Genomic DNA, 44,884 nt, shown 5'->3' with positions numbered 1-44,884 from the left:
GGCATCCTGGTCAAATTTTTTGGGCATGGTCCAAATTTTCCCATCTACTCAGACGGAACAAAACCTGGGACACTTCAGCATATAGGGCATTGTGGTCTGTTGGTAGTCACTGCATGACCACATCAGCAACCTGCTAGCACATGTAGGTGCTGTTCCGGGGTATTGAACAAAAATGGGCGTGAATAATGTACAGACCGTTATTCAGACCCGATTTTCATATTCCTATCAGCAGTTATCCTGAAAAACAGACACACTTCCTGCTACTTAACCCGCGATGATGATCGAGCCGGGTTGGTGGTGGATTAGTGGCTAGGCGCTTGCCTTAGCGTGGTGCGCGCGGACACGCTTGGCGTATTCGGCAAACTGTTCACGATCCCAGGGGTCTAGATAAATCGCTACTTCGAGCACGTCAAGCCACTGTTCGCTGATTATGATGTCTTCAGCAATAAGTGCGTCAATGGCATATTCAAACGATAGATCGAATTCTCCGCCGCTGTTAGTGTCAATCGCATCTGGCGTCTGAAATTCTTGTAGGTAATCGGTCAAGAACTCTTCCCACAATCTTCTTAACGCGCCATCGACCTCATCGGCTGCATCTTCAGCATTGATGCCATAAATTGATGGTGCCATTCCTATTGCCTACCCTTTAAGAAAAATTTGTCTTCGTTAAACGGACTTGTAGGTTCCACTAGCTTATCATTGTGCACCTCCATCACCCCTTCTCCGCAAACTGGATAGGCAGTTTTTAAGATTGCTTCTCCATTCTCTACTACCCATGCGACTTGAACGAGAACACCATCGATTTCCTTTCGCACTGCGCGTTTTTGTATATTTCTGGGATTATCAGCATTCTGGATGCGGTACAGTTCAGGCTGTTCAATCGCAGCATGGACTGCGTTAATAACATCTTGTTGAATCCACGTCTTCGGAAATACCGTCTTCCCATCTTTTTCGGAACCCCATAGATGGCCGGTACGATCTCCAACTTGGTGCCAACGCGCTTAACATCGAGATTACTTGCATCAAGCGGTTTCAGTGGCCGTCTATCCCAACCGAACAAGATATGGCCAGACGCATCATTAGTCACCAGCGGGACCGGCTCAGCATCACCAAAAACCGTGTGATTCGCCTTGAGCGATCGGTTCGGCAACTTCAGACGTTCAATGAAAAGGAACCACACCGGTTAATAGCAAGGTTTCTCACCATTACAAATATGCTGTGTGATAGCCATAAAACGCTGAGATAGTTCATTGGAATAGACGTTTCCCCGGCAAACAACGATGCCAGCGAGGCCGATTGACCTTAGCTGCCGCCCTCCGCCGGTACTTATCCACGTGTGCAGAGACACTTCTAATTCTGGAGTTTGCGCAGCTTAGAAAACGCAACTGCGAATAACTCCCAAAGGCCATAAGCCACGCGAACACAATTTCACCCGGGGGATACAAAGCATAAACAAATAAAGTTTGGCAATCCTGCTAGTGAACTACGCTGAATAATATGAACGCTCGCCTCCGATCCCGCACAGCATCACTTTCCGCCGCCGTGCTCACCCTCGCCCTTGCAGCTAGCACGCTGACTCCCGATACTCTCGGAATCACTCCCAGCGCCCACGCCGCCACACCGGTGATTCCGGACGACCTACCTATTTTCCCGAAAATTACTGAAAATCCACAGATTTCCGTGACTTTCGAAGACGGCACCCTCGTCGAAGGCGCGACCGTCCACCGCGGCGACGTGCTGCTCGTGCATGGCATCGGATTCTCCCCCAAGGCTAACCAAGGTGGCTTTCCCCTCCCTGTCCCGCCGGGTGTGCCCAATGGCCTCTACGCCTTATACGGAGCCTTCCCCGCACACTGGAAACCCAGCGAGGGCGCAGATCCATCTACCCGCACCCACCCACACGATCGCATGGCGTGGGTCATGCCAGAAGGCACCTTGGACAGTATTCCTGCCGGAGCCATTGACATGCGCCGTTCCATCGCAAGGCAGGAGCAGCGAATGAATGCTGACGGCTCTTTCACCGCCCGCATCGTGGTGGATCCGCCCGAAACCACGCCTGGTGATAATTGGGGTGTATACGTCTACCCCGGCGCAGGTTCTATCAATGCGGCCGAGGAGTTTTATATTCCGCTGAATTACTCACCCGAACCTGGCGCAAACACCCCTGCACCACCCCAGCCTGATCTTCTTCTCGACGCCGACCTGGCCTTTCGTTTCGCGGAGATCACCAAGGGTGGGGTGAACGCCAAGAATGGAGCAACCAAGCTGGATGCACACCGCATGGCATTCACCCGAGATGCGGCCGCAGAAAACGGCGATGGCGTGCGCAAATACAAAGGCACCGTGATCACCACCGCACGTTTTACCCTGGCGGAAGTCGCGGTGGCCGATCCGTGGCTTATACCGCAGCCAGACGGCAGCTACCTGATTACGGGGCTTATCTCACGCTCTTATAATGTGGGTACCGATGAAATGGTGCGCGTGCCACTGGGGCTGATCACTGCCGCCCAGGCCGCCGATCAGGTACGCGGCTAGCATTGAGCTAGTTTGCGTTGGGCTAGTTTTCAGACAAAAATTTCTGCAACTGTTCAACACCATCAATAGCCAGTGGTGATGGTGGCTCAGCGAAAGCCAGTAGCATCGGCAGGATCTTGTCTTCTTTCACGGCGGTGACGGTTTCTGCACCAGCCAAGCTGGTGACGGCCTCTTTCACGCCATCCTGGCCGGAGTGCAGCAGCAGGATGATATCCGGATTCTTTGCTACCAGCTGTTCTGCACTGATTTCAAAGACACGATCATCGACATCACCGAAGACGTTTTCCAGTCCCATTGCTTCGACGATTGGGTTAGACATGGAGTCCTTGCCATAAGCATAGGTGCTTGCACCTTCAATGCCTGGATACAGCACAGCCACGGTCTTGCCTTTTCCGGCGTCCGAGCCGATCTTCTCCAGATCCGCAGCAACCTCGTCTTTGATTTTCTGGGCTTCGTCTTCCTTGGCAAACAGCGTACCGTACAGGTCGATGTGATCATACACATCGTCGAAGGACGCGTTCTTCACCTCACCACAGAAGCCTGGCTCTTGCACGAGTGCAGTCTCGATGGTGGTTTCTGGGTTCACGGTCTCACTCTGGCCAATGATCAGGTCTGGTTCTTCGGCCATGATGGATTCTTTCGACAGCTCCAGATGGCCGCTTGAATCCATGCGACTAGTCAGCGACGGGATTTTCTCCAGTGCCGCATTAGTCTCGTCGTCAAAGTACTCTTCCGGATATTCACCGGCCTTTGCTACAACCCGGTCAAGCACGCCCAGGCGTTGCAAAGTTGGTACTGAAGTGGGCCCTTGCAAAACGACGCGCTCTGGCGGAGCATCCAGAGTGACGGTGCGTCCGCAGTTTTGCAACGAGATCGCGGTGTCCTCAGTTTCTGCGCTGCTGCAGCCAGCCAGAATCAGTGGTGCAATCAGAAGCGGGGCGAATTTCTTTTGCGCTAGTTTTTTCATTTTTCTAACCTTTCGAAGTGTAAGTGGTGCTCTGTGCGCACCACGCGAACGTTATAAATGGGCTCGAGGATTTCTGGGACGAGAACGTCACCGGGTGGTCCTGATTCCACCAGCCGGCCTTCTTCCAGCAAGTGGATCCAATCGCAGTACTCCAGCGCCATGTTCAGGTCATGCAACACGACCGTGGCATTGGCGCGGTAGTCCTTGATCAGTTTGAAGACCTCCAACTGGTAGTGAATATCCAAGTGGTTCGTCGGCTCGTCGAGCAAGATATGCGAGGCGTCCTGAATAAAGGCGCGGGCAATCATCACACGCTGCCGCTCACCGCCGGAAAGATGCGTCAAAGGCGCTTGTGCTTTGTGCAACATACCGACGCTTTTTAAAGCAGCGATGATGCCGTCGTCAGAATTATCTTTATGCGGCAGTAGGCCTAAACGAACTACCTCCGCGACGGTCATTTGCGGTGGTTCCCCACTGTCTTGCGCCACCACGGAAAGCTCGTGAGCGATTTTGCGCGCCCGCATCGAGGCCAGAGGTGCCCCATTCAGGAGCACCCTGCCTTCGGTCGGTTGCAGCGCACCAAATAGCGTGCGCAGCAGCGTGGTTTTGCCCGAACCATTCGGCCCCACTAGGCCGACAACACCGTGGTCGGGAATTTCGAAGGAAATATCCTTGATGATCTCCTGATAAGAAACGTTCTCAGCAGTAATCATTTTAAAACTCCCATCCGGCGAACCAGCAAAATCAAAAATGGTGCGCCGACCAGGGAGGTCAAGATGCCGATGGGGATTTCTTGCGGTGCCAGCAGCGTGCGCGCCCCAATATCCGCGGCGATCAGCAAACTAGCGCCCAGTAATGCGGCGACCGGAATCATGTGGCGGTGTGAACCACCGACCAAACGGCGGGCAGCGTGCGGAATCACCAAACCGACAAAACCAATCGAGCCAGCCATGGCCACGACAGAGCCGACGAGAATACAGGTCAACACCACCAGGATGACGCGCATGCGGTCTGGATTTACGCCCATAGTCAATGCTGCGTCGTCGCCAACGGTCAAGGCATCAATGCGGCGCCCCATGGACCAGAAAACGATTGTCACAGCCACCACGACGAGCACGCTCACCAGCAACAGCAGCCCCCAGCGGCCAAGGCCCAGGGAACCGAGCAGCCAGAACATCACAGAGCGAGAGCCTTCCGCGGAATCGGAGGCGAAAATTAAAAATGAGGTCACAGCAGACAAGGCATAGCCTACGGCGATACCTGCCATGAGAAGTCGCACGGAGGTCAACCTACCCGCTGATCGCGCAATGAAGAACATCACGGCCGACGCTGCGAGCGCGCCGATGAAGGCGGCGCCCTGCAACGCGTATTCACCGAAGCCTGCGCCTACACCAAAGAGGATGGCCAGCGCTGCACCGGTACTGGCACCAGAGTTAATACCCAAAATATATGGGTCTGCCAGAGCGTTTCGCACCACCGCCTGTAAGATCGCACCTGCGACGGCGAGACCCGCCCCTACTGCTGCCCCCAAAATCAGACGCGGAATACGAATGTCCCAAATAACGGCATTCGCGGAAGATGCGGAGGCGGGTGCTTCCGCGCCGAAAATATTGTGCGCTAAGGCAATGCGCACATCTGACAGACTAATTGGTGTCGGACCAATAATTATGCCGGAAGCAAAGACAACGATAAGCAGGAGCACGAGCAGGATCGACCAAAGCGTGGTGCGGCGAGCCTGTGCACTGAAGCCGAGAACGTCTGAGTCGGCACTACCTATGCTGCTAGTACTGTCAGGTTCAGCATTCTCACGTTGCACTTCTTCTTGTGAAGCGAGCCGAGCTTCAGAATGACCGGTTTTCACAGGTTTAATCTATCAACCATTCAATTGAATAAGAAATTATCTGCAGTTAGCGCTAAGCTGAAATATGGAGTACGCAAAACATTCTCAGGAGCAGGTATGTCCGAACTCGAAAACAACCTGGAGCGCGCCGAAAACTGGTGCACAACTTTCCGCATTCTCGGGGATATCACGCGCTTGAAAATACTAACGGCCCTGCATTTCGCAGGACCGTATGTTCTCACCGTCAGCGAGCTTGCGGAAACCACAGGAGTGCGCGTAGCTACCTGCTCTGCCGCACTACGCGCCATGGAGCTCAACGGCACAGTCGCCTACAGACGCGAGGGACGTTCAATGTTTTATGCGATCAAAGATGAAAATGCACATAAGCTACTGCATTTCATGGGCAGCGAGCACGAAGGCTAACCCCGCCCATGAAAACTGCTGGGCACCGATCGCTGGCGCAAGACCTCGCGATCACTGCTCAGCAAGCAACTAGTACTGACGCAGATTAATCGGGCCTTGGCCGCGGGTAGCGCGAACTACCCCAGCAACCGCCAGAACCAATGACAAGAGCTCTTCTGTTCGTTTGCCGATTGCACGCAAAACAAAGCCCGGGCGTTCAGTGGCGGTGATCGCTGCTTCCATGGAGTCGTCCGCGTCGGCATGTTCTGCCACCACTTTACGAACGGCAGCCAATAAATCATCGTCAACGGCAGGGTCGAAGCAAATGGCGGTCGCAACGTGGGTTCGCCCGCCCATGGCAAAATCGAGATTTTCGTCAAACTCTGTTTCCTGCGGACATAGCCGGAGGTTATCGATCAGAGCGGTCTCGCCGTCAATTTCCACGACATTACGCAGATGTGCCTGGGTGTACTGGAATTGTCCCCCGTCAGGCGACCATCCAGGGGTAACGATATCCGACATGAACAAACTGCCGGTGGGGTGCACTTTAGCAGTGATGTGCTGGCGGAAATCCGCGTCCCGGTACAGAATAAGCTGATCCGGAATGTATTCCAATACCGCGCCTTCTGCAACGGAGAAGGACATATTTTGTACCACATACTCATCAGGTGTGCGGTACACCTTCGCCGCCGACTGATCGGTGATCAACATAGACGCATTCTTGTCGACGTCCAGAGCGATGCGGTACGCATCACCACCGACATATCCTCCACCCGGGTTCACGATGATGTAGTAAACCTGCCCGGAATCATCTAGGTAATGCGGGCGGATCACTTTCAGAGCCCGGGTGTGGTATTGCTTGGTTGCTACTGATTTGCCATCGCTTAAGGCTATGCCGAGTTCCAGCTCGCCCATTTCTTTGCGTGGCGGATCATGCAAAAAACGGTCTTGCGGGAGCTTCCACATACTAATCAGCCAGATCCTGCATCAACACGTCATGGCGAATCCATTCGACGAGCTTGTCCAGGCCTTCGTCAGATTTGAGGTTCGTCAGGACAAATGGTTTATCGCCACGGAAGACCTTGGAATCATCCGTCATCACTTGCAGATCAGCGCCCACGTGTGGGGCCAAGTCAGTCTTGTTGATCACGAACATGTCGGATTTAATCATGCCCTGGCCAGCCTTGCGAGGAATCTTCTCACCTTGCGCCACGTCAATAATGTAGATCGAGAAATCGACCAGTTCTGGCGAGAACGTCGCAGAGAGATTATCTCCGCCGGATTCCACGAACACCAACTCTAGATCCGAGTGACGGTTCATAAGTTCTTCGATGGCATCTTCGTTCATGGAGGTGTCTTCACGAATTGCGGTATGTGGGCAACCACCGGTCTCCACACCAATGATGCGATCTACAGGTAGCAGGCCATCGCGGGCGAGGATCTTTGCATCTTCCGTCGTGTAAATATCGTTGGTGATCGCAGCCATAGACACTTCGCCGTCCAGGGCGCGGGTAATGCGTTCGATTAGCGCGGTTTTACCCGAACCAACTGGGCCACCAACTCCGATTTTAATAATGCTCACGGAACAAGTTCCTTTCGTTTGTGTACTACTGGTGTAGCGCTACACGCTACACCGCTTCTCGGCAGCAGATTAGTTAGAGATCTAGGACATGAACATTCGAGAGATCAAGCTCTCGTGAGCCATCTGCGCAACCTCGAGACGTGGTGCCACGACCCCAAGATCGCTGACGTCATGCTCCATCGTCATTTCCGCAGCCTGCGTGATCGCTGGGTACGCCTGTACAAGCACGCGCTGGCCCGCATCTTGTCCCAATGGGATAGCACGGATCGCGTTTTGCGTCATTGAATTCGCCATCTGCATGAGGTAGGCGGTGACAGCTTCCCGCGCGCCGACCCCAACGGAACCAAGGACGAGCCCCGCGGCGATCCCTGGATTTCCGTGCAAGCTGCGGTCGGTGAGGCTCTTTTTATAGTGCGATACCAGCGCGTCCTCCGGGGCGATGATTGCAGCGACTCGGGACATCCGCTTGCCCATCGAGTTCATCGAAGTACGGACCTGCTTGGGGGTCTGACAGGCATGCACCAACTGATCTAGAGAATGCAATTGTTCTTGCTTCTCTTCGACGCTGAGGTCAGCTTGCTGCAGTTCGACAGCGAAGCGGACAGCGAGAGCTTCAGAATAGCTTGCCTGTCGCAGATAGCCGTGGAGCCACCTTCCGTAGGTGTCCGGGGAATCGATCTCACCGGATTGCACCGAGACCTCCATACCCGCAGAGTGGGCAAAGCCACCGGTGGGTAACGCGGAGTCAGTCAGGTGCCACAGCACTAGTTGTGCATAGCCACGGTTGCTTATATCAGCAGAGTTCACGGCCTTAGTGGGTGTGTTCGGCATGGCGGAACGCCTCCGGCATTACGTGTTCGGTGCGCTCGTAGGACACACCGACATGGTCCAGGTGATGCTCAACCGTATGGTCGTAGCGCACCACCATCACCTCGGCACCGAACTGGCTATCAGTACCGAAGAACTGTGCCTGTAGGTGACGATTCCCGAGGGTATGTGCAACTCGCAGTGCTTCTTGCACAGATGCTGGCGTGATAACCAAAACATCAGTCGGCTTGATCTTGACGACGAACAGCTTCTCGCCGTCGTCGTAAAGAACGTCCCCGTCTTTCAGCTCCGTGAAGTCACTGGAAAAACGCAGGGCAACTTCTGCACCGGAATTAGCGCGAGCGCGCTGTACACGCTTCAAGCGGGTTTCGTTGTCGAATTCCACCCAGTCGATGGTGCGCTCAGAGCCACCATCTGGCAAATTCTCCAGGTTCCCGGGAATTTCGGTGATAATCATATCTACCTTTCTTGCAGTAGTCGGGCTGAAAACAGGGGCCTGTTGTGATTAGAACAAGAAGTAACGCTGCGTCATCGGCAGTTCCGTTGCTGGCTCTGCAGTGATGATTTCACCATCGACGGACAACTCGTAGGTCTCTGGATCCACCTTAATCTCTGGCGTAGCGTCGTTCAGGCGCATGTCCTTCTTCGAAATCTCGCGCATATTCTTGGCTTCGACGAAACGACGAGCAATGCGCAATGTTTCTGGCACGCCAGCTTCCATGGCAGCCGTCGACAAGAAGGTGACCGAGTTACGGCGTGATGCATGGCCCAAAGCACCGTAGGAATAGCGCATGGTGCGAGGCTGTGGAGTCGGGATAGACGCGTTAGCATCACCCATGATCGAACGTACTACGTAGCCAGACTTCAGAACCATGCTTGGCTTCACGCCAAAGTTCTTCGGATCCCAGATGACGAGGTCCGCCAGTTTGCCTTCTTCTACCGATCCAACGGAGTGCGAGATACCAGAAGCAATAGCTGGGTTGATCGTGTACTTCGCGATGTAACGCTTGATGCGCTCGTTATCGTTGTTTTCCGAGTCGCCAGCCAAAGAACCAAATTGTTCCTTCATACGGTGTGCGACCTGCCAGGTACGCAAAACGACTTCGCCGACGCGGCCCATTGCCTGCGAGTCAGAGGACGTGATGGACAAAATTCCGCGGTCATGCAAAACGTCTTCTGCGGCAATCGTTTCTTTGCGGATACGCGAATCAGCGAACGCAACGTCTTCTGGAAGATCTGGGTTCAAGTGGTGACACACCATGATCATGTCCAGGTGCTCATCCATCGTGTTGACGGTATAAGGCAGTGTCGGGTTGGTAGACGCAGGCAAAACGTTATCCAGGCCAGCGACCTTCAAGATGTCTGGGGCGTGCCCACCGCCAGCACCTTCCGTGTGGAAAGTATGGATTACGCGGTCCTTGAAAGCAGCGATGGTGTTATCGGCAAAGCCACCTTCGTTCAGAGTGTCTGTATGGATAGCGACTTGGATATCCATCTCATCGGCGACCGTGAGTGCCTGGTCGATGGTGTTGGCAGTAGCGCCCCAGTCCTCGTGAATCTTCAGGCCAATGGCTCCGGCCTTGATTTGCTCACGCAGCGGGTTAGCATCCGAAGCGTGGCCTTTACCCAAGAAACCCACGTTGACGGAGAAGTTTTCCGTCGCACGAATCATGTGGGTGATGTTGTCGGCGCCAGCGGTAACCGTGGTTGCGTTCGTGGAATCGACCGGGCCGGTTCCGCCGCCAATCAGCGTGGTGGTGCCGTTGTCGAGAGCTGCTTCTACCTGCTCTGGTGAGATGAAGTGCACGTGGGTGTCAATAGCACCAGCGGTGATGATCTTTCCTTCACCGCCAATAACTTCGGTGCCCACACCGATCATGACGTCGACATCATCCATGATGTCTGGGTTACCGGCGTTGCCGATCTTCATGATCTTGCCGTCTTTTATCGCGATATCAGCGGTGAAGATGCCTGTGTGGTCAATGACCGTTCCGTTGGTAATGACGAGGTCCGGAACCATATCGTTACCGCGCATGCGCGAGTTCTGCCCCATACCATCGCGAATTACCTTGCCGCCGCCGAAGGATACTTCCTCGCCGTATTTAGTGAAATCTTTTTCCACACGGGCGATAAGGTTGGTATCGGCGAGACGAATGCCGTCGCCTGTCGTTGGGCCATGAAGCTCAATATATTGGCGTCGATCCATCTGAAAAGACATGGTGTATTACTCCTCTAGCTGGGTGTTTTAGGTATTGCGACGAGAGTTTGGGACTAGTCGAGCTTGCCGTTGACTTTGCCGTTGAAGCCGTGAATCTCACGGTCGCCTGCGAAATCGATCAGGTTAACAGTGCGGGAATCGCCGGGTTCTAGACGGATTGCGGTTCCTGCCGGAATATCGAGGCGCTTACCATGGGCAGCCTCACGGTCGAAGTCCAGCTCTGCATTGGCTTCAGCGAAGTGGAAGTGCGAGCCAACCTGGACGGGACGGTCACCGGAGTTGGTGACTTCCAGAGTTATCGCCTCACGGCCTTCATTCAATGTGATGGGACCATCTTCTGAGATAAAGAATTCACCAGGAATCAAGGTTTTTCTCCTTTGTAGTTATGCAATCAGTTCGGGGCCGATGGTCTAGCGGATTGGGCGGTGCACGGTGACCAGTTTGGTTCCGTCGCGGAAGGTCGCTTCAACCTGCACATCGGAAATCATTTCCGGGACGCCTTCCATGACATCTTCGCGGCTGAGGTAGGTGACACCTTCACTCATCAGGTCCGCTACGGATTTACCGTCGCGTGCACCCTCGAGTAGTTCGGCGGTGATATAGGCGACTGCTTCTGGTCGATTCAGCTTGAGACCGCGTTCTTTACGTCGGCGAGCTAGGTCGCCTGCGACGACAATCATCAGTTTGTCTTGTTCACGCTCTGTCAAGTGCATTGATTTCCTCCAAGAACTAGTTAGTGATTAAGGTATTGAGACCGGATATGGTCGAGGGCGCCGAGGGTAACAGCCTCCTTCGGCGCCACTGAGTGTGTGGTTAAGCTGGTCGCCACGGGCCTTCGCCCGGATCTTTCACCGGCTCAGGCTCATCCTTCAGGCCTTTTCCGCCCATACCGATGTCGACAAGCTCATTTGGATCATCTTTACCTGCCTTACCTTTCGGCGGTTTATTCTTCTTGCCTATGAATTTATCGAACAGCCCATTCTGATACATCACCGTTCCGAGGATCATCAAGATACCGAGGAACTGCAAGGCGGATGGAACTTCACCGAACAGTGGCCAGGCAATGACAACCGAGGACACTGGCGAGAGCAGCAGGATACCAGCGGACAGAGTTGGATCCAGCCAGACCGAACCCCACTGAACGAACGTCCAAGCAACAGCTTGACCAAGGGTGGCCAGCATCAGCAGCATCAGCCAGTTGGTCGCGGTCAGTGGATCGCCCAAAGCGGTTTCTGGGTTTTCCAGAGGCAGCTGGCCGTCGACAAGCACACCATGAGTGAAGTCGAATCCACCGCGAGAAGAACCAGTGTGAGCCCAGACGAACGGAGCAACCATCTGCGCGGCCGCGGTGTACATCATTGGCTGTACATACAGGTCCTTACGAGGAGCGGTAGTACCAGCTTTACGCGAGAAGTACAGGTAGAACGAGTAGCAGATACCGGAGGTCAAGCCAAGCAGGGTTCCCAACAATGGGGTACTAACGCCATAGATTGAGGATGGGCCTGTGGATTCTGATGGCTCGAAGACGCCACCGGTCAACGCAACACCGACGATCATGATCGGCACCAGAATCAGGAACACCGGTGGGATCTTGTACTTATCGAAGATCGCTGTCAGCATCGGAACGATGATGACCTGAAGGTTCAGCAGAATTGCTGCAATACCGGCACCAACGTAGAAAATTGAGTAGTTCCATGCGGTGAAGTCCACACCCAGGAACAGGCCCGCCACAACGGACATGATGATGCCCTTCCGCGGCAACGAACCTTTATTTTTGATTTCGCGGAGACCAATCGGCAGCAGAGCTAGGAAACCGATGGACACACGCAGGAATGCCTGAGTTGCCGGGTCCATATTGGAAGCCTTGACCCAGATTGGGGTGAAGGCCAACAGGGCGGTACCAATGGCGAGAATCAGGACGGCTTTGCCTTGTTTTACAGGCTTAACCGGAACATGCTTCCGGCTTGTAGCCTTTGTCGTCTGTGTCGCGTTCATGAAGCCTATTCTATTCAAGTAATAAGTTTTTGTTAACTCACAGCTTGCCGAAAAAATTTTCTATTTAACTCCTCCATAACTGGCACCTAACTAGCTGGATCTATAGAGCAGGCTTATATATCACCCACACATTAGCTAACCACTAACGGGGGTAGAAACATTGCAATAACTTTAATTTATTCCATAAGAAATCCTGGAAACGGCTGAGATTTTCCCAAAAAAGTACGTTCAACTGCAGATTTGAATAATGACAGATCAACATATTCCTGGGAATAACCTGGACCACAAAAATCCATCTAAGACATCGAAATATTGTCAACCCTGCCACAACGCCGCAAGGGACCAACATCACCATCGGTGAAATATCGCGATTTTTCGAACCTTGTTTCTATACAATTTGAGACTTAGGACACGAGCCATTGCAGTGGCACTGTTCAGAACTCGAAAGCAGCTGCCAAAACTCAGCCCAATTCTGATTTTTCATATTTTCTGCCTCAGATACGAGAAGACCGGAGCAAACCGGTCGCACGATGAATAATCATGCTTACTCGGTTTGCTCCGGTCTTACGGAATTACGCTCTATACAAGCCTGCCCAGGATTTTAGTTCAGTGGTCCCAGCCCCACCCTGCGCTTTAACTAAACAGGTTCGATGAACTAGAACTCAACAATCCTCCGTTGCCCATGCCTGGGCGCTGCGGAGGCTTTGGGGCCTCGTCCGGTTTGGCATCCTCAGGACTCTGGCCTGGGGCTGGCCTGCGGCCATCTTCAGTACCCGGTTTGTGATCTGGCATCTTCTCGGGTGCACCACCCGGCGCGGGCGCATCAGCCTCTCCGACCCGAATTTGTTGGAATGTCTCCGGCTTACCGGCGATGCCCACCGTAATGGTCTCGCCCACACGCAGCTGATACAGCGTTGGGATGGCGTACTCGAACGATACGAGATCCGAGCCAAAAGCTTCTTGGCGGGAAGCAAGCACTGTCTGTTGGTGGGCGCGGTCGTTAAACAGAATAGAAACGTACTGCGATTTACGTCCCGCCTCCAGCAATACCTTGCCGGTGAGCTTCGTGTCGCCGACTTTCACCGGATTAACAATGACCTGCTTCGTCGCATCAGATGCCTCGTTCTGTACGGACGCCACAGGTTGCGCTTGTGCTTCAGTAGCCAGCGAAGCCACCGCCGGAATAGCGAGAGAAACTGAAACTAATGCCGCTGCGAATACACGCTGGTTGTTCATGCAGAATTCCTTTCAGGAGAATCGCGGACCGCAAGTTAAATCTTGATGTTGAACTGCGCAAGGAAACCACGCAGTGGTTGTAGGAAGTGTGCATCACTGAAACCTTGGGTGAATAGCTTAATGACGCCAGACACAACTCCAACTACTCCACCGATGGCTGCGAGGGTCTTGAAGAAGTCACCAATATTCGAGCTTCCCTGCAACGCACCTTTATCAATCTCTGGTTTTTTATCACCTTCACCAGGAAGTTTTGGACTCTCTGGTTTCTTTTCTGGTGCCTTCGGAGCCTCTGGTTTCTTTTCTTCACTAGGCTTTTGACCTTCTGGCTGGTTTTCGCCAGGCTTCATGCCTTCGTTTTCAGGAGTCTTAGGATCTGCCGGCTTGTTCTCGGACCTTCCCGGTTTTTCCGGCTGCTGTTCTTTGCCTCCTGGCTGTTTATCCTTATCGCCAGGTTTCGTGTCTTCAGCATCTCCAGCAGGCTTTTGTTCATCAGCCTCTGGTTTCTTCTCTGTTTCAGGATTCGGGACTTGCTGCTCGCCTTCTGGCTTCGCCTCGCCCTCCGGTTTTTGCTCGCCCTCCGGTTTTTTGCCATCTTCCGGCCTCGGGGACTGCTGGCCCTCCCCTGGTTTGTTCCCGCCCTCCGGCTGCTGTTCTTTATCCTGCGGTTGTGGCGCCGGTTGCTCTACTTCTGGCTTGTGCTCATTCCCCGGCTCCGGAACTGGTGCTGGGTTCGTTTCTGGTGTGAGAGCTTTTTGCACAGTGACGGTTTGGAAGGTATTTGTCTTGCCTGAAATACCAACGGTAACCGTTTCGCCTTCCTGCAGAGGGCGCAAAGTCGGAACAGTATATTCAAATGCAACCAGATCCGTTCCCACGGTACCTTTCCGCGTTACTTGCACTTGCTCGCTGTGCTGACGTTGGGGGAAGTAAACCGTAACGGATTGCGTATTTTGCCCATCCGCCACCAGAACTTTGCCGGTGATCTTCGCATCACCAACCCGAGGTTGATCAACAATAACCTGCTTGGAAGCATCATCGGCAACAACCGGTGCGATTTCTTGCGCGTGCGCAACAGGCGAAATAGTAGAAACAGAAGGAATAGCGAGCGACCCCAGGGCCGCGATAGCAACAACTACGCGCTTGTTAAGCATAGTAAAAGGCCTTTCAGAAAACGGCGGGACAAAATATTTGGTTTTATCTTTAACCGAAATTTGTAATAACTGCTTGAAAAAGGGTGGGAGAATTCTGGGGTTAACGTCCCAATATGGTTTTCGACCGCTAGCGTGTCTAGCTGGCTGCTCCGACACCGCCAACGGCCTTGCCTTCCGACAATCTGGCGAATTTTTAACTTAAGCCTTCACCACGACGGTTTGGACTTCCGCCAACTTGCCGACCGGTCCGATCTTGACTTGCTCGCCTTCCTGTAGGTTCAGGCTCTCCGGCACCGTAATCTCAAAATTCACAAAACCCTGCGCATCTTTCTGTGCGTTCTGCACACTCACCTGCGCAAACAGCGACCGAGGGAAGAAGGCTGCAATCTTCTGCTCCGAAACGCCCTCGGGCAGTTTCACTTTCCCGGTTATTGTCTGAGCTCCAGCAGCAATCTCGTCGACAAGAATCTGTGTCTGCTGCGTTTGTGCACCATTATCTGCACCATCCGCGCTACCTTCCCCGCCACCTGAGCCTTCCGCTTCCACCAGCAACATAGCACCACCGTTACGTATACGCTGTGGTGTCGGGGCGCCCTCCCCCGTGTATACAAACACCTGGTGGTGTTCCCGCAGTTGCAGGCCGTCCGGAACCGGGATTTCGAATTTCACCAATTCAGCTTTGCCCGGGTTTTTCTTCTTCGCAGTAACCGTGACAAAGTTACGGCGCGGAAGTGCTGCGCTAATTTTCTGCTCGTCCTGGTCTGCCTGGAGATACACCGTACCGGTCACGGTCCGGGCCCCAGCTTTGATGCGGTCTACGCTCACGCCGGTCTGGTAGTTACGATCCAGGTCACCGGTTCCTCCACCGTTTCCTGGCTTATCAGTGTTTTGGTCAATGGTGCCGGCTGCAGCTCGCACCAAAGCTAGGTTGAGCCCGGCTTTGGAGATACCTAATTCTTCGATAACCTGCGTCAAGTCGCTATCCGACAGTTGAGCAATTTGCTGGACCGACAACCCACACGAGACCTTCAAATGCTTGGCGACGACAATCGAGACGTCCCCCTTGAAACCTGCGTCTTCGACGACCTGCTTGCCGCATCCCAGGTGCGACGGCGCTGCCTGGGCAATTGGCGAAAGAGTGGAGACAGTGGGTGCCACGATGGACAGGGACAAGATAGCTGTAGCCAGAATGCGCTTGTTAAGCATGAGAGGGCCTTTCACAGTAAACAACAAAACGGAAACTGATCGTCAAAGTTCGATTCCGCTAGCGCGAGCACTGGACTCAGATATTCCCAGGCTTCTGCCAGAAGGCATTGTCATCGAATCACTTGGTTGATCGATCGCAGAAAACTAGTCCGTTATTTGTTTGGTTGTCAAAACAAGGTCACTACCAGTGCTTTTGTTGCTAAAAATAATCTGAATAGTTCATTAAAACTCCATCGTTAAGCTTGGGGTTTACTGAACCGTCGGAGAAGTTAAGCAACCACACAAAATGGGACACCCCGGCGCACCCTCCCCAAAAAACACAAAACCGGAGCGCCTCATTCAATGAGGCGCTCCGGGAAGTTTCACCGTCTGCGGTAAACCACTAGCACTCAGACCCAATTTACCGGGAAGGTAACCAGGGCTATCTCAGTTTGGCAAGCGTTTGCGGTCGCGTTGTTTACCTAAACAAGCTGCACAGCAACGCTCACGCCATCGAGCACGCGGTAGACATTGTCGCCTTCCTGTGGCTCGGTGACCACCTGCAGGTCCGTTGCCAATACCTCAGTTGCAATGTGTTCGCGGTGGCGCTTCGCCCACTCTTCTTTGTCCGCGGGGACCGACAACGTGGCGGTGATGCGGTCGCTGACCGCAAAATCAGCCGCCTTACGCGCATCCTGGATACCGCGGATCACATCAGCTGCCCAGCCTTTGGCTTCCAGCTCCTCAGTCACCGTCATATCCAGCACTACCAAGCCCTCTCGGCCAGCAATCTGTGCAGTGGAATCCGCATCCGCAGCCACCAAACGCTCGGTGTATTCGCCTTCACGCAGCTCGACACCGTCGGCAAGCACCAGGTCGCCTGAGCGCTCGTAATTACCGGATTTCACAGCCTTGATTGCGCGTTGCACTTCCTTACCCAAACGAGGGCCTGCCACCTTAGCGTTGACAACGACCTCGAAACGACCCACCGAATCCACATCATCTGTCAGCTCAACTTCGTTGACGTTCACCTCATCACGAATGATGTCCGCAAAATCTGCCAGTTGTGCAGACTCCGGCATAGCCACCAGCAGCTTCGGCAATGGCAAACGGTTACGCAGCTTATTCGCCTTGCGTACCGACGATGCAGCCGAACACACCGCACGGGTGTAGTCCATGGCGTGCACCAGCTCGTCGTCGGCAGGCAGATCACTGGCAGCCGGGAAATCAGCCAGGTGCACCGAACGCTCACCAGTCAGACCGCGGTAAATGACCTCCGCAACATGCGGCAAAAGCGGGGCTACCGTGCGGGAAACGATCTCCAACACCGTGTACAAGGTGTTGAAAGCTTCCGGGTTCGCCTCGTCGCCCTCCCAAAAACGTTCACGAGAACGGCGCACATACCAGTTGGTCAGCGCATCGGCGTAGACACGCACGGCCTCGGTGGCATCGGCAATGTTGGTATTAGCCAATGCCGTGTCGACGGCGTCGACAAGATCGTGGGTCTTAGCCAAGATGTAGCGGTCCCGCACATCGGTAGAATCCACCGACCACTGCGCTGGCTTGCTGGAATACAGCTGCAAGAAGGTATACGCATTCCAGATTGGCAAGATTGCCTGCCGCACACCGTCGCGAATGCCTTGCTCAGTGACAATGAGGTTGCCGCCACGCAGGATCGGGCTAGACATCAAGAACCAACGCATCGCGTCCGAGCCGTCGCGGTCAAAGACCTCATTAACGTCCGGGTAGTTGCCCTTGGACTTCGACATCTTCAGCCCATCATCGCCCAGCACGATACCGTGCGCGACGACCTTTTTAAACGCGGGGCGATCAAACAGCGCCGTAGACAGTACATGCAACAGATAGAACCAACCACGGGTCTGGCCGGAATACTCAACGATGAAGTCCGCAGGGTTGTGCGATTCAAACCAGTCCTTGTTCTCGAATGGGTAATGCTTCTGCGCAAACGGCATGGAGCCGGACTCAAACCAACAGTCCAGCACGTCCGGAACACGACGCATGGTGGACTGACCACTTGGGTCATCAGGGTTCGGACGCGTCAACTCGTCAATATCCGGGCGGTGCAGCGAGGTAGGACGCACACCAAAATCACGTTCCAACTCGTCCAGCGAACCGTAGACGTCGATACGCGGGTATTCCTCATTGTCAGAGATCCACACCGGAATCGGCGCACCCCAGTAACGGGACCGCGAAATATTCCAGTCCCGAGCGCCTTCTAGCCACTTGCCAAACTGGCCATCACGGATATGCTCAGGAATCCACTCAATCTCGTTGTGGTTCAGCTCCACCATGCGATCACGAATCTTGGTCACAGCGACGAACCACGCTGGCATCGCGCGATAAATCAGTGGTTGGCCAGAACGCCAAGAGTGGGGATAGGAGTGGACAATAACTTGGTGCCGCAGAACCCGGCCCGTCTGTTTCAGGTCACGGATGATGTTCTTGTTGGCATCAAAAACCAACTGGCCTTGATAATCCGGGACATCCGCGGTGAATTCACCATCGGCATCCACCGGAATAACCAGCTCAATATCGGCTTCCTGACAGGTAGCCATATCGTCTTCACCAAAAGCAGGCGCTTGGTGAACCACGCCAGTACCGCCGTCGGTGGTGACGTAATCAGCAGCCAAGATCTGGTAGCCGTTTTTCAATTCCGGGAAGTAGCCAAAGATTGGCTCATAGGTGAAGCCCACCAAGTCAGCGCCCGGCAGAGACAGCACCACCTCGTGGTCTTTGCCCAGCTCCTTGAGATAAGCATCGCGGAGGTCGTCGGCAAGCAACAACAGCTTGCCCGCAAAACCATCAGCACCACTCTCTCCTACCCGCACAACCGTGTAGGTGACCTTCGGGTTTACCGCTAACGCCGAGTTCGAGGGCAACGTCCACGGCGTCGTCGTCCAGGCAACGGCCTCAACATCGCCGAAGAGCGGGTTTTCTTGCAGAGTTTTTTCTGCAGCCGAGCCCGAGCGCGCACCAGTCAGCGGGAAAGAAACCGTCAACGACGGATCCTGGCGCTCCTTATAAGAATCATCCAAGCGTGTCTCTTGGTTAGACAACGAAGTGTGCTCAGCCCAGGAATACGGCAAGACACGGAAGCCCTGATAAATCAAGCCCTTGTCATACAGTTCCTTGAACGCCCACATGACAGATTCCATGAACTCGATGTCCATAGTCTTGTAGCCGTTCTCGAAATCGACCCAACGAGCCTGCCGGTTAACGTAGGCTTCCCACTCATCGGCGTATTTCAACACAGACGTAGCGCAAACCTCATTGAACTTCTCCAGCCCCATTTCCTCAACCTCATGGCGCTGGTTAATGCCCAACTGTTTTTCAGCTTCCAGCTCGGCAGGCAAGCCATGGCAATCCCAGCCAAAAACGCGAGGGACATAGTTACCAGCCATGGTGCGGTACCGCGGGACGATATCTTTCACATAGCCGGTGAGCAGGTGCCCGTAATGCGGTAGACCATTGGCAAACGGAGGACCATCATAAAAAATATATTCCGGAGCGTCTTTACGCTGGTCCAGCGAAGCCTGGAAAGTCTGGTCCTTATTCCAATAATCCTGAACGATGGATTCCATCGCCGGGAAACTATTAGTGCCATCGGTCATGTCGACCTTCGGGTAGACGCTACCGACAGCGGTGTGGTCATTAGCAGGAATTGCCTCTGTCTGGCTCTCTACAGCTCGGCCTTTTGCATCCTGGTTTCTCGCAGCCACGGTTAATCTCCTTCACACACGAATGTTCGCGACGCAGGGACGCTGATAGCGCGGTACCACCCTGCTTGGAGGCGGAGCTGATCAACACCAACTACGCTTCCCACTTCATTGTGGTGAAGGTTTCACCTTGTGGCCCGGTTCTAATGAGCGCCCGTATCTTCTATAAGAAAAACAAGCGCCGTTCTTCCGGAAAGCTCCCCGGTGATGGCCGGATCATAGCAACGAAAACTAAGCCTACTATTTTTTACGGACAACGTCGACAAGCAACAGCACCAACGCCACACCGGCTCCCCCAAACAGCAATGTCAACCAGCCAGCCGCGCCCGTCGACAAAAACAATACGAGCCCCAGGAAAGCAAGAAACGCCAATATAAGCACCGCGAGCATCATGGTGTCTGTAACCCCGACCTTCCTGCTTACTAAGCATTACCTGTGTGACTTTTTTAGCAATAACTCTATTATGCCACCGAGACGTTGTTATGGCACCGTGTAATTACATGCGCACCATCGCAGCGCTCTAGACCAGACCAGCAGTTTTGCAGAAATCGCCCCGGCGGTCCGATAATTTTATACGATCTTATTTTTGCGTCACTGCGTCACTAAGGACAATTCCCATGAAAATTGCATTATTTGCTACTTGCATCGTCGACGCGATGTATCCGCGAGTGGCACTAGCGACGGCAAACATCTTGGAACGACTCGGCCACGAGGTTATTTTCCCCGAAGGCCAAGCATGCTGCTCCCAGATGCACGTCAATAGTGGCTATCTCAAAGACGCTCTGCCCGTGGTCCGTAACCACGTCTCTGCGTTCAGCAAGGCAGACTACGACGTCGCCGTGGCTCCATCCGGTTCCTGCGTAGCCTCCCTGCGGCACCAACAGCCCATGGTTGCGCAGAAAAATGGTGACCCGAAACTCGCGAAGCACGCTAGCGAAATCGCCGGTAACACTTACGAGCTCTCGCAGTTCCTACGCGATATCGAAGGCATCACCAACGCTGCCGAACAACTCGGCTCCTATTTCCCGCACACCGTGACTTACCACCCGTCTTGCCACGGCATGCGCCTACTACGCTTGGGCACCCGCCAACCCGACCTGCTCGAAACCGTCGGCGGCATCAACATGGTAGAGCTACCGGATAAAGAAGAATGCTGCGGCTTCGGAGGTACATTCTCCATTAAAGACCCCGGTGTTTCCGGTGCCATGGGTGAACAAAAAGTACGCAATATCGAGTCCACTGGCGCGGAAATGTGCACCGGCGGCGACGCATCTTGCCTTATGCACCTCGGTGGCATCTTGCACCGCCAAGGTTCGAAGACTCGCACGCTGCACTTAGCGGAAATTCTGGCATCTACCCGCGAAAATCCGTGGAATCCAGAAACTGCCGACGAACTTTCCATCCCGCAGGAGGCGAAATAATGAGCACCGTCGCTTTGGGAATGCCCGCCTATGGCCAGGGCAACATCAACCTATCCACCCCATTCCCGGCCTCTGCTAAGCAGCAAATGCAAAACAAGCAGATGCGCAAAAACATTCACCATGCCACCCACGCGATTCGCGCCAAACGCAATAACGTCGTCGGCGAAGTTCCAGATTGGGAACAGCTGCGCAACGCCGGTTCCGCGATCAAATCCAACGTCATGGCGAACCTTCCGGAACTGCTGGAGCAGTTTGCGCATAACTTCGAAGCAGCGGGCGGCCACGTGCACTGGGCACGGGATGCTAAGGAAGCAAATAAAATAGTCACGGAGCTCATTCGTGAGACCGGTGAAACCGAAGTAAACAAGATCAAATCCATGGCTACCCAGGAAATCGGCCTGGATGAGTACTTGGAAGAACAAGGAATCACCGCTACAGAAACCGACTTAGCTGAACTGATCGTGCAGCTTGGCGAGGACAAACCTTCGCACATTCTGGTTCCTGCAATCCACCGCAACCGCGATGAGATTCGCGAGATTTTCAAAAAGACTATGCCAGAAGCCGGCGATGACCTCACCTCTGAGCCAGCCGTGCTAGCTGAAGCTGCCCGTCGTCACCTGCGCACACGCTTCCTATCACGCAAGGTCGCGGTCTCTGGCGCCAACTTCGGTGTCGCCGATACCGGGACGCTGTCTGTCGTAGAATCCGAAGGCAATGGTCGCATGTGCCTAAGCCTGCCGGAAACTCTCATCACCGTGATGGGTATCGAAAAACTCATCCCGACGTTCTCCGACCTCGAAGTCTTTTTACAATTGCTTCCCCGTTCTTCCACCGGAGAACGCATGAACCCGTACACCTCTTTGTGGACCGGCGCATTTGAGGGCGACGGGCCCAAAAACGTGCATGTAGTGTTGCTAGACAATGGTCGCTCCGCGGTATTAGACGACGAAGATGGCCGTTCTGCGCTGCACTGCATCCGTTGTTCTGCTTGTTTGAACGTCTGCCCTGTTTACGAGCAAGCCGGCGGCCACTCCTATGGCTCGGTCTATCCAGGACCTATTGGCGCCATCCTGTCACCACAGCTCACCGGTATCACTTCAGAACAAAACGCGACCCTGCCTTTCGCTTCTTCCCTGTGCAACGCCTGCTACGACGTCTGCCCTGTGAAAATCAATATTCCTGACATCTTGGTGCATTTGCGTTCCAAGGCTGTAGACGAACAATCTGGGCCTTCACAGATGGCCGCGCTGATGAAAGCCGCTAGCTTTGTCATGGGGTCGGGTCAAGTTATGAAGCTCGTAGAGCGCGGATTGCCGCTGAGCCGGATTGTCGCCGGCCGTTCCGGAACCATCGGTTGGCTACCAGGCATCGCGGGCGCATGGACCTCACAACGCGATATTCCGAAACCCCCGAAGCAAGCCTTCCGTCATTGGTGGGCGAAAAACCGCGGAAACACTACAAAGGCGGATTCCTAATGGACCAGAAATACCAATACGATGACGCGAAGACAGAGATCTTCGCACGCCTGCGCAATTCATTGAGCGACCACCCCACCCCACCCGCCGTGCCGCGTGAATACCGACGTGTCGGCGGACGAACCGGAGCGGAAGTCGTTGACGTACTGATTGACCGCTTGGAAGACTACAAAGCCAACGTCTACCGTGAAAACCTAGACTCCTTGCCAGAACGCATCGGCGCTCTGTTGGAAGAGCGCAGCTGTGTGATCCCATCCGGGCTTTATGAAAAATGGTTACCGGATCGTGACTTCATTTGGGATCTCGATGACCAACCCCTAACCATCTCTGACCTCGATTCCATCGATGCAGTTCTTACTGGTTCCACCGTCGCCTGTGCAGATACCGGAACCATATTCCTATCTGCACAACCAAACGAAGGCCGGCGCGCGATCACATTGGTCCCGGACCACCATGTGTGCGTCGTCTTCGAAAAGGACGTTGTGGATTTGGTGCCGCAGGCACTCGAAGCTATTGAAAGTACCCAGCCCATCACCATGATCTCCGGCCCGTCAGCGACATCAGATATTGAGCTTGAGCGCGTCGAAGGCGTCCATGGACCGCGGCGTTTAGACATCATCATCGTCGCCTCATAACCCCACCAGACAACTTTCCCAACCAATTATTAGCCCTTCACAGGCGCTTCCTAACTGCGGGTTAGGCTGGTATGTGGTCTGCATCGCTAGTAGATCACATACCAGCCTAACCCCTTTTTCGTGTAGCAGATTCAGACGAAAAATCCGCAGCACCTGCTAGCCCTAATACAGCACGCTCTCTGAAAACCAGTCCAAAGACGAAAACGCCTGCAGGAATTGCTCCTGCAGGCGTTTTCTGGACCTAACTTTCACTGCGCTGCATCAGCGCAGAACGCTAAACAACGCGGCAGATGGTGTCCTTCGAACTATTTGTTAGTGCCTTTAATATCGCCGCTCGGGGCAGCGGAACCACGTGCTTCCAGCTCTTCCAACTGGGATTCCAGCATGGTGCGCAAGCGGGTACGGTACTCACGCTCGTAAGTACGAAGATCTTCGATCCGTGCTTCCAGAGCTGCCTGCTGTTGCTTCACGGTGTTCATAACTTCGGTGTGCTTCTTCTCAGCGTCAGCACGCAGCGAAGCTGCCTTTTCGTTGGCCTGTCGCACCTGAGCTTCCGCGCGGGATTCCGCATCCGAAGTGGTCTGTGCAGCCTTCTTCTCTGCATCCTGAATCATGGTGCGCGAACGAGTCTCAGCATCCTGCAATTGCTTCGAAGACTTCTGTTCAGCATCATCGACCAGACGTTTAGCTTCGGATTGTGCATCGCTAAGCTGCTTTTCCGAAGTGGACCGAGCATCATCCAACATAGCCTTGGATTCTGCCTGTGCGTCGGCGGTCAAACGGTCCGCCATCTCCTGGGCCAAGCCCAAGACCTTAGCTGCTTGCATGTGGGTGGCAGGGGTAGCCATGCCGCTGGCATCTGCGGTGGCCTGAGCTGGAGCATTAGCAGCAGGAGCCGCCGTGGCGGCTGCCGAGCCTGCGGACTTGCTAGTGTCTGCCTTCTTCGCGCTCGATTCCGCAGACTGACGAGCCTGTGCCAGTTCTTTCTTGGTCGACTCGTGCTCAGCTTTAGCCTGGTTTGCCTCGCTCTGCGCCTTGGAAGCGGCCTTGCGGGACTCGTTAAGCTTTTCGTCGTATTCTGCGCGAATTTCTTTTTCAATCTTCGCGCGCAGATCAGATTCGATTTCCGAACGGAGCTTAGATTCATCCACCGAAGCAGACTGCGCGGAAGCACCAGTTGCGCTCGAGGTGTTCGCCGAAGACCCCTGGGTCTCGGCTTCATCTAGAAGAGCACGCAACTCATCGTTTTCATCTTGCAGCTGTGCAAGAGTGTCTTCAACTAAGTCGAGGAACTGATCCACCTCGTCCTCGTTATAGCCCCGTTTACCAATAGGAGGCTTGTTAAACGCGACGTTATGGACGTCTGCTGGTGAAAGTGGCATTGGCACTCCCCTTCTTAGTCAAGTGACGGCCCCGCGTATGCGGGCGAGACCTGTTAGTTACGAAAATCTCACGCGTTGTATTAACGGTATTAAATTTATCTGACTTGCAGTCTTCTATCAATCTTTGCCCACAGTCACCTATAGCCACCGATTAGCCTCGGGGGCGATTAAGCCCCGCGAGCCAGTCGCTTCGATGGGAGCGGCGACTATAGGAAAACCGCACGGACCAACATGCCGGCCACCATGAGCAGCAAAAACAGCACCAGTACGGACATATCAACAGCCACACCGCCGGTCCGCAGCGGCGGGATAACCCGGCGCAGCGCTTTCACTGGCGGATCTGTCAACATGAACAGCACTTCGGCGATCATGATGAACCACCGCGGAGGCTGGAAGGTACGGCCAAAGGACTGAATCATCTCAATAATGATCCGCCCCACAAGTACGAGAGTGTACAAGCGAATGGCAACGAGAAGAATTACTCCGAGCATACTCACGGGCGTCTACCTTACCTGATCCCCACAACCGTGGTTAGCGCAAACCTGCTGCACGTTCCAGATCAATGCTAGTAACTTGAGCATGTTCGGGAACAATCGCGAAAATCTTACGGTCCGTATCGATTTTAGCGGTCACATTTTTCATCTGCCCACGAAGGGCAAAGCACAGCCCCGCAGAGAAATCAATAATGCGCTTGGCCACGCTCCGCTCTGCATCGGTGATTTCAAAAACCACAACATCGCCGTCGCGGAAAGCCTCACCCATCTTGCGGGCCTCGTCATAGCTGACCAGAGACAAAGCTACCACCGTAGGATTCGGGTTCACTGCAGGTGCCGAGGCTACCTGTGGAGCGACTGCAGCCTGATAGCCGTCGTACTCACGCCCACGGGCTCCGCCAATCTCACGCAGTGGCTCACGATCATAGCCGTAATCGCGGGCCGCAACGGCTTCGCGACGCGGCGGGAGATCCCGGTATCCCCCATCGCGAACGTCATCACGCGCGCCTGGTTCACGGTAACCTTCGCGACGGTCGTAGTCCGAGGCCTCGTCGTATTCGTAATATGCCTCGTCATCTGGCCCAAAGAAAAATTCTCTGGCAGAACGCATGATAGACATTGGCTTCCCCTTGAATTAGTTGTAATTGGTATAAAACTTCAGCACTAAGTAGTTGTTTAAAAAGCTACTGGTCGCGGGCCCATTATATCGGTACCGACACGCACGATATCACTGCCTGCGGCGATGGCTTTCTCCAGGTCATCTGACATTCCGGCCGACAGCTGCAGCCGTCTACCTACACGTTCGGCAAGGGAATCGCACATCATACGAGCATGCCGAAACACCGGCTCCGCTGCAGAATCCAAAGGAGGCACAACCATCACCCCGGCCAAGGTTACGTTCTTCAGCGTTTCGACGTGTTCGGCAAGTTGCATCAATGCATCGCCCTGGATTCCGCCACGCGAGGTATCTCCATCGGCGGAATACTGCAGGAACACCGGCAGCGCATAGCCTTCGGTTCGTTGTTCACGCTCAATTGCCAGTGCGATCCCTCGGTCGAGGGCGTCGGCAAGCTTACGCGAATCCACCGAATGCACACTCGATGCCCAACGAGCTACCGCGTTGGCTTTCTTCGTTTGCACCTGGCCAATCATGTGGAACCGCATTCCCGGAAGTTTCTTCGCTTTATCGTGCGCTTCCTGTTCTCTATTTTCGGCCACATCTGTCACACCAAGGTCGGCCAGGCTGGAGATCGACGCTACTGGATGAAACTTGGTCACCGGGAGCAATGTAATTTCTTCAGGATCACGCCCAGCGGCCCGGGCAGCTGTCGCTATACGCTGTGTGGTTTTCTGAAGATTCCGGCGCAAAACATGCACGGACTCGTCTTCGCTTAATCCGGAACCATCGCGTTTGGATACCCCGGCCTGCGAAGGAAGTTTTTGCGAATCCTCCTGGTGCGCAGAAGGTTTATTGTCAGCCATACTCCCTGCCCTGTTATTGCCCGGTCAACCAGATAACGCCTGCTTGACGTCCGGTAGTACCTTCTCGGCGGTAGGAAAAGAATTCTTCATCATCGATCGTGCACCGCGGGTCGGCTTCAATTGCGGTTACTCCCAACGCCATAAGTTGGCGAACTAGCCCGGCCCGAATATCCAGGCCCGCAGTGCCATTCGCAGTTTTGGTTCGGGAACCTGGAAGGTGCCGCTCGACGTCCATCGCCATGGCGTCAGGTACCTCATAATTTTTTCCACTAGCTGCCGGCCCCAGCAGTGCCTGTATCTTATTAGGCTGCGCACCGAGTTCGACCATGGCTTTGACGGTTCGCGGGACGATCCCGTTGCGTGCCCCGATGCGGCCGGCGTGTACCGCTGCACAGACCCCGGCACTGGTATCAGCTAACAAAACCGGTACGCAATCTGCCACTAGGACCCCTAGTGCCAGGCCTGGCAACGTAGTCACTAAAGCATCGGTAGCTTCAACCGGACTTTCGCTGGGGGCAGTCACTACGGTGACCGTATTCGTATGGAGCTGTTCCATCCACTGAATTTTTTGCAACCCCAACACGCGCTCCAACCGCTCTCGGTTGTGCGCGACCGCTAGCGAGTCATCACCAACGTGGTTCGCCAAGTTAAAGGAATCATATGGTGCTTGCGATTCCCCACCTTTGCGCGTGGTAAACACCATGCGCACACGGCGCTTGTCGACGTTGCTGCCGCCCACAGCTCCGGCCCCGACCGGTGAATGCGGAGATTCTGTAGAAGCCATATTCAGGCCTTAGCGCATGAAATCTGGCACGTCGAGGTCATCATCCGGATCCGTATCGCGGTGCGGCTGACGTGGTTCTGGTGCCTCCTGGAACCTGTCCGAGGTAGTAAACAAACCACCCGAGCGACTGCTAGGAGTACGAGGTTTTTCGCGCTCGCTAAACAACGATCCGCGTTCAGTGCGTGGAGCACGAGGCTCAGCTCGCTGGGCGCGCGCTGCACTTTCTGCGGCAGGACCGCGCTGTGCTGACTGTGCAGACTGCCCCTGCCCTTCGGTTTGCGCGGCATGCGAGCCGTATTCATCTTGCAAGTTAGCTTGCGCATCAAAACCAGTTGCAATGATAGTCACACGCACTTCATCACCGAGGTTGTCGTCGATGATCGTGCCGAAGATGATGTTGGCGTCAGGATCAGCTTTTTCTTCCACCATGGTCGAAGCCTGGTAAACCTCTTGCAGTCCAAGATCAGAACCACCGGCAATCGACAACAACACGCCCTTTGCGCCTTCCATCGTCGATTCAAGCAATGGCGAATTTATGGCTTGCTCAGCAGCGGACATGACGCGGTCATCGCCTCGTGCAGAGCCAACGCCCATCAATGCTGAACCCGCTTCTGCCATAACCGAGCGAACGTCAGCAAAGTCGACATTGATCATGCCCGGAATGGTGATCAGGTTAGTGATACCCTGCACACCATTGTGCAGAACCTCGTCAGCTGCCCGGAATGCCTCCATCATGGATAGATTTGCATCGCCCAGCTGCAAGAGACGGTCGTTTGGAATGACAATCAAGGTATCGCAGACTTCCCGCAGCTCTGCGATGCCTGCTTCTGCCTGGCGGGAGCGACGTGCGCCTTCGAACTTGAACGGACGGGTGACAACACCGACGGTCAGTGCACCCATCTTTTTAGCGATATTGGCCACCACTGGAGCTGCCCCGGTACCTGTCCCGCCGCCCTCTCCAGCGGTGACAAATACCATGTCAGCACCACGAAGGGTTTCTTCCAACTCTGACTTGGAATCTTCGGCGGAGGTGCGGCCAACTTCCGGGTTGGCTCCGGCACCCAGGCCACGGGTCGCTTCACGGCCGATGTCATGTTTGACGTCAGCGTCCGAAAACAGCAGTGCCTGCGAGTCCGTGTTAATCGCAACGAATTGGACCCCCTTAAGGCCCTCTTCGATCATGCGGTTCACTGCGTTGACGCCGCCGCCGCCAACGCCAACGACCTTGATATCAGCAAGGTGATTGTTAGGTGAGGTCATAAGAGGAATTCCGGCCTTTCAGGTTCTGCTTGTTCTGCTTGTCGACTTTCGCGGGCGCGTTACTCGACTATCTTGAGTGACACTTGTGTAATTTTGGCGCATATCCGCGCGCGTGTCGAACACCTAAACCTTTACTTTAGGGTATTGAACTGGGCTTTTAACCCAAACGTTCAGGTGATCACCCCCGGGATTACCCCCGAGTTAGCGGACGGTAACCAGCCCTGGATTCGAAATATCCCAATGCTGCCCGTCTCGGTGGAGAACATGCTCCAACGCGGCAGCTTTCTGTTCATTGATTTCGTCGACGCCCCAGTAAATCGTGCGCCCATCATGCAAGTGTAACTCCATCGCATGAGACGCTTTCACCTCGACGGATGCAATGTCACGTCGCATTTCGGCAGGTATGGTCGCAATCGCCGATACGGCTGCATTCACAGCCCCTTCATCTTCGATTGCACCGGAGATTTCTACGGCTTCGTCCGGCGGAGTGTCAATAAAAAAGGCATGCCCCTGGTGATCAATCAAATGTGGGCCATCATCATGCTCAATAAAGCCCACAACTTCCCGCTCCGTGATCTCAATTTCCACAGTCGACGGTAGATGCCGGGAAACAGTAACCCCACGGACCCAAGGCTGCTTCGCTATACGAGCGGCGGCCCCAGAAGCGTCTATTCGTAACAGGTTGTCGCCCTCCTGAATAGCACTGTCGTCCAAGATACTCGCCTCTGCAACACGTTCGGTACCACTAATTTCGACCGAACTGACGCGCAGTACAGGAATAAACCAAAAAACAGCTGCCGTGAGGGCGAGTACCACGACGATCGCGGCTGTAGTAATCGTGATCGGTTTCTTTGCCACGGTTAGCGCCCGGCCTGATCCTCGACAGCGTGGGGCTTGAGCTCTTCACCATGAGGTTCCACAGCCTCGCCAGCGCTAACCAGCCGCAAATGCTGCAAAATCTCAGGAGCAAGTACGGTCACGGAACCGGCACCCATTGTCAACACCAAATCATGAGGCCCAGCCAACGATGCGACTGTCGCCGGTGCAGCCGCCATGTCTGGTTCATAACGCACCGTGACCGATTCTTCCATGGCGTTGGTAATGATCCTTGAGGTCAACCCTTCCACCGGAGTTTCACGCGCACCGAAGATATCGAGAACCACGCATGCGTCGGCCAGCGAAAGCGCCTGTGCAAATTCTTGATAGAACTCTTTAGTACGTGAATACAAGTGAGGCTGGAAACAAGCAATGACTTTCCCGCCATTAGCCTCCGCTAAGACCTGTTCACGAGCAGCTGTAAGCACCGCCATAACCTCGGTCGGGTGATGCGCATAATCGTCGTACACCTTCGCACCATGCAACGCACCGGAAGACACATCGCCATGGTATTCGAAACGACGACGGACGCCCGCGAAACTAGCAACACCTTCTGCCAATTTTTGCGGGTCCGCACCTGCAGCGGCACCAGCCAACACCGCTGCAACCGAATTCAACACCATGTGATATCCGGGTGTCTGCACTAAATAATCCAACGCAATATCCCGTTGCGCTGCTACAAACTGGTTGTTCTGAAGTGCTACAGCGTCGGGGACACGCACCTGCACCCACACGCGAGTACCGGCGGCCAAAACTTGTGTTCCGGTTACCTCTGCCACCAGCAAATCTGCCACTTCTGGCGCTCTGGTTTGTGAGGAAGTTCCGTACCCCAAAACCGTGATTCCACGACGTGCGCATGCTACTGCCAGGTCGGCGGTGTGCTTATCGTCCAGGCAAGCCACTAACACTCCGTCGTTTTCGATGAGCTCAGCAAAGTCTTGAAAGACCTGGAAATAATTTTCCGGGCTGCCAAAATAATCCAAATGATCCGGCTCTATGTTGGTTACTACCGCGATAGACGGGCGGTAACGAAGTAGCGAGGCGTCGGATTCATCCGCTTCCGCGACAAAAATGTCTCCACTACCGTGATGGGCGTTGGTGCCGGCACGATTAAGCTGGCCACCGATCGCAAAGGAAGGGTCAGCACCGGCACCCTGCAAAGCAGTAACAGCCATCGACGTAGTCGAAGTCTTACCGTGTGTGCCCGCGATCAGTACCTGGGTATAGCCTTCCATAAGCTCGGCTAGCAGATCTGAACGCCGGATGACTGGAATTCCATGTTCGGCTGCAGCCTGCAACTCCGGGTTTTCTTTCGGAATTGCAGCGAATGAGGTAACCACCACCGTCGGCAAGCTACCCGTTAACTGTAAATTTTCTGCCTTGTGGCCTACTGCGATCTCAGCCCCCATTGAGCGCAGCGCACGGACTGGACGCGAGTCTTTCACATCGGAACCAGACACTTTCGCACCACGCGCCAAGAGGATTCGAGCCACACCCGACATTCCCGCGCCGCCGATACCGACTAAGTGCACTCGCGACAAATTAACCGTATCCGGATCAGTATTCAATTCAGCGTGCTGTTCTGACACGACAGTCTCCTAGCTCTGAGATTCTTATGTGCTGCTGGCTTCGTGGCTAGTACCTTCCGCGGAGGTAAAAGGAGAAGGATTAACCGAATTATCGAAAATGATACGCTCAGCTAGTCGCCACGCAGCATCACCTTGTTGGCTGGCAGCAGTCGCAGTGCGCATCCGCTGGTAGGTGCCACTATCACCCAGAATGGAAGACACCTCGTTGTACATCGTATCTGGAGAGAATTTAGCGTCGTCAATCTTACGCGCTGCACCTTCCGCTACCACGGCTTCGCAATTCAAGCCTTGTTCGCCATTACCATGCGGCAGCGGAACATAGACAGCAGGTAAACCGCTAGCGGAGACTTCGGCGACGGTCATCGCACCAGAACGACATACGACCAAGTCCGCTACAGCCAACGCAGCAGCCATGTCTTCGATATACGGCAGAGACACATAGTGTGGGTGTTCATGCGGTGGCTGGTTTTTCTTTCCATAGGCGTGCAAAATCTGGTAGCCCGCGTCGACAAGCCTGTCGACGCTCCCAGCTACCGCAGCATTTATCGAAGCAGCTCCCTGGGAGCCCCCGGTAACCAAAATGGTCGGCCGGTCTTCGACAAGACCAAAAATCTCCCGGGCCCGGGCGGTTTTTTCGCCGTTCGGATCTCCCCCAGCCAGCTGTGGACGCACGGGAACACCGACGATATCGCCTGGCATCCCAGACCCAGCAATCGCGTTGAAACCGGTTCCGCCCAGCCGCACCCCCATTTTGTTGGCCATGCCCGCCAAAGCATTGGTCTCTAGGACATAAAACGGAATACCAAGTGATTTCGCAGCTAAATAAGCTGATGCAGAGACGTAACCACCAGTGCCAAACACAGCATCCGCACGGTTTTTCTTCAAAATTTTTCGGGCTTGCCGGATGGAACGCACTACCTTAAACGGCAGTGCAAACAAGTCGGCGTTAATCCGGCGCGGCACCGGCACGGGTGTAATCAATTCCAGATCAAAACCGCGCGCCGGAATGATATCGCTTTCTAGCCCCCGCGAGGTACCTAATGCCAGAACCTGCGCGCCGTAACGGTTTCGCAACACCTCACCAACGGCCAAGGCCGGCTCAATGTGCCCGGCGGTTCCCCCTCCAGCGAGGACAATGGTCAGTGCCGAATCGGTGGTTGACGCCATGTTCCTGATTGGCCTTTCTGGTTCGGGTACGAATTTAGATTATCGTGCATACCGTGTTTCGAGCTTACGGCCGTGTGCGCTGCACGTGTCACACTCCGCGAACGCGACGTTACTGCAGCGCCGAAGCGCTGTTCTGTACGACGCTGCTCCGTCCGTCGACGTTCCGGGCGCGATTTTTCCGGTCCGCGTGCGGGCTGACGCCGGCCGGCGCGCTCACGCGAACGTTGGCCACCAGCTGCGGCGCGAGAAGATCGAACGTCGACAGTTGGTTCTGGAATCATAAACACGCGATCAAACAACGGTCGCCCATAGCTTTGCATATACGACACTGCTTCCGGCTCATGCCGCGCCACAGAAGCAAGCAGCCCCATGGCACCGAGCGTAACGACGGTTGAGGTACCGCCGGAAGAAATCAGTGGCAGCTGCACACCAGTCATCGGCATCAAGCCAATGACATAGGAGACGTTATAAAACGCCTGTGAGACGACGGTAGCCGTCAACGTTGCTGCCAGCAGCGACTGAAACTGATTTTGGGCACGCATGGCGGTGCGCAGGCCAAAAATTCCCAGCAATACGAACATCACGATGACCAAAACTCCGCCAAACAATCCGAGTTCTTCGCCGATGATGGCAAACACGAAGTCATTTTTGGCTTCCGGCAAATAGAACCACTTAGCGCGCGACTGGCCGATTCCAACACCTGTCATAGAGCCGTCGGCAAGCGACAAGAAGCCCTGGTAAGTCTGAAACGCCGAACCCCGAGTGTCTGAGAAGTTACCCGTGAATGCCCCGAAGAACGTCGTAAAGCGATCACTTCGGTAGCCCCCACCAAGGAAGACGAAAACTAGCCCAACCACAAGGCCGAGGACCGCCAGAGCAATCACCCGCCAGTTAATTCCCGCAAAAAACAGAGTGAAACCGACGATGACGGCGAACGTCATCGCTACGCCCAGGTTTCCTTCAGCAAGCATGGCCCCGAAAAACAACACAGAGACCAAGATGTAAATCACAAACGGGTTAGTGAGCTTCACTTCGTTCAGAGTGCGCGGTGGTCGTTTGTTCGCCAGACTCAACGCGCCAAACATTGCTACGGCAATACGAGCAATCTCCGACGGTTGCAGGCGAATCGGTCCCAACACGATCCAAGACTGCGAGCCAACCTCATTACGTCCAACGCCAATGCCGGGAACGAAGACCAACATGGTCAAAATGGCTGCGAAAGCTAGAAACCATGGCGTGAGCTTCTTCACCTTAGCAAAAGGCGTGCGCAATGCAGCCCAGAAAACCGCCAGCCCCAACACCACATAAAAGGTTTGCCTTATCGCTTGCGCCCAGACAGTATTGCCTTCAATGACAGACCACGTCATGGTCGCAGAGAACGCCATGACGACTCCGATGCCCACCAACACGAAAATGGAAATACGCAGCATTAAATAATCCAAGCCTGGATGCTTAGGCATGCTGAATTTCCAGTTACGCAATAAACGTCGACGGCGTTGCGGGGTCTGTGTGGCCATAGTTAACCAGAGTAGTCGGATGTGGCACGAGCAAACAGATCGCCACGCTGTGCCATCCCAGAAAACATGTCGAGGGAGGCTGCGGCTGGAGCAAGCAGTACAGTATCCCCAGCACTCGCCTGCTTATGCGCTGCGGCAACAGCCAAATCCATACAACGTTGCGGATCCTGCTCAGAAATTAGCTCTACCGGAATACCCGGCGCTTGCCTGTGCAATGTCTCAGCGATGGCGTGCCTATCAACACCAATGAGCACCACTGCTTTCAGCCGGTGCGCTTCTGCACGCACGAGCTCCTCCACACTGGCTCCTTTTAACTGGCCGCCAGCAACCCAGATAATAGACTCCAACCCAGCCATGGCAGCTTGGGCTGCATGCGGATTCGTAGCTTTGGAGTTATCGATATAGTCGACTCCTGCAATAGTGGCGACCACAGCTCCGCGGTGGGCAGCCACCCGGTATCGTGCCAGTCCAGCCGCAATATCGTGCGGTGCCACTCCATAGTCATACGCCGCTGCTGCAGCAGCTCCAGCGTCCAAGATTCCGGCAGCCCCTGGTGGTTGCAAACCTTCGATTTGGGCTAATTCCGTCATGGTGGATTCTTGAGCGTTCTCGCTATCTAGGCCTTCTCCGACTAAAGCCTCTTCTGCCAGAACTAAAGCGCGGTCCCGTACTCCTACCTGCCCAGTTATCGGCGCATATTGGGTGAAACCACGGGTGGTCCCAGTCCCGCCGTCCTCGGCTGCAGCATCTCGCTCATCGGAAATGCGGCGCGCTACCGCGTCATCAATGCCCACCACGCGCTTGGCAGCACGCAAAACGGTAGCTTTGTCTGCAGCATAAGCGGCGAAACTGCCATGCCAATCAATGTGGTCATCTGCAATATTCAGCAACACCCCCACATCTGGAATCAGGGTTGGCGCCCAATGGAGCTGGAAACTAGACGCTTCCAGCACCAAGATGTCTACGCGCGGGCGAGCTGCCAGTGCTTCGAAAACAGAAGCACCAATATTGCCGGTGGCCATCGCGCGCTTACCGACGCGCGCACCATGAGCATCCATGATGGAGCTCAGCATCCCAGTAGTAGTTGTCTTGCCATTGGTCCCGGTGACCACTAACCAATCACGGCAGGGCCCATAAACTCCGGCTCGGTCCAACCGGAAACCAAGTTCGACGTCGCCAATGACCTCTAAGCCCGCCCGTTTCGCAGCAATCAATAGCGGCGCATGTGGGGGCCAACCAGGGCTAGTGACGACGAGATCTAAAGCAGCAAGTTCGCGATCATCTTCGAAATCTACTGCAGTAGCTGCAACCGGTATCACCCGTGGTGCGCGGTCTGCAGAGCCATGTACCCCTTTGTCAGGGGTGAGAAATTGTTTCAACTCCTCAGCAAGCGCAGAAGCTGCAGCCAGATTGTTATCGGCGATGATCACGTCTGCGCCGAGTTGCACCAGGGCACGTGCACAACCAGCACCCGAGACACCTGCACCCGCGACGAGCACGCGCTTGAGTTGCGTTTTCATTAGCGTCCTAACCTGTCAGAAGCAGCCATTCGCCGTAGAACAGCGAGGTACCAAAAATCACTGCCATGGCGGAGAGCAACCAGAATCGGATAACCACCGAGGTTTCGGCCCAGCCACCATTTTCGAAGTGGTGATGGATTGGTGCCATACGGAAGAAACGTTTGCCGGTGGTACGGAAGACCACGATCTGGATAACCACCGATGCTGCTTCGATGACGAAAATAGAACCGATGATAATCATCAACAATTCAGTCCGCGTGGTGACCGAAATGCCAGCCACCAATCCACCCAGGGCGAGCGATCCAGTATCCCCCATGAAAATCTTCGCCGGGGCTGCATTCCACCACAAAAAGCCCAAACTCGCGCCTAATCCTGCAGCGGCCAAAATCGCAATATCGAGTGGATCACGCACCTGGTAACAAGCGGCGTCGACCGCATGGGCGCAAGAATTTCGGAATTGCCAGAAGGTAATCAGCGTGTATCCGCCCATCACCAGTGCGGTGGAACCCGCAGCCAGCCCGTCCAAACCATCAGTGAAGTTCACTGCGTTGGACCACGCAGAGATCAGGATATACATGAAGATCACAAAAGCAATCGTTCCGATGATGATCCCGCCGGCTGCGATGTCGAAAGTCTCAATATCGCGGATAAATGACAGATTGGTGGTGCCTGGAGTCAGCCCCTCATCGTTCGGAAACTGCAGCACCAAAACAGCGAAGGCGATCGCTAAAAATAACTGCCCGACGAGCTTGCCGGTCTTATTTAGCCCTAAATTCCGCGACTTAAACAGCTTGATTGAGTCGTCCATAAAGCCAAGACCGGCGAGGCCAAGCATCAAGCCAAGAACTAATAAACCGGATGCAGTGAAGGAGCCCGCATTAGTCAGCCAGCCGTATATGTTGACCAAGACATAAGCAATCGTGATCCCCAGCACGATCGCGATACCGCCCATGGTGGGCGTACCACGTTTACGCATATGCGAACGTGGCCCATCTTCGCGGATCTCCTGGCCCCGGCCCACGTTGGTGAAATACCGAACCAGCACCGGAGTCGTGAAGATTGCGACCAGGAAGCTGATAACGCCGGAGAGAATAATCTGAGTCACTGGTTACTATTCCTTATGCTTTTTCTCAATACTTTTAATCGAAAGCGCTTCGGTTTACTGCGAGCATCTGCACACTACAGCTCAGAATTCACGAGCTGATCAGCGACTCGCCACAGCCTCCACGCGTTCGAGGCTTTCACCAAGACAACCACGCGGCGCTGTGCCGAACCTAGGATCTCTTCCACTGTACGCGTCGCACCAGTCACATCCGCAACATGGTGGGTAAGAACGCCTACTTCCTGGGCACCTTCCGTGAGCGCAGCAATATTGTCAGTCTTGCCGACGGCCACAAGCGTATGTACGCCATAGGCTGCCAATTGCGTGCCCAACTCCCGATGCGCAGCAACAGCGTCGGTGCCTAATTCACTCATCTCGCCTAGCACCGCGACGGCCTGTCCGGAATCTTCCAGCTGCGTGTCTTCCAACTGCGTGGTAGTGCCGGCGCTCGCGGCTAAAGCCGCAAGACCTGCGCGCATCGATTCTGGATTCGCGTTATACGCGTCGTTGATGATGGTGACATTCGCACCACGCTGCCTTATATCCATCCGATGCGCGGACACTGCAACGTAATCACAAAGCGTCGTTCCAATGGTTTCCAATGGCACACCGGCAGCAGCAGCCACCGCTGCAGCAGCCAAGGCATTAGCGATCTGATGTTTGCCCGCCACCTGCAACCGAACCTGAACTGGCTGCGCTTCCGGGCTATGGAGCAGGAATGACGCGCGTGCAAGCTCGTCAAGTCTGACATCAGTCGCATAATAATCAGCCTGAGTGTCCCCATTCGCCGAAAACGTCACGATCTTGCCCTGCGTACGCGTGGCCATCTGCACAACAGCGGGGTCATCGGCATTAAGCACCGCGACACCACCTGCGCTAGCTTCCGGCACAGCTTCTATTAGCTCACCTTTCGCTTGGGCGATGGTGTCTTTTGAGCCGAACTCACCCAGGTGCGCAGTGCCCACGTTAAGCACCGCACCGATTTGCGGAGGCGCGATCTCCGCCAACTGTGCGATATGTCCAAGGCCGCGAGCTGAAAGTTCGGTCACCAAGAATTGCGTATCTTCGTGGCAACGAAGCGCGGTATAAGGATGGCCAATTTCATTGTTAAACGACCCCGGGGGTGCAACTGTCGGCCCTGCCGTCGACAAAAGCGCCGCCAACATATCCTTCGTTGAGGTCTTGCCGGCTGAACCAGTCACCCCAACCACGCTGAGCCCCCACCTGCTGGTCAGCCTCGTGACCACAGCGCGTGCAAGTTTCGCGAGCGCAGTTAACAGCGCACGTACGGAACCATCTTCGTCGTGCGCGAACACATAGGCTTGCGAACCAGCTTCAGCTTTGGCCTGGCTAGGCACGATAATCGCCGGGGTCCCTACCGGGCGGGCTGCAAGTGTAACCACTGCCCCTGCTGCATGGGCTTTTTCTGCAAAGGCATGGCCATCGACCTTGGCGCCCGGCAACGCGAGAAACAGACTTCCAGGGTTAATCTGTCGGGAATCAAATTCGACGGTGCCGATAACCTTGGCTTGCGGGTTTGCAACGTTGTCTAGCCGCCCCCCGACAATCTCAGCAATCTCTGCGATAGTCAGTTGAATCATTATTTCGCCCCTTTTCCAGCGAGTGCTTCGGCAAGAACTTTCCGGTCATCAAACTCGTACACCGTATCCCCTACTATTTGCCCAGTTTCATGCCCTTTTCCAGCCACAACGATGGCATCGCCAGGGCGTGCCCACTCGACCAAAAGCTTGATAGCCTGCGCACGATCACCTTCCTCCACCAAATGGGCAGATTCATCCGCTAGGCCAGCCTCCCTGGCTGCTTTTAGCAACTCCGCACGCGCACCCTCCATCATTGCTGCGCGGATCGGTGCTGGATCTTCCGTACGCGGGTTGTCATCCGTGATGACGACATAATCGGCTTGTTCGGCTGCAATCCGCCCCATAATGGCACGTTTCGAAGAATCACGATCACCGCCGCAGCCAACGACCACACCGACTCTTCCGCTGACCTGGCCACGCAGTGTTGCGAGTACCGCCTCCAGCGCACCAGGCTTGTGCGCGTAGTCAACCACAGCCACAAAATCCTGGCCTTGTGCCAACGATTCCATCCGGCCTGGCACAGCAACTTTTTCCACGCCGCGTATAAATGCGCTCAGTTCCGCACCAGCGAGCTTCGCCATTGCACAGGCTAGGGCTGCGTTTGCGACATTGAAGCTGCCCGGTAACGGCAAATCTATCTCTACTTTTTCTCCAGTTATCTGCACATGCACCTGCTGGTTACCGCTCGGCGCAAGTTGCGCAGCAGTGACGACAACTTCGGCGCCAGTGGCCTTATCCACGGCGTTGGCTTGCTGGGAAGAGCTGTCAACGTCGGCAAGATGCGTACGGACTCGCCAGCATTCCTGCGTATTACCTTCTGCAATATCGGCCATCTCTTGGCCCCAATGATCATCGATAACAACTGCTGCATTGCGCGCAGCTAGCTCTCCCCGGAATAACCGTGCCTTCGCCTGGAAATAATCTTGCATGGTCGGATGGAAGTCCAAATGATCCTGGGATAAGTTGCTAAAACCTGCGACCGCAAAACGCGTACCTGTAACCCGTCCTAGTTCCAGAGCATGGGAGGAGACTTCCATGACGACGTGGCTGACTCCCTGTTCCACCATCATCGCGAAAAGCTCTTGCAGCTTTGGTGCTTCTGGGGTGGTCAAACTGGTGGGAACCTTGGTCCCGTTGATCCGCGTACCGGTGGTACCGATGATGCCGACTTTGGCACCGGTTTCGCGCAGGCCAGCTTCTAAAATATAACTCGTCGTAGTTTTCCCAGAAGTGCCAGTTATGCCAATAACCTGCATTTTCTGCGAAGGATGATCGTAGATTTCTGCGGCAATCAGCCCCAACACGCTTCGCAAGTCGTCTATCACCCAGACGGGACGCTGTTCGCCACGGTCCTTGAGAATGCTTGCACCAGCGGTATCCGTCAGGATCGCTGTGGCTACAGTCTTTTCGGCAAATTCCGCTCCATGCGCCCGATTGCCTGGCAATGCGGCAAAGATTTCTCCCGGCTTTATGTGCTGAGAATCTAACCCAATTCCGGAGATCGTGATACCGCTTGTCGAGCTGCTCATAGCGCCAGCAAGCTCACCACCAAATTCTTCCAGCAGTGTGGCCAGTGTTGTGCTCATAGGAACATGCTCCTTGTCTAAAGGTCGGTGGCAAAGTGTTGGTCGGCTAATGGTCGGTGGCAAAGGGTCTATGGCAAAGAATCAGCACCAGTAGTTGGCGTCGAAAAGGCAGACACCATGGTTACGGTGCTTGCAAAGTTAGCTCAGGTGCAGGCGGCGATGGCGGCACATTATCCCGGTCCAGCAACCACGATGCGATCTGGTGGAACAGTGGCCCGGCGCTACCGCCTCCGCCACCACCGTCAAGGACGCCACGCTCTGGTTCGTCTAACATAATGGCGACGACAAAACGTGGATCGTCGACGGGGGCGATACCTGCGAAGGTAATCCAATACGCTGAATTGGAGTACGCCCCGGTATTCGGATCCACTTTCTGGGCGGTGCCAGTCTTACCGCTGATGTTGTAGCCTTCGATGTTCGCATCCGGGGCGGTACCGTTATTCACTCCCACCGGGTCTGCTTGCACGGTGGCACGGAACATGTCGACGACGGTCTTGGCAGTTTCTTTACTTACCACCCGCGTTTTTTCTGGTTCATCGTCGCTAGCTCCAGCCCCATCCGCGTCGTGGCTGTCTTTGACTTTATTGTCGTTGGCTCCGTTACCTTCACCAGCGTTCTTCTTCGCATCGTCTTCCGCGCTGGATTTGATGATGCGTGGTTCTACGCGCTCTCCACCATTCGCCAACGTCTGGAAAACTGAAGCCATCTGCAACGTCGTCCACGACATACCCTGCCCGATTGGCAGATTGGCAAACGTCGAGCCTGACCACTGCGAGCGTGCCGGACGCAGCCCCGAAGATTCGTTAGGCAACTCGATTCCAGTTGTGGCGCCGATACCGAATTTATTCAGATATTCGTCAAACTTGTCTTGCCCCAGTTTTTCCGCCAATTGCAGCGTACCGACGTTGGAAGACTTGCCGAAAATACCAGCAGTGGTATACGGCAACGGACCGTGCGGCCATGCATCATTAACGGTGACATCAGCGATTTGAATGCTGCCAGGCACTGTATGTACCTCATCTGCGGTGGTAATGCCTTCTTCAATCGCCGCAGCTGCGGTAATGATCTTGGCTACAGAACCTGGTTCATAAGGAAACGAGATGGAACGGTTGTCAAAGTGTTTGCCGTCCTCTAATTGTTTTGCGATATCTCCGTTTGGGTCAATCGTATCGGTATTTGCCATAGCCAACACTTCCCCCGTGGTGGCGTCGAGTACTACGGCCTCAGCAGACTCTGCTCGCGAATTGTTTTTGGCTTGTTCAAGTTGCTGCTGCACGAAAGTCTGCAAGTCCAAATCCAGAGTCAACTGGATATCTTTGCCATCGACAGCCGGGGTTTCATCGCGCAACGTCCCAGGGATAACTTGACCATTAGTAGAAACATCTTCAGTGGAGCGACCATTGATTCCCGAAAGGGTGGAGTCGCGAGAAGCTTCCAGGCCGAACTGCCCTGTGCCATCCATCGACACGCGACCAACAATATTTTCGCCGATCGCCCCGTTGGGATATTGGCGGATGTCCTGGTGGTCGGCTGCAACGCCGTGGAACCGTTCAGAAATTTCTGCGGCAATATCAGGATCGACGTTCCGCACCAGTACCTCGTATTGTGTATCGGCACGTAGCTTATCTAGCAGATCCTTCGATTTTAGGTCCTGTTTGTCTTCCGAAGCTTCCTCGATCATCTTCGGGATTTCTCGCGACATCTTCAACAATGTGGCATCGACGTATTCGTCTTTTTGCTCGTCGTCCAGTCGTTCATCTGATTCCAGCTGTGCCTGTTCACGAAGTTCTTTTCGTAGGGTTGTGGGCGATACTGTCAACGATCGTGCTTGCATCGTGTAGGCGATCTGTTTGCCTTCACGGTCCACTACACCGCCCCGCCGGGCTGGATCAACATAAATGCGGGCGCGCTGGTCTTCTGCACGTGCGGAGAGATCTGGCCCCCACACCACTTGCACCCATGCAAGCCGTCCTGCGAGCACCACCGAAAAAACTAGCAGCAGCGCAGCGATAAGCCGGAGGCGTTTATGCATCAGCATTCGCTGTTCCTGGTGTGGCGTGCGTGGAGTCTGCGGTCGTGCCGAACCACGTGGACCGCGCTGAGCAGAAGATGTCACGGTGGGAATGTCACCTTCCTAATTAGCGAAGATTGGGCTGGTACGGCGCCTGTAACGGGACTTGGTTATTTTGCGGGGCCACCGCGTCCGGGTTGGCATCCGGACCGGCTGGTTCAGAGTCCACGGATCCTGGCTCGCCGGCGTGCGGTGCAGGGCTACCCGCAGCACCTTCCGGAGCCGAAGCAGGTCGTTCACCGACCTCAGAAGCTGCGCTTTCTGGAGCCTGTGGTCCGCCAGCATGCGGATACGGAATACCTCGGCGACCTTCCGGAATCGATTCCAGACGATGGCGCAGCTCACCGATACCATCTGGGTCACTGGAGGCCTGCCCCGGGCGAACAGGCTCTCCGTTCACATCAATAATAGGCCGCGTTTCTGACGAAGCTGGGCGATCTTCCACGATGTCGCCATTTTCTTCACGCCGAAGAATTCCCGGTTCCACCGGAATTTGCATACCTTCAGCAACCGCATGGCCTGCTACTTCCGCAGCTGAGCGCACGTTTTCCAAATCGCGATGTAGCGTTTCCAGCTCATTATTCAACTGGCTTTCTTCCGCCGTCAGCACCTGTACTCGAAAGGTCTGTTGGGTGGCAATACCCGACAGCCAGATGGCAAACACGATACCGCCAATCATCATCATGATCGCGAGAACAGACAATCGTGCCCGGGTTGTCACCCGCTTAACCGGGTTAACCCGGCGACCGCGCACGCTGACCACCTGTTGCGATCCCAAACGGTGCGGGCCTTTTCCAGCGTGTGTTGCCTTGTAGCCACCACTGCGCCGCGAGGGGGCAGCGTAGCCGTGGGTACCGTCACCTGGGTGCTGGCGCTCACGGAAGTTATGGGGAACAGAAGATTGCCGTACTCCACCACCGGCACCCGGTTGATTTCCCGAACGGGTGTATTCGGCGCGCCGCGGTAGCGTTGTGGTGCCATTGCTGGTGGTGTTGGCCTGGCTGAAATTCGTGGTACGGCGCTGGCGCTCATCAGTGCTGGTGTACATCTCTAGCTACGACCTTCCGAGTCCACCGCACATGCGGTCTTTTCTTCTTGCAACTTTTCAACGGCGCGCACTCGCACCGATGCGGCACGAGGATTTTCCACGATCTCTTCTTCGCTCGCTTGTTCCGCGCCACGGGTGATAACGCGAAATTTGGCAGCAGTACCAGGCAAATCCATTGGCAGACCCGCCGGTGTTTTCGACTGTGAAATATCGCGGAAGTGCTTTTTTACCAGCCGGTCTTCCAAGGACTGATAGCTCATGAACACCGCTCGTCCACCGTCACGCAGCATGTTCGTGATCATCGGCAACGCATTCTCTATCGCAGCGAGTTCTTGATTAACCTCAATGCGCAGCGCTTGAAATGTGCGCTTCGCTGGGTGTCCGCCACTACGACGCGCTGGAGCCGGAATGGTGGCATACAAAAGCTCTACTAACCGCTGCGAAGTAGAAAAAGGTTGCTTTTCACGTTCGCGCAACACCGCCGAAGCAATTTTTCCAGCGAATTTCTCATCACCATAAGTCTTCAAAACTCGCGCAAGATCCCCGTGGGAATAGGTGTTCAGGATATCTGCCGCTGTGATCGGTGCTGCACTATCCATGCGCATATCCAACGGAGCGTCTGCCTTGTACGCAAAACCACGCTCAAGTTGGTCCAGCTGCATCGAAGACACCCCAAGATCGAACAATGCGCCACTTATACCGGCATGAAAAGCGTCGGCAAGAATCTCAGTGTTTCCAAAATACGCAACGGTCTGGGACTCTGCATTCCAGGTCTCAGCATCTACAAGTTGGGACTTCGGGGCATCGACACCATCGGCATCCGCACTAGACACTGCCGCAGTTGCAACACTGGTAGCCAGTTTGTCTGCGAATTCATCAAACCGGCACTGCACTGCGCAAAACCGATCTCGATACGAGGCTAAACGTTTAGTCGCGGACCGCAGTGCGTTGCTATCTCGATCGAGACCGATCACGCGGACGTCAGGAAAGCGTTGCAAAAAATACTCGGTGTGCCCGCCAGCACCCAGGGTGCCGTCGACAAGAATTCCGGGTGCCCCCGCTGCTTCTACAGCTGGCGCCAAAAGCTCAGCCATTCGATCGCGCATCACTGGGACGTGCCCGTGCTGCGACTGTTCCGAAGTGGATTGTGCTGCGTCCACTGGTTCTGTCGGGTTTGCCATGGCGACTGTCCTCCCCTCGCGCAAAAAGCTCTGTGGTGATGGGGTGTATATAGGGCTCTGTTTGAGGCAGGTTTCTGATGTCGGGGAAGTACACCAGAGGCATCCGCCTCAAACAGAGTCCTTATACACACTCCGTGCGCTGCCTTAGAGAAGGCCAGCCAGCACTTCATCAGCGTCGGCTGCAGAGTATGCAGCTTCGGTCTGTTCTTGGTATGCGGCCCAGGACTCTTTGTCCCAGATTTCGAGAAAATCCACGGAACCAACGACGACGCATTCCTTCGAAAGGTTTGCGTACTCGCGATGCGCCACTGACAAGGTAATACGACCGTTACCATCTGGCCGCTGCTCATCTGCACTTGCTGCCAAGTTGCGAATGAATGCACGGGCTTCCGGATTAGTACGTGAGACCGCCGCCGCTTTGCGAGCGCGCGCAGCGAACTCCTCCCGGGGATAGACCGCCAAAGAGTGATCTTGCCCCTTCGTTACCATCAACCCACCAGCAAGTTCATCGCGAAACTTCGCCGGTAGTGTCAGGCGCCCTTTGTCATCGAGCTTGGGAGTGTACGTGCCGAGAAACATTCTCGGTGACCTCCTGTCGCTCAACTCCTCCGGTACACGGGTTTTCTCTGTGCCACCACGTCAGCCTTGCGGATACACAAGACCTGTCATGTCGGCTAAGCCCACTCTACCCCACTTTGCCCCACAATCAACCCCAAACACCACGCCAGAAAGCAACGCACCACCACAGATAGAACATTCATGCAGGTAAAACACATGAAAACGGGTGGGAGATTTTTCCAGAGAGCTCAGATTTCCAACACTAAAATCAACCTATCGTGACGTCATTCCACTACCTGCCAGCCTATTTCCCTGCCCTCAACTCGAATTTGCCTATCGGAATACCTGGAAAATTAACCTTTCTAGGTGATTGCACCCAAAGGTGGGGCAAAGTGGGGGATGCACAATGCAAGAAACCCCATGGTGATCACAAGGACCACCATGGGGTTAATAGAGCTA

40 protein-coding genes and 1 pseudogene are annotated in these 44,884 nt (G+C 54.8%); 5 read left to right on the top strand and 36 right to left on the bottom strand.

Going from position 1 to position 44,884, the window contains the following annotated elements:
- Window positions 1-309: 309 nt before the first annotated feature.
- Together A5774_RS08775 and A5774_RS12025 are read right to left on the bottom strand one after the other, a co-directional pair.
- On the bottom strand, window positions 310-630 hold the full coding sequence (locus A5774_RS08775) for a hypothetical protein (protein WP_064834414.1): 321 nt from the start codon (window positions 628-630) through the stop codon (window positions 310-312).
- A gap of 2 nt (window positions 631-632) precedes the next feature.
- Window positions 633-950, bottom strand: a pseudogene (locus A5774_RS12025) (EndoU domain-containing protein); the annotation flags it as partial.
- A gap of 547 nt (window positions 951-1,497) precedes the next feature.
- Between A5774_RS12025 and A5774_RS08765 the strand changes: the two are divergent.
- Window positions 1,498-2,535, top strand: coding sequence for an HtaA protein (locus tag A5774_RS08765; RefSeq protein WP_231892401.1), 1,038 nt, complete (start codon window positions 1,498-1,500; stop codon window positions 2,533-2,535).
- A gap of 22 nt (window positions 2,536-2,557) precedes the next feature.
- Here A5774_RS08765 and A5774_RS08760 read toward each other — a convergent pair whose 3' ends face one another.
- Genes A5774_RS08760 through A5774_RS08750 form a run of 3 tightly spaced genes read right to left on the bottom strand, consistent with a single transcriptional unit; the run spans window position 2,558 to window position 5,279 of the window.
- Window positions 2,558-3,502 (bottom strand): ABC transporter substrate-binding protein, encoded by a 945-nt coding sequence (locus A5774_RS08760; RefSeq protein WP_064834410.1) that lies wholly within the window; start codon window positions 3,500-3,502, stop codon window positions 2,558-2,560.
- Window positions 3,499-4,215, bottom strand: a complete 717-nt coding sequence (locus A5774_RS08755; RefSeq protein ID WP_064834408.1) for an ABC transporter ATP-binding protein — start codon at window positions 4,213-4,215, stop codon at window positions 3,499-3,501. The genes A5774_RS08760 and A5774_RS08755 overlap by 4 nt, the downstream gene beginning before the upstream one ends.
- Entirely contained in the window at window positions 4,212-5,279 is a 1,068-nt protein-coding gene (locus A5774_RS08750; protein ID WP_064834419.1) for an iron ABC transporter permease, read from the bottom strand. The genes A5774_RS08755 and A5774_RS08750 overlap by 4 nt, the downstream gene beginning before the upstream one ends.
- A gap of 180 nt (window positions 5,280-5,459) precedes the next feature.
- On the opposite strand from A5774_RS08750, the gene A5774_RS08745 reads away from it, so the two are divergent.
- Window positions 5,460-5,765 carry a helix-turn-helix transcriptional regulator gene (locus tag A5774_RS08745; RefSeq protein WP_064834406.1) on the top strand — a complete coding sequence of 102 codons (306 nt, stop codon included), beginning with the start codon at window positions 5,460-5,462 and terminating at the stop codon, window positions 5,763-5,765.
- A gap of 69 nt (window positions 5,766-5,834) precedes the next feature.
- Here the strand turns inward: A5774_RS08745 and A5774_RS08740 are convergent, their stop codons facing one another.
- The 13 genes from A5774_RS08740 to A5774_RS11355 form a co-directional block, all read right to left on the bottom strand.
- Window positions 5,835-6,710, bottom strand: coding sequence for an urease accessory protein UreD (locus tag A5774_RS08740; RefSeq protein WP_064834404.1), 876 nt, complete (start codon window positions 6,708-6,710; stop codon window positions 5,835-5,837).
- A gap of 1 nt (window position 6,711) precedes the next feature.
- Window positions 6,712-7,326 carry an urease accessory protein UreG gene (ureG, locus tag A5774_RS08735; RefSeq protein WP_021352269.1) on the bottom strand — a complete coding sequence of 205 codons (615 nt, stop codon included), beginning with the start codon at window positions 7,324-7,326 and terminating at the stop codon, window positions 6,712-6,714.
- 81 nt (window positions 7,327-7,407) lie between these two features.
- The gene (locus tag A5774_RS08730) at window positions 7,408-8,157 is read right to left on the bottom strand and encodes an urease accessory protein UreF (protein ID WP_021352268.1); all 750 of its coding nucleotides are present in this window, start codon (window positions 8,155-8,157) and stop codon (window positions 7,408-7,410) included.
- A complete protein-coding gene (gene ureE / locus A5774_RS08725; RefSeq protein ID WP_023019234.1) occupies window positions 8,138-8,611 on the bottom strand; it encodes an urease accessory protein UreE in 474 nt (157 codons plus the stop codon). Before ureE ends, A5774_RS08730 begins: the two co-directional genes overlap by 20 nt.
- Before the next feature lie 48 nt (window positions 8,612-8,659).
- Complete coding sequence (ureC, locus tag A5774_RS08720) at window positions 8,660-10,372, bottom strand: urease subunit alpha (protein ID WP_021352266.1); 1,713 nt, start codon at window positions 10,370-10,372, stop codon at window positions 8,660-8,662.
- 53 nt (window positions 10,373-10,425) lie between these two features.
- Window positions 10,426-10,737: an urease subunit beta gene (locus A5774_RS08715; protein WP_021352265.1), complete on the bottom strand. Its 312-nt coding sequence runs from the start codon at window positions 10,735-10,737 to the stop codon at window positions 10,426-10,428.
- A gap of 45 nt (window positions 10,738-10,782) precedes the next feature.
- Window positions 10,783-11,085, bottom strand: a complete 303-nt coding sequence (locus A5774_RS08710; RefSeq protein ID WP_021352264.1) for an urease subunit gamma — start codon at window positions 11,083-11,085, stop codon at window positions 10,783-10,785.
- A 100-nt stretch (window positions 11,086-11,185) separates the two neighbouring features.
- A complete protein-coding gene (locus A5774_RS08705) occupies window positions 11,186-12,367 on the bottom strand; it encodes a DMT family transporter (protein WP_064834402.1) in 1,182 nt (393 codons plus the stop codon).
- Window positions 12,368-13,000: 633 nt separating this feature from the next.
- Entirely contained in the window at window positions 13,001-13,603 is a 603-nt protein-coding gene (locus A5774_RS08700) for a hypothetical protein (protein WP_064834400.1), read from the bottom strand.
- Window positions 13,604-13,638: 35 nt separating this feature from the next.
- The gene (locus tag A5774_RS08695; protein WP_064834399.1) at window positions 13,639-14,754 is read right to left on the bottom strand and encodes a hypothetical protein; all 1,116 of its coding nucleotides are present in this window, start codon (window positions 14,752-14,754) and stop codon (window positions 13,639-13,641) included.
- A 198-nt stretch (window positions 14,755-14,952) separates the two neighbouring features.
- A complete protein-coding gene (locus A5774_RS08690; protein WP_064834398.1) occupies window positions 14,953-15,960 on the bottom strand; it encodes a hypothetical protein in 1,008 nt (335 codons plus the stop codon).
- Between the two features lie 461 nt (window positions 15,961-16,421).
- Complete coding sequence (gene ileS, locus A5774_RS08685; RefSeq protein WP_064834417.1) at window positions 16,422-19,571, bottom strand: isoleucine--tRNA ligase; 3,150 nt, start codon at window positions 19,569-19,571, stop codon at window positions 16,422-16,424.
- Window positions 19,572-19,916: 345 nt separating this feature from the next.
- A complete protein-coding gene (locus A5774_RS11355) occupies window positions 19,917-20,069 on the bottom strand; it encodes a hypothetical protein (RefSeq protein ID WP_021352258.1) in 153 nt (50 codons plus the stop codon).
- A 224-nt stretch (window positions 20,070-20,293) separates the two neighbouring features.
- Here A5774_RS11355 and A5774_RS08680 point away from each other — a divergent pair, with 224 nt between their 5' ends.
- From A5774_RS08680 to A5774_RS08670, 3 genes are read left to right on the top strand one after another with little or no spacing between them, the layout of a single operon-like run.
- Window positions 20,294-21,097, top strand: coding sequence for a (Fe-S)-binding protein (locus A5774_RS08680; RefSeq protein WP_021352257.1), 804 nt, complete (start codon window positions 20,294-20,296; stop codon window positions 21,095-21,097).
- A complete protein-coding gene (locus tag A5774_RS08675) occupies window positions 21,097-22,572 on the top strand; it encodes a LutB/LldF family L-lactate oxidation iron-sulfur protein (RefSeq protein WP_023019229.1) in 1,476 nt (491 codons plus the stop codon). Before A5774_RS08680 ends, A5774_RS08675 begins: the two co-directional genes overlap by 1 nt.
- Window positions 22,572-23,207: an LUD domain-containing protein gene (locus A5774_RS08670; protein WP_064834396.1), complete on the top strand. Its 636-nt coding sequence runs from the start codon at window positions 22,572-22,574 to the stop codon at window positions 23,205-23,207. The genes A5774_RS08675 and A5774_RS08670 overlap by 1 nt, the downstream gene beginning before the upstream one ends.
- Window positions 23,208-23,512: 305 nt before the next feature.
- On the opposite strand, the gene A5774_RS08665 is transcribed toward A5774_RS08670, so the two are convergent.
- From A5774_RS08665 to mraZ, 18 genes are all read right to left on the bottom strand, one after another.
- On the bottom strand, window positions 23,513-24,589 hold the full coding sequence (locus A5774_RS08665) for a DivIVA domain-containing protein (RefSeq protein WP_023019228.1): 1,077 nt from the start codon (window positions 24,587-24,589) through the stop codon (window positions 23,513-23,515).
- Between the two features lie 206 nt (window positions 24,590-24,795).
- Entirely contained in the window at window positions 24,796-25,086 is a 291-nt protein-coding gene (locus tag A5774_RS08660; RefSeq protein ID WP_024272910.1) for a YggT family protein, read from the bottom strand.
- 34 nt (window positions 25,087-25,120) lie between these two features.
- Window positions 25,121-25,702, bottom strand: coding sequence for a cell division protein SepF (locus A5774_RS08655; protein ID WP_064834394.1), 582 nt, complete (start codon window positions 25,700-25,702; stop codon window positions 25,121-25,123).
- A 56-nt stretch (window positions 25,703-25,758) separates the two neighbouring features.
- Window positions 25,759-26,565 carry a YggS family pyridoxal phosphate-dependent enzyme gene (locus tag A5774_RS08650; protein ID WP_082936180.1) on the bottom strand — a complete coding sequence of 269 codons (807 nt, stop codon included), beginning with the start codon at window positions 26,563-26,565 and terminating at the stop codon, window positions 25,759-25,761.
- 13 nt (window positions 26,566-26,578) lie between these two features.
- Complete coding sequence (gene pgeF / locus A5774_RS08645) at window positions 26,579-27,268, bottom strand: peptidoglycan editing factor PgeF (protein WP_035000779.1); 690 nt, start codon at window positions 27,266-27,268, stop codon at window positions 26,579-26,581.
- 90 nt (window positions 27,269-27,358) lie between these two features.
- Window positions 27,359-28,609 carry a cell division protein FtsZ gene (ftsZ, locus tag A5774_RS08640; protein ID WP_027018302.1) on the bottom strand — a complete coding sequence of 417 codons (1,251 nt, stop codon included), beginning with the start codon at window positions 28,607-28,609 and terminating at the stop codon, window positions 27,359-27,361.
- A 201-nt stretch (window positions 28,610-28,810) separates the two neighbouring features.
- Complete coding sequence (locus tag A5774_RS08635; RefSeq protein WP_064834393.1) at window positions 28,811-29,467, bottom strand: cell division protein FtsQ/DivIB; 657 nt, start codon at window positions 29,465-29,467, stop codon at window positions 28,811-28,813.
- A gap of 2 nt (window positions 29,468-29,469) precedes the next feature.
- The gene (murC, locus tag A5774_RS08630; protein WP_231892402.1) at window positions 29,470-30,987 is read right to left on the bottom strand and encodes a UDP-N-acetylmuramate--L-alanine ligase; all 1,518 of its coding nucleotides are present in this window, start codon (window positions 30,985-30,987) and stop codon (window positions 29,470-29,472) included.
- A gap of 111 nt (window positions 30,988-31,098) precedes the next feature.
- The gene (gene murG, locus A5774_RS08625; protein WP_064834391.1) at window positions 31,099-32,241 is read right to left on the bottom strand and encodes an undecaprenyldiphospho-muramoylpentapeptide beta-N-acetylglucosaminyltransferase; all 1,143 of its coding nucleotides are present in this window, start codon (window positions 32,239-32,241) and stop codon (window positions 31,099-31,101) included.
- The gene (locus A5774_RS08620; protein WP_231892400.1) at window positions 32,214-33,758 is read right to left on the bottom strand and encodes an FtsW/RodA/SpoVE family cell cycle protein; all 1,545 of its coding nucleotides are present in this window, start codon (window positions 33,756-33,758) and stop codon (window positions 32,214-32,216) included. The genes murG and A5774_RS08620 overlap by 28 nt, the downstream gene beginning before the upstream one ends.
- Window positions 33,759-33,760: 2 nt before the next feature.
- Window positions 33,761-35,278 (bottom strand): UDP-N-acetylmuramoyl-L-alanine--D-glutamate ligase, encoded by a 1,518-nt coding sequence (murD, locus tag A5774_RS08615; RefSeq protein ID WP_021353839.1) that lies wholly within the window; start codon window positions 35,276-35,278, stop codon window positions 33,761-33,763.
- Window positions 35,279-35,285: 7 nt separating this feature from the next.
- Window positions 35,286-36,383 (bottom strand): phospho-N-acetylmuramoyl-pentapeptide-transferase, encoded by a 1,098-nt coding sequence (gene mraY, locus A5774_RS08610; protein ID WP_021353838.1) that lies wholly within the window; start codon window positions 36,381-36,383, stop codon window positions 35,286-35,288.
- Window positions 36,384-36,457: 74 nt separating this feature from the next.
- Complete coding sequence (gene murF / locus A5774_RS08605; RefSeq protein WP_064834389.1) at window positions 36,458-37,981, bottom strand: UDP-N-acetylmuramoyl-tripeptide--D-alanyl-D-alanine ligase; 1,524 nt, start codon at window positions 37,979-37,981, stop codon at window positions 36,458-36,460.
- Window positions 37,981-39,567, bottom strand: coding sequence for a UDP-N-acetylmuramoyl-L-alanyl-D-glutamate--2,6-diaminopimelate ligase (locus A5774_RS08600; protein ID WP_027018307.1), 1,587 nt, complete (start codon window positions 39,565-39,567; stop codon window positions 37,981-37,983). Before A5774_RS08600 ends, murF begins: the two co-directional genes overlap by 1 nt.
- Before the next feature lie 121 nt (window positions 39,568-39,688).
- Complete coding sequence (locus A5774_RS08595; protein WP_035000784.1) at window positions 39,689-41,599, bottom strand: penicillin-binding protein 2; 1,911 nt, start codon at window positions 41,597-41,599, stop codon at window positions 39,689-39,691.
- A 106-nt stretch (window positions 41,600-41,705) separates the two neighbouring features.
- The gene (locus A5774_RS08590; protein ID WP_051619383.1) at window positions 41,706-42,686 is read right to left on the bottom strand and encodes a hypothetical protein; all 981 of its coding nucleotides are present in this window, start codon (window positions 42,684-42,686) and stop codon (window positions 41,706-41,708) included.
- A gap of 2 nt (window positions 42,687-42,688) precedes the next feature.
- On the bottom strand, window positions 42,689-43,867 hold the full coding sequence (gene rsmH, locus A5774_RS08585; RefSeq protein WP_027018309.1) for a 16S rRNA (cytosine(1402)-N(4))-methyltransferase RsmH: 1,179 nt from the start codon (window positions 43,865-43,867) through the stop codon (window positions 42,689-42,691).
- Between the two features lie 144 nt (window positions 43,868-44,011).
- Window positions 44,012-44,446 carry a division/cell wall cluster transcriptional repressor MraZ gene (gene mraZ / locus A5774_RS08580; protein WP_021353831.1) on the bottom strand — a complete coding sequence of 145 codons (435 nt, stop codon included), beginning with the start codon at window positions 44,444-44,446 and terminating at the stop codon, window positions 44,012-44,014.
- Window positions 44,447-44,884: the final 438 nt, after the last annotated feature.

Origin of the sequence: Corynebacterium sp. EPI-003-04-2554_SCH2473622 (assembly GCF_001665955.1) — a bacterium.
In the GTDB taxonomy this organism is placed as follows: domain Bacteria; phylum Actinomycetota; class Actinomycetes; order Mycobacteriales; family Mycobacteriaceae; genus Corynebacterium; species Corynebacterium pseudodiphtheriticum.
The sequence above is the reverse complement of the archived record's forward strand: the minus strand, read 5'-3'. Positions and strand labels throughout refer to the sequence as shown.

Coding starts and splice junctions, on each gene's coding strand:
- A5774_RS08765 (WP_231892401.1), top strand. CDS start 1,498: ATGAACGCTCGCCTCCGATCCCGCACAGCATCACTTTCCGCCGCCGTG.
- ureE (WP_023019234.1), bottom strand. CDS start 8,611: ATGATTATCACCGAAATTCCCGGGAACCTGGAGAATTTGCCAGATGGT.
- murG (WP_064834391.1), bottom strand. CDS start 32,241: ATGGCGTCAACCACCGATTCGGCACTGACCATTGTCCTCGCTGGAGGG.
- A5774_RS08745 (WP_064834406.1), top strand. CDS start 5,460: ATGTCCGAACTCGAAAACAACCTGGAGCGCGCCGAAAACTGGTGCACA.
- A5774_RS08740 (WP_064834404.1), bottom strand. CDS start 6,710: ATGTGGAAGCTCCCGCAAGACCGTTTTTTGCATGATCCGCCACGCAAA.
- A5774_RS08730 (WP_021352268.1), bottom strand. CDS start 8,157: ATGCCGAACACACCCACTAAGGCCGTGAACTCTGCTGATATAAGCAAC.
- A5774_RS08760 (WP_064834410.1), bottom strand. CDS start 3,502: ATGAAAAAACTAGCGCAAAAGAAATTCGCCCCGCTTCTGATTGCACCA.
- A5774_RS08680 (WP_021352257.1), top strand. CDS start 20,294: ATGAAAATTGCATTATTTGCTACTTGCATCGTCGACGCGATGTATCCG.
- murF (WP_064834389.1), bottom strand. CDS start 37,981: ATGATTCAACTGACTATCGCAGAGATTGCTGAGATTGTCGGGGGGCGG.
- A5774_RS11355 (WP_021352258.1), bottom strand. CDS start 20,069: ATGATGCTCGCGGTGCTTATATTGGCGTTTCTTGCTTTCCTGGGGCTC.
- A5774_RS08755 (WP_064834408.1), bottom strand. CDS start 4,215: ATGATTACTGCTGAGAACGTTTCTTATCAGGAGATCATCAAGGATATT.
- A5774_RS08620 (WP_231892400.1), bottom strand. CDS start 33,758: ATGGCCACACAGACCCCGCAACGCCGTCGACGTTTATTGCGTAACTGG.
- ureC (WP_021352266.1), bottom strand. CDS start 10,372: ATGTCTTTTCAGATGGATCGACGCCAATATATTGAGCTTCATGGCCCA.
- A5774_RS08650 (WP_082936180.1), bottom strand. CDS start 26,565: ATGGCTGACAATAAACCTTCTGCGCACCAGGAGGATTCGCAAAAACTT.
- A5774_RS08710 (WP_021352264.1), bottom strand. CDS start 11,085: ATGCACTTGACAGAGCGTGAACAAGACAAACTGATGATTGTCGTCGCA.
- A5774_RS08600 (WP_027018307.1), bottom strand. CDS start 39,567: ATGAGCACAACACTGGCCACACTGCTGGAAGAATTTGGTGGTGAGCTT.
- A5774_RS08690 (WP_064834398.1), bottom strand. CDS start 15,960: ATGCTTAACAAGCGCATTCTGGCTACAGCTATCTTGTCCCTGTCCATC.
- rsmH (WP_027018309.1), bottom strand. CDS start 43,867: ATGGCAAACCCGACAGAACCAGTGGACGCAGCACAATCCACTTCGGAA.
- mraZ (WP_021353831.1), bottom strand. CDS start 44,446: ATGTTTCTCGGCACGTACACTCCCAAGCTCGATGACAAAGGGCGCCTG.
- A5774_RS08665 (WP_023019228.1), bottom strand. CDS start 24,589: ATGCCACTTTCACCAGCAGACGTCCATAACGTCGCGTTTAACAAGCCT.
- ileS (WP_064834417.1), bottom strand. CDS start 19,571: ATGACCGATGGCACTAATAGTTTCCCGGCGATGGAATCCATCGTTCAG.
- A5774_RS08705 (WP_064834402.1), bottom strand. CDS start 12,367: ATGAACGCGACACAGACGACAAAGGCTACAAGCCGGAAGCATGTTCCG.
- pgeF (WP_035000779.1), bottom strand. CDS start 27,268: ATGGTGTTTACCACGCGCAAAGGTGGGGAATCGCAAGCACCATATGAT.
- A5774_RS08695 (WP_064834399.1), bottom strand. CDS start 14,754: ATGCTTAACAAGCGCGTAGTTGTTGCTATCGCGGCCCTGGGGTCGCTC.
- A5774_RS08590 (WP_051619383.1), bottom strand. CDS start 42,686: ATGTACACCAGCACTGATGAGCGCCAGCGCCGTACCACGAATTTCAGC.
- A5774_RS08595 (WP_035000784.1), bottom strand. CDS start 41,599: ATGCATAAACGCCTCCGGCTTATCGCTGCGCTGCTGCTAGTTTTTTCG.
- A5774_RS08700 (WP_064834400.1), bottom strand. CDS start 13,603: ATGAACAACCAGCGTGTATTCGCAGCGGCATTAGTTTCAGTTTCTCTC.
- ftsZ (WP_027018302.1), bottom strand. CDS start 28,609: ATGACCTCACCTAACAATCACCTTGCTGATATCAAGGTCGTTGGCGTT.
- A5774_RS08655 (WP_064834394.1), bottom strand. CDS start 25,702: ATGTCTATCATGCGTTCTGCCAGAGAATTTTTCTTTGGGCCAGATGAC.
- A5774_RS08670 (WP_064834396.1), top strand. CDS start 22,572: ATGGACCAGAAATACCAATACGATGACGCGAAGACAGAGATCTTCGCA.
- A5774_RS08675 (WP_023019229.1), top strand. CDS start 21,097: ATGAGCACCGTCGCTTTGGGAATGCCCGCCTATGGCCAGGGCAACATC.
- murD (WP_021353839.1), bottom strand. CDS start 35,278: ATGAAAACGCAACTCAAGCGCGTGCTCGTCGCGGGTGCAGGTGTCTCG.
- murC (WP_231892402.1), bottom strand. CDS start 30,987: ATGTCGGGTGTGGCTCGAATCCTCTTGGCGCGTGGTGCGAAAGTGTCT.
- A5774_RS08775 (WP_064834414.1), bottom strand. CDS start 630: ATGGCACCATCAATTTATGGCATCAATGCTGAAGATGCAGCCGATGAG.